We start from the raw sequence: 56872 nt of genomic DNA, 5'->3' as shown, positions 1-56872 counted from the left end.
CTTGAATGCAAACTGGCTGCCGCAAGCAGCACTGGGGTTGGGTTTGCAGACGGTCAGTGAAACCAGCGTGAAGCCACGAACGCCGCAAGTGCCGGCGCTGACCGACATTGACGGTTTCATGTCGCGTCTCTACAGCTCGCAAGAATAAACAACACCTGCGTGACGTGCGTGGCGTTCGCTGCGCACGTCCGTCTCGCCGTTCACAATGCGTGCGTGCGGTCGCCGCGCGTGAAGCCGAGTAGCGGCTCCCCGATTCCTTTCCCCACTGCCAACACCTTGAACAGCTCGCCCATTTCGTGCGGGCCGATCAGCCTTTGCAGCGCGCGGGCAGCGCGCAGATAGTCTGCGCCGTCCGACGGTCCGCGCTTCTCCAGCAGTTGCAGCACGCCGCAGTTGACCAGAAAACTGGCCTGCGTGGTGTAGCCCAGCACGTCGAGACCGGCATCGTAGGCGGCTTCGGCGCTCGCCGTGAAATCCACGAAGGCTGTAATGTCATTGAGCCCCGGCCATTGCAGGAGCTCGGTATGCGCACGGTGGCGGTAGTAGCACTGCAGCGTTCCGGTGCTGCGTGCGGGCAGGTAGTACTCGGCCTGTGGGTAGCCGTAGTCGATCAGCAGCAGTGCGCCGCGTTGCAGACTGCGCGCCCACTCGGCGAGCCAGGCACGCGAGGCCAGGCATATCTCGCTGGCATACTCGTCAGGGCCGTCGATGCGGACCGGCAAGGCTTGCACGGCGGTCGCCAGCCTGGCATCGAGTTCGCGCTCGGCCCAGACGAGTTGTCCATCGGAGAGGCTGACGCCGCGCTCATGACATTCCCCGTTGCGCCAGACGAGGCAATGTACCGGCATCACGTCGAGCACTTCATTGGCGACGATGCAGCCTTCGAAACTGGCGGGTAAGGCGTCGAGCCAGCGCACGCGCGCGGCAAGGTGGGGTACGCGCGCTTGCAGCGTCTGCGCCTGGCGCTCACGCAGCTCACCTGAAAGTTCGAGAATGTCGTAGCGCTCCGGCAGCATGTCGCTGGCTTCCAGCGCCGTAAGTAAATCTGCAGCGAGCGCACCGGTGCCGGCGCCGACCTCGATCAGTTGCCGCGCAGACAGCGACATGACCTGTGCCACTTGTGCGGCCAGTGCCGAGCCGTAGAGCGGTGAGATTTCAGGCGCGGTGATGAAATCGCCATCCGCGCCGAACTTGCGCGAACCGCCACTGTAATAACCCAGGCCCGGGGTGTAGAGCGCTTCTTCCATGTAGCGCGCAAAACTGATCCAGCCGTCCGCGGCGGTGATCGAATGCCGTAGCTGTGCGAGCAATGCGTCCGAATGCGCTTGCGCGTCTGCGCCCGGCAGCGGGAGTTGATTGAGTTCCTTCATACGTCGGATTGTAACGGTGGGCTGATGGGTGTGCCGGGTACAATCCGGAGGCGCTGATCAGCTCAATCCTCCCATCCGCCCCTGCCTCCAGTCACACATCGCTCATGAGTGAAGCCCAGACAGAAACCGCCGCCGACGCCAATCGCGAAGTCCTGCCAATCTTTCCGCTGGGCAATGTGTTGCTGCCGCAAGGGCGCATGAAGCTGCGCATCTTCGAAGCGCGTTACATGGACATGATTGCGGCCTGCATGCAGGCCAACAGCGCTTTCGGCATCTGCCTGATCGAGCACGGCAATGAGGTAGGCGAAGCAGCGCAGCCACATCGTGTCGGCGTCGAGGCGCGGGTCATCGATTGGGACATGGCACAGCAAGGCATGCTCGGCATCACGGTCAGCGGTGGCCGCCGTTTCCGCATTGCCGACTATGTGGTCACGCCGAAGAATACTGTCGAGGCGAGCATCGACTGGTTGAGCGAGGCTGACATGGAGGTGCCCGCGGAATACGCGAGCATGCAGTCACTGCTGCAACTGGCGGCGGCGGACAAGGGGCAGGAGGTGATTGCCGCGCCTTATCGCTTCGATGACGCGAACTGGGTGGGGTACCGCTTTACGGAGATCTTGCCGATTCCGCCGCTGGCGCGCTTGCGCTTGCTGGAGCTGGAAGATCCGACCTTGCGGCTGTCGATCATCTTCCAGTACCTCAGCGATCACAAATTACTGGGGCGTTGACGAGCGACGCTGGTTCGCCAGCGTATTCGACAAGGAGTCGTCCCAGCCGACCAGCCCAAGTTCGTGCAACTTGCGCAGGTCTTCGGCGGCTCCTGCCCCGATGGTGGCCTGCAGATCGCCAACCCGTTTGTTGCCGTCAATCTGGATCAGCAGCGCACGCAGACGTGCCTCCAGCTTGTGCGCACGGGTGCGGATTTCCTCCGTGCCGGAGGTCGTCTTGCGGGGGATGAATGTTGGATCCAAGGTCACGTCCTGATATGCCAATGGCAATTTGACTATTGATGAGTCAAGGTTACGCTGCCGTTGTTGCGCTGCACATCAGGAACAACCCTTGTCAGCGTGCGTGATGTCACGATTTGACACACATGCTGTAGGCGGATTTGTGACGTTGTGCACGCTCTTTGTCTCATCGTCTTGTCGTCGCCACTTGCTGATTGTTGCCTGACGTGCAACAGGCAATCCCATCCTGGCGTATTCACCCGGGTTCGCGAATCACCTAGAGTGCGCCCCATCGACGCATCGATTGGCGTCGCTCCTGCGCAGTACATGGTTGCGTGCACGACGCACGCATTGCAGGACAAACATACGAGGGATCACATGAACAACTACATGCATCTGGCGGGCCGCATCCTGCTCGCCATCATTTTCGTGCTGTCGGGTTTCGGCAAGCTGGGCAACCCGGCAGGTACGGCGGGCTACATGCAGGCGATGGGGGTACCGACCATCCTGTTGTGGCCGACGGTGGCGCTTGAGCTGCTGGGCGGCATTGCCATCGTCATCGGCTTCCAGACGCGTTGGGTGGCATTGGCGCTGGCGGCGTTCAGCGTGATTTCAGCTGCGATCTTCCACAGCAACTTTGCCGACCAGATGCAGATGATCCATTTCCTCAAGAACCTCGCGATCGCGGGGGGCTTCCTGTTGCTGGCCTCTACCGGCGCGACGGCGCTGAGCATCGACAGTCGCAAGAAGTAACAGACAAGTCCGTTGATGTAATTACAGGCCTGCCGACCTTGTCGGCAGGCCTGTTCATTTCTCCGCAGCGGGTTCGGGTGTCACGGCTTTGTTACGGCGCTTGTCGCGCAGATAGCTGGTATGGCTGCGTACTTCGATATCGAATAGATCGGTCGCGCGGAACAGGTCGATGGGCTTCTTGTAGCCGTAGTTGCGCGAGTCGAACGACGCCTGGTTGGCAATGTGCTGACCGACGCGCCCGAAGTGCGACCAGCCATCGTCGCCTTCTGCGGCTTGCACGGCGTTGCGCAGAAGTTTGACGAGACGCGTGTCACCCTTGAGTTCTTTTGCCGAGCGTTTGACGACGGTGGCCGCAGCGCCCGGCTCCTCGTCAGCAATCTCGTTCTCGAGGTAGAGGAATTTCGAACAGGCATTCACGAAAGCGGCCGGCGCCTTGCGTTCGCCGAAGCCGACGACCATCTTGCCGTCGGCCTGCAGGCGCGTGGCCAGTGGCGTGAAATCCGAATCCGATGAGACTAGCGCGAACACTTCGACCTTGCGCGCGTAGAGCGTGTCCATCGCGTCGATCACCAGAGCAATGTCGGTCGCGTTCTTGCCCTTGGTGAGATCGAACTGCTGGATCGGCTGGATGGCGTACTCGTGCAGCACGCGCTCCCATGAGTTGAGGCGCTCGCCCTTCCAGTTGCCGTAAGCACGGCGGATGCCGACCGTGCCGAGGGCTGCCAGCTCGTTGAGGATGACTTCGATATGCGACGCAGGTGCGTTGTCTGCATCGATGAAGAGCGCGACGAAACGATCGGGGACGGCGGTCATTGCGGGTTCCATGAGCATGGCCGGTGCGGCACAGCTGCATTGTAGAGGGCTTCGCCGATGACGCCAGCCTGGTAGGCACGGCTGGGAGAAATGAAAAGGGCGCCTGGGCGCCCTGTTTTCACGCTGCGGTGCTGGCCGCTCAGAGGATCTGTGTCGTCTGCTCGAAGCTCAGGCGCGGGTTGCGCGGATAGTTGCCGGCCGCATCGCCGTAGCCGAGGTTGATGAGGAAGTTGGTGCGCCACTTGCCGTCGGGGAAGAACTCGGCGTCGACCTTGGCGGCATCGAAGCCGGCCATCGGGCCGCAATCGAGGCCCAGCATGCGTGCAGCGATGATGAAATAAGCGCCCTGCAGGGTGCCGTCACGGAAGCCTGTCTTCTCGGCTACGGCAGCATTCGCCTGGAACATCGGGCGTGCGTCATAAGCCGGGAACAGCGTGGGCAGGTGCTCGTAGAACTCGTTGTCGATGGCGACGATGACGGTGATCGGTGCCGCCATGGTCTTTTCCAGATTGCCGGCGGACAGCGCCGGACGCAGCCGCTCGCGCGACTCCTTCGAGCGCAGGAAGACGAAGCGGCCGGCCTGGCTGTTCAGCGAGGTCGGGCCCCACTTCATCAGATCGACGATCTCGCGCAGGGTCTCGTCCGTCACCGGTTGATCGGTGAATTTGTTGAAGGTGCGTGCGTTGCGAAAGGCAATGTCGAGGGCTTCTTGTGGGGCGAGCTGCAGGGTCATGCGTGTTCTCCAGGCTGCGAAAGGACGTGGTTGATCTGATCGATGAAGGCTTGTGGCTGGCCGTAGTGCTGCGAGTGATCGAGGCGTACGCGGCGCTTGCCGGTCTCGAGTACGAAGGTCGGAAAGCCTTGTCCGCCACTGGCCTGCAACATGGCGCGTGCAATGCGCACTTCGCCGAACAAGGCCTCGCGTTGCGAGCCCTGCATCGCATCGAAGGCGTCGGCGGGCAGGCCGCGTGCGATGGCCAATGCCTGCAGGCGTTCGGGCTGGCAAACGTCGTGGCCGGCTTCGTAGTGCGCCTGCTGGATGGCTTCCAGCATGTCCAGTCCCGCGGCGGGTGCCAGCGCTTCGGCGGCAAGCACGCTGAGCGAAGGCAGGGTCGAATCGAGAATGATGGGCGCAGGATTCTTCACGCGCGCGATGTAGGGTGCGCCGAAGGGCACGCCGGTCAATTGGTGAATGCGTTGGTCCGCTTCGAGGATGTGCTGGCGAAACGGCAAGCCGAGCTCGCGTGGCCCCTCGAACAACAGGCCCGGATGCAGGCGCAGCGCGACGCTTTCGCCGAGCGGGCTGCTGCTGAATGCACGTAGCAGTGGCGAGGCGGCATAGCACCAGCCACAGAGTGGATCGAAAATGTAATGCAGGGTGGCCTGTGGGGCCTCGGCGGACGGATCGATAGTCATGCCCCGCACTCTAGGCGAGTGTGGCCCGGCGAAAAAGCCATGCGGCTGCAACTCACTGTTGCTGTAAGCAGGACAATCCGGACAAGGCGTGCCGCCATTGCGGAGGCGCGCATTGTCCCGTGCAGGTGCTCAGCCTTCGAGTGCCAGCGTGGCCAGATCGGCCTGCAGGTGTCGTGCGATGGCCGTGACGATCAGCATGTGGTCTGCGCGTGGTGCGAGGCCGGACACCGAGACGGCGCCGATCACGTTCGCACTGCCGCGCAGACGGATCGGGAAGCTGCCGCCCACGGCCTCGTACTCGCTGCGCGTCGAGCCGGTGCGTGCATCCAGCGTCGTGTCCATCTTCTGCGTGTCGAGGCCGACGAGGAAGGAGCTCTTGCCGAAGCGCATCACCGTGTTGCGCTTGCGGCGGATCCAGTCCGCGTGGCCGGGGTTGGTGCCCGCCATGGCATAGATGAAGAGGGGCGTGCCGGCCAAGGTGATGTCGATGGCGACGGCCACGCCTTGCGCTTCAGCGCTCTCTTTCAGCAGGCAGCCCAGCGTCCAGGCCGTTGTTGTGTCGAACTGGTCGAACTGCAGGGTCTTTTCCTGCAGGTTTGCGCGGGCGATGTCATTTTCCAGATTCACGTGTGTTGCTCCTTCTTGTTTGATCGGTGCCTGTGCGTTCAGTCCAGCGCCTTGCCGACAACTTCCGCGACATCACTCGACAAGCCGACTTGCGCCTTGATGCGTTCGAGCTGTTCGCGGGCCTTGGCCTGCCGTGCCGGGTCGAACTTCTTCCAGCGGTCGAAGGTGCGGGCGATACGCGAGGCGACCTGCGGGTTGAGCGGGTCGAGTTGCAGGATCACGTCTGCTGCCAGCTTGTAACCGCTGCCGTCTGCTGCGTGGAAGTGTTTCGGGTTGGCCGCGCAGAAGGCGCGGACGAGCGCATACACCTTGTTCGGGTTGCGGATGTCGAAGGCTTCGTGGGCCATGAGGGCGCGTACGTCGCTGCCGGTGTTCGGCAGGCGCGAGGTGGATTGCACTTGCAGCCACTTGTCGACGACCAGTGCTTCGCCTTTCCATCTGGCATAGAAAGCATCGAGCACGCTGTGGCGTGCCGGCACGTCCAGATTGGCCAGCGCGGCGAGCGCCGCCATGGTGTCGGTCATGTTGGCGGCCTGCTCGTAGTGGGCCAGCACGAGCGCGTGCGAGGCTTCATCGCCCAGCTCGGCGAGGTAGGACAGGCAGACGTTGCGCAGTGCGCGCTTGCCGGCCTGCTCGCTGTCCGGCGAATACGGGCGGTCCACTTTCAGGTCGTGGTAGGCCTTGAGCAGGGGCTCACGCAGGGCCTGGGCGAGGTGCTGGCGCAAGGCCAGACGTGCGAGGTGGATGGCGTCCGGTTCGACGACTTCCATCTGCTCGGCGAGATAAGTCTCGGCCGGTAGAACCAGTGCTTCGGCGACGAGCGCCGGATCGCCGTCGGCCGTGAAGGCAGAGGCCAGCAGGCGGCGCATGGCTTCGACATAGCTCTCCGGAATCCACGTGTCGGCGGGCACGGAAGGCGCCGCGATGCCCTTCAGCAGGATGCCGGTGGCGAGACGCTGGGCGGCTTCCCAGCGATTGACGGCGTCGCTGTCGAAGGCCATCAGGTGCGTCAGCTCGTCGTTGCTGTAGGGGTAGTCGAGCACCACCGGCGCGGAGAAGCCGCGCAGCAACGAGGGCACCGGTTCGGCGTCGACATCGGCGAAGACGAAGCGCTGCTTGTCCTTGCGGATCGACAGTGTGCATTGCGTGCCCTGCACGCGCTCTTCACCAGCAAGGCGCAGTGGCAGCTCGTTGCCCTTGGCGTCGAGCAGGCCGAGCACCAGCGGCATGTAGTAGGGGCCGCGTGCGATGCCGTTGCCTTCGGCGGTCATGCGCTCCTCATACGGCGTGGCCGGGTACTGCTGTTCCACGTCCAGCGTGTAGCGTTTGCCCGCCGCGTCGTAGCTGCTGCGCACGATCAGCTTGGGCGTGCCGGCCTGGTTGTACCAGCGCTGGAACTGGTCGAGGTTGAGGCCGGATGCATCCTGCATCGCCGCGACGAAGTCCTCGCAGGTGACGGCCTGGCCATCGTGGCGCGCGAAGTACAGATCCATGCCCTTGCGGAAGGCGTCCTTGCCGATCAGGGTGTGGATCATGCGGATCACTTCCGCGCCCTTTTCGTAGACCGTCGCCGTGTAGAAATTGTTGATCTCGGCGTAGCTGGCCGGGCGGATCGGGTGCGCCATCGGGCCCGCATCTTCGGGGTACTGCGCGGCGCGCAGGGTACGTACTTCCTGGATACGTGTGACGCCAGCGGAGTGCACGTCCATGCCGAAATTCTGGTCGCGGAAAACGGTGAGGCCTTCCTTGAGCGACAGCTGGAACCAGTCGCGGCAGGTGACGCGGTTGCCGGTCCAGTTGTGGAAGTACTCGTGCGCGACGACGCGATCGATGTTCTGGTAGTCCGTGTCGGTTGCCGTGTCGGGGCGCGCCAGAACGAACTTGGTATTGAAGATGTTGAGGCCCTTGTTCTCCATCGCCCCCATGTTGAAGTCGCCAACGGCAACGATCATGTAGTGCTCAAGATCCATCTCGAGGCCGAACACATCCTCGTCCCACTTCATCGACAGCTTCAGTGCGGCCAGCGCATGCGCGCACTGGTCGAGCTTGCCGGGCTCGACGTACACCGCGCAGCGCACGCGGCGGCCGGAGGTCGTGACGTAGGTGTCCTCGACGACTTCCAGCTTCGCGGCGACGCAGGCGAACAGGTAGGCGGGCTTGGCAAAGGGATCTTGCCACTTTGCCCAGTGACGGCCTCCGTCTTCGTCACCCTGCGCGACCGGGTTACCGTTCGACAGCAGTACAGGGAAGCGGCTCTTGTCTGCATGCAGCGTGCATGTGAAGCGCGCCATGACATCGGGACGATCCGGGTAGAAGGTGATGCGGCGGAAGCCCTGTGCTTCGCATTGCGTGAAGTAGCCGTCCTTGGAGCGGTAGAGGCCCGACAGCTGGGTGTTCTTGTCCGGTTCGATGCGCACCACGGTTTCGAGCACAAAGTCATCCGGCACGCTGGTGATGGTGAGCTTGTCGCCGCTGTATGCGTATTCGTCCGCGCCAAGCGGGCGACCATCAATGCGGATGCTCTCCAGGTGCAAGTCTTCGCCGTCGAGCAGCAGCGCGCCAGCAGCAGCGTCTGGATTGCGGCGCATCGCCAGGCGGGCGCTGACAAGGGCGAAACCGTCGTTGATGGCGATATCCAGATCGACCGTATCGACCAGCCAGGTCGGGGGCGCATAGTCCTTCAGGTAAATCGTCTGGGGGGCATTCATGGAAAAGGGGCTCCGGTGGGTCTCTGCGGGGTTTCCGCATATTGTAGGCGTTCGCCTCGTTGCAGTGCTTTCTTGAGCTGGATCAATGGGGCCGTGGCGTGCCCGGCCTACAGTGCAGCTACAACACTTCCATCATGGAACTGACATGCACAAATTGAGCCTGCGTTTGAAGCACCTCAGTCAAGAGCATCACACGGCAATGTTGCTGGCGTACGCAGCGCGTGAAGCGATGCCGCAATCCGAGGCCGATCTCCCCAGCTTCGTGACCAAGGTCTGCGAGATTTTCGAGAACGAGATGGAGCCGCATTTTCGTGAAGAAGAGCGCTTCGCCTTGCCGAAATTGCGGACGCTGGGCCGCGATGATCTGGCTGACCGTACGCTGGACGAGCACAACGCCATGCGCGTCATGCTGGCCGAACTGGCACGCGCGCCTACCGCGGAGAAAGTCAGCGCTCTGTCCTCCGCCATGGAAGCGCACGTCAAGTTCGAAGAAGAGGTGGTATGGGAGGTTCTTGAGACTGCTTTCGACAAGAGGCCCCAGCCCGCTGCGGTCTAGTCCGCAGCGTCTTCACCCTTTGACGGGTTCAACGCCGGGTCCACGCCGCGGCGTTCGTCGAACACGAAACAATCCCCCTGCCAGTGGGCATTGCCCACTTTCTCGAAATACTTGAGGATGCCGCCGTCAAGCTGGAACACGTTTTCCAGACCCGCCTCGCGCATCACGATGGCCGCTTTTTCACAGCGGATGCCGCCGGTGCAGTAAGTCACCACCGTCTTGTCGCGCAGCGTATCGGCCTGCGCCTCGACGACAGGTGGAAACTCGCTGAACTTGTTGATGCGGTAATCGATGCAGTCCTTGAAACGACCGACATCGGCTTCGAACGCATTACGCGTATCCAGCGTCACTACCGGACGTCCTGCATCGTCGTGCCCCTGGTCGAGCCAGCGTTTGAGCGTCTCCGCACTCACGGCGGGCGCACGGCCCGCCTGCGGCTGGATGGCCGGCCGATCCATGCGGATGATTTCCTTCTTGTGCTTCACCTTGAGGTGACGGAAAGGTACCGTCTCCGACAGCGATTCCTTGGCGACCAGATCGGCAAAGCGTACATCGGCATGCAGAAATGACATCGCCGCATCGATGGCCTCGCGCGAGCCGGCGAGGAACATGTTGATGCCCTCGCTGGCGATGAGGATCGTGCCCTTCAGCCCGAGCGCCGAGCAATGCGCCTCGAGGCGGTCGCGCAAGGCTTCACAGTCGTCGATGGTGACGAACTTGTAGGTGGAGATGTTGAGGATGCTGGGCTGGGGTGAAACGGACATGGCTGCGACAAGGACGGGGAGGTCGGATCAGCCGGCATTTTACAACTGCTGCGCGGCAGCACGAGTGCGCTGGTTGCCGGCTGGCGCGGCGGTCGTAGAGTGTTTCTGCGCCGGGGCGCATGCCAGACGCGTCGGCAACGTAGTCGGTAATTTTGACAACCAAGACCTTGATGGTGTGGCGGGCCGTTCTGCGGGACGAGAAAGATGTTTCTTAATCAATGGCTTGGTCAGTTTTGGTCTGCATTTTGCTCCCGACCCGGTTCGGTCATCGAATTGTGATGCCGCGTATCTACAAAGCAGTCTGATAAATAACAAAAGGGGTTTCCAATATGAACAGGCTTCTGACCAAGCTTTTGTCGGCAATTGTGTTGTCTGTCGCGGCGTTTTCTGCGAGTGCAACCGTCATTACATTCGAGGGGGGTTTGAGCTCTCTCTTCACTTACAACGGTGTGACACAGCTCAATACCCCGATCGCTACAGGTAGCGGCTACGACAACCTGGCGGCGGCAACTGGCAGTACGGGTATGGCGTTCAACCCGAACGGAGTGTCTCCTTCCGACTTCTTCCTGGTAGGCAACAGTGCGTCCACCTTCACGCTGAACTCTTTCCTCATTGCTGGCGCATGGGGCACGCAGACCCTGACCATCCGTGGTTTGAACAACGGTGTGCAGCTGTTCTCTCAGGCTCTGGCTGTCTCGCTCTCGCCTGTTCTGTTCACAGCGAACTGGAGTGGCATTGATCAATTCGAAATCCTGACCGGCAACGATTTCGTGCAGAACCAGACGCTCACCGGCAGCGGCCAGCACTGGGCCCTGGACAACCTGACCATCAATGAAGCAGCGGCCAGCGTTCCAGAGCCTTCCACCCTGGCCATCGTGGCCCTGGGCCTGGTGGGTCTCGGTCTGGCACGTCGCAAGCAAGCCGCCTGAGCCTGATCAGGTAGCAATGAAAAACGGCGACCTCAGGTCGCCGTTTTTTTGTCCTTCGAATGTGCCCAGCCATGGTCGGGGCTGGGTGTTCGTGCAGCCCTGCGGCTCTCAAATCCCGCGGGCCATCGCATGCAGGCGCGCAATGCGCTCCTCGGTCGAGGGGTGGGTCGAGAACAGGCCTGCCAGACCGCGGCCCGATAGCGGGTTCATGATCATCATCTGCGCTGTCTCCGGGTGCGCCTCTGCCGTGTCCAGCGGAATGCCGCTGGCGTAGCGATGAATCTTGTCCAGCGCGTCAGCCAGTGCGCGCGGGTCGCCGGAGATCTCGGCACCGCCGCGGTCGGCCTCGAACTCGCGAGCGCGCGAAATCGCCATCTGGATCAGGCTGGCCGCGATCGGCGCGAGCAGCGCGACGACAATGCCGACGATCGGGTTGGTGCGGTTGCCATTGCTGTCGCGCCCACCGAAGAACATGGCGAAGTTGGCCAGCGCCGAGATGGCACCTGCCGTTGTCGCGGCAATCGTCGAGGTCAGGATGTCGCGGTGCTTCACGTGCGCCAGTTCGTGCGCCATCACGCCACGCAGTTCACGCTCGCTGAGCACCTGCAGGATGCCGGTCGTGGCTGCCACGGCTGCGTTCTGCGGGTTACGGCCGGTGGCAAATGCGTTCGGCTGTTGCTCGTTGATGATGTACACCTTGGGCATCGGCAGCTGCGCGCGGCCGGCCAGTTCGCGCACCATGTTGTAGAGATAGGGCGAGGAGCTTTCGTCGACCTGCTGGGCGTTGTACATGCGCAGCACCAGCTTGTCGGAGAACCAGTACGAGAAGATGTTCATGCCGCCACCCAGCAGGAGCGCGAGCAGCATGCCGGACTTGCCGCCGATCATGGCGCCGATGACACCGAACAGCGCCACGATGGCCGCCATCAGGATCGAGGTCTTGACCCAGTTGAACATGGGGAATTTCCTTTCACTAATACAGGCAAATGCAGGCGTGCGCTGGAAGTGTTCGGCACGCATGGCGTCAGACCGCCGTAGATCCGGGCGGTTCCTGCGCTCCACAGTATCTTGGGGCGAGGCGGCCTGGCTTCAAGCGCGGCGCGTGCGCTCAGGCCGCGTCGAGACTGCCGCGATAGAGCGCCACGATGAGGTCACGCGGGGTGACGATGCCGACCAGGCGGCGCTCGCCGTCGACGATGGGAATGTGGCTGTGGCCCTTACCGCCGAGCAACGGCACGAGCGATGCCACATGCGTATCGACAGAGGCCGTCTGCGGCTGCTTGCTCATGATCTGGCCGACGACTTCGGGTTTGTCGGAGTGCGTACCCGGCGTGCGACGGAGCAGGTGGCGCAGGCGCGAGCCGACCTGCTCATGCGAATCCAGGTCGGCGCTCTTCATGAAATCCGCCTGCGTGACGATGCCGACCACGCGGCGCGCGCGGTCGAGCACCGGCAGCGCCTTGATGCCATGCGTGCGCATTTCGCGCCAGGCCTCTTCCAGCGTGGTGGCGAACTGCACGCTGATGACCTCGCGCGCCATGATGTCGCCGCAGGTAATCTCGCCAAAGCGGCGGCGGTACGCCTGCACTTCGGCCTGCATGAACAGCGCTTGCAGGTCGTCGCGGTCGATGTCGATGACCTGGTTGTACTCGCGCAGCACATTGTCGAGGTCGCTCACAGTGAAGCCCAGACGCTCTTCCGGCGGTGTGTCGCGCATGCGCTTCTGCGCGGCCGTCATGCCCAATGGGCGATGCGGATAGTTGCGGCCCGTGAAGCGGTTGTAGGCAATCGCCACGGCCAGCAAGCAGAAGGAGTTGAGCATCACCGGGTTGAGCACGAAGCCCATGCCGAGGGCATGCACCGGTGCGCCGCCCAGCACTGCGGTCAGTGCCACGGCGCCTGAGGGCGGGTGCAAGCAGCGCAGCACCAGCATCAGGCCGATGGCGATACCGATGGCGGCGCTGGCAGCCATCAGCGGATCCTGCAGGGCATGCCAGCAGGCCACGCCGACGATGGCGGCGACGAAGTTGCCACCGATGATGGACCAGGGCTGGGCCAGCGGGCTGGAGGGCACGGCGAACAGCAGCACGGCCGAGGCGCCCATCGGCGCAATTAGCCACAGGCTGGCCTGCGCGCCGAGCACCTTGTGACTGATCAGGCCGGTGATGAGGATGCCCAGCAGTGCACCGACGCAGGAGCGGATGCGCTCTTCGGCATCGCCACCTAGCGCCAGCGGAATCAGTGAGCGCAGGCGTGCGCGCAGGGGAGATTGCGTGTGCTGCGACTCGGGGCCTGAGGGCATGGCTGTGCGATGGAATTGACGGTCGGCAAGTTTAGCCGAGCTGCCTGCGCGCGTGCAGCTCGCTCAGGGACGCCCGGCTACCTGCCGTGTCATGCAATTGGCAAAGCGCCCATCGACTTGCAGCGCATAACCGCTGGTCGTGATGGTACGGTTGAACTTGGGGCTGTGCACCGCGATCTGTGGCATGGCAAAGCGGGCCTGTGGCGTGCCGGCAGTGGCATCCGCCAGGGCAAACAGCTTGAGCCACAACGGCGTTGTGGTGAAACGCTCGGTCTTCTCCAGCAACAGGTCGCGGCGTATGTCGGCCACCGACATGCCCAGGCGATTGCGCTGGCGCTCGAGTGCGCGCTGGGTCAGGCTGGGCGTGGCGGTCGCTACGCCATCCTGATAGATGAGCAGGTCGCCATCGGCCACCAGCGCCGAGCCGTTGACGCGCGACAGGGCGTTCTGGAAGGCGGCGTTGCGGCTCGAGAAGCGTCCCGAGTTGTAGTCGGCGAAGCGATACAGCGGTGCGGGATAAGGCGCCGCGTAATCGAGCAGCATGGCGACGCCGAAGTACAGGCCGCCGCGACGCGTGAAGCTCTCGCGACGAATATTGAGATTGCGTCCGTAGGGGTAGGGCTTGCTGCGCGCATGCTCCTCGGCAAACGCGACGTTTACCTGCATCGCGCCGGCCGTGTTGATCGGGTTGTGTGGCTGGTAGGCTGCTGCCAGATCGGGCAGCTCGGAAAACATATCTTCGTACAGACGGCTCACGTCCGACTCGGTGCGCAGCCCGTTGATCCGGTTCGCATAGCTGCGGCCATCGCGGCTCTTGCGCGCCAGACCCTTGTCGACGACGAACTGCGGCACGCTGTAGCGCGTGCGACGTGCTTCGATTTCCGTCATCACGATGCGCGACAGGTTCGGCACTTCCGGGTCGGCCTGAAAGCTCGACTCCTGCTCGATGACGGCGAGCGTGGCACACAGGTTCTCCGGCGTCATCGGGACATGCAGCACGCCCATGGCATTGGTGACGTCCGCAGCCCAGCCTGCGCCATCGGCCACGCGCGCAGGCAGCAGGCGCTGCATTGCCAGCTGCGCATCGGGCACGCCGTAGACGCTGGGTAGTGGCGGGCGCGGCGCTGCGACGGGTGCGGAGGTGGATGAACCGGACGCTGCCTTGGGTGCGGTCGTGCGCGCAGCCTTGGGCGCTTGCACGGGAGCGGGTGTGCTGACGACTTCGGGCGTGCCGGCGCATGCTGAAAGCATGAGCGCCAACAAGAAAGCGAGCGGCAGGGGGGTGACGGCAGGCAGGCGCCGGGCGGTGGAGTCAGGCATGAGGCCGACAGTATCGCCGCGCCGGGCAAGCCCTTCGTCGTCGCGCCGGTTGTCGCAGCCTGAAGGCGAGTGCCTAGCCGCTCGCCGCGACCGCCAGCGCGGGGCTTGCGCTGTCTTGTTCCGCCAGGTCGATCTCGACCCGGTTGCGACCGCCGTGCTTGGCGCGGTACAGGGCGGCGTCGGCGCGGGCGATGAGGGATTCGAGGCTGTCGCCAGCGCGGAACTGTGCGCCGCCGCCGCTCAGGCTGACATGCAACTCGCCACAGGCTGTAATGACCGGCGCGTCAGCCAGGTATGTGCGCAGGCGTTCGGCGAGCTGCCGGGCGGCCAGCGCCGAGGTGCGTGGCAGCAAGGCAATGAACTCTTCGCCGCCCCAGCGGCCGGGCAAGTCGAATGTCCGGAAGCAGGTCTGCATGCGCCGCGCCATTTCGCGCAGTACCTCGTCACCGACGTTGTGGCCGTAGTGGTCATTGATGTGCTTGAAATAGTCCAGGTCGAACATCAGCACCGACAGATCCTCGCCATGCCGCGCGGCCAGTTCCAGCGCACGTCGCGCCTCCACGGTGAAGTGGCGGCGATTGGCGATGCCGGTCAGCATGTCTTCCTCGGCGAAGCGCTTGAGCTCGCGCTCGGCAAGGCGCCACTCGGTGATGTAGTGGTGGATGCCGACGATCACTGGCGAGCCATCGACATTGACGCAGCGGCGCTTGCAGACAATGCGGAAGATCTCTTCCCCGGTGGAAGGCTTTGTCTTGTGTTCCTCCTTGAGTACTTCAGCGCCGGCGATGATCTGCTGGTCTTCATCGCGTGACAGTTCGCTGGAGGGCAGGCGGCCGATCAATGCTTCGCGCGAGTTGCTGCTGCGTGCCACGTAGGCGTCATTGACGATGATGATGTTGCCGCTGGCGCTTCTGACGTAGACCGGGTCGGGGATCACGTCGATGAGATCCTGCACGAAGCGTTCGGTGCGCAGGCGTTGCGCCATCTCGCGTTCGAGGACGGCTTTCAGCTCGCGCTCGGCGATCTTCCAGCGCGTGATGTGGTGCTCGACGCCGACGATCACCGGGTCGCCATCGACGAACACGCTGCGGCGCTTGCTGATCTTGCGGAACACCTCCTCGCCCGTTGCCTGGCGAACGGTGTGGTCCTCCTTGTCGATATCCGTCCCCGCCAGTACCTGCTCGTCTTCGCTGAGCGTGCTCTGTTGCTGGTTGGGGTCACGCGGCGCAACGCTGGTGTCAAAACCCTTGAAGGTCTGCTTGTCGACGTTGCGGTATTTGGCGAAGGCGTCATTGATCATGGCGTAGACGCCGCCGGCTTTCTTGATGAACACCGGGTCGGGAATCACGTCGATGAGGCGCTGGATGAAGGCCTCGGTGCGTTCGCGCAAGGCCACTTCGCTGGCCAGCGACTCCTGCAGGTGGCGCTCGACTGCACGCAAGGCGCTCACGTCTACGCGCGTGCCGACAATCACCCGCTGGCCCACGGCGTCGGTGCAACTGCCCTTGCTGATGATGCGGACCTGGCGCTGCCCGGCGTGATCGTGTTCATGCGCTTCGCGCAGCACGGTGCTGCCGGCGAGTACGAATGCGTCTTCCGTGTCTTCATGGGCGCTGTTGGCGGGCAGCTCACCCTCTGCCGTCATGGCGCGATTGACGATGACGTGCCTGCCTTCAGCGTCCTGCACGTAGACCGGGTGTGGAATCAGATCGAGCACGCGCTGCACGAAAGCTTGCGTGCTTTCGTGGCGCAAGCGCTGCTGCTGCAACGAGATCTGCAAGTCTTCGCGGGCAATCGACCAGCGCGAGATGTCGAAGTCGAGGCCGACGATGACGGTACGTTCCTGTCCTCGTTCGGGCATCCCGCGGCATGCGCCCTGCACGATCTGGCGATGGCGTTCACCGCCATGGCGTGGATGCGTGTCGTGCTGCTCGCGGCTGATGCGCTCACCTGCCAGCGTGGCCAGGTCATCTGCGCGCGATACCTCGCTGTGCGGCGCCCCGGCAGCAATCTCCTGCGTGCTGCGACCGATGATCTCGGCATGCGGCAAGCCGCGCTCGTCGCAGAAGGCACGATTGGCGATGAGATAACGACTGTCTGCGTCCTTGACGTGGATGGGGTGGGGGATGACGTTGATCAGCGCGTCGGTAAACACCAGGTGCGCGTTCGCGTCGCGCCGCAGGGCCTGGCGTTTGCATCGCAGGATCAGCGCTGGTGGCATGAAGGCGCTCAGCGCCGTGAGCAGCAGCCAGGGCGCCGAGGTGGATGCGCCGAGCCCTATGCCAAGGGTGGCTACCAGCAGCGCCGGCAAGGCGAGTACCAGACAGTCTCGTTGTTCTTTGCGCACAAGCCCCCCGGCTCATTGTGTGGCTGTTCCAGTCAACGGAAAGGGGGCGACATACTTTAGAAGCCGCACGTCGGGCGCGGCAACGGATCTGCCACATGCATGATGTGTAGTGCCCCTGCTTGTGCTGCGCGGCCCTGACCGGGCCGTCTGCTGCCTGCTTCTTCTGTTTTGCTGCAGTGCTGCTACGAGCGATGGGCGGCCAGCGCGGTGCTGGCCTCCGGTGTCTCATGCCTGTCTGGTTCTGTGGCGACCGCGCCGGTTGCGTCGCTGGTCTCCACGCGATTGCGGCCGCCATGCTTGGCACGATAAAGGGCTGCATCGGCGCGTGCGACCAGTGATTCCAGCGTGTCATCCGCGAGCATCTGGGCGCCGCCGCCACTCAGCGTGACCTTTATGTCACCGCTGCTGGTGCTGATCGGTATGTCGGCCAGTGCTTTGCGCAAACGTTCGGCAACGTCGCGTGCGGCGAACACGGGCGTGTGCGGCAGGAGCGCAATGAACTCCTCGCCACCCCAGCGTCCCGGCAGGTCTGACTTACGGAAACACTCCTGCATGCGCCGCGCCATCTCGCGCAGCACTTCGTCGCCGATGTTGTGGCCGTACTTGTCGTTGATGAGCTTGAAGTGATCGAGGTCGAAGAGCAGCAGCGACATGACTTCGCCATGCCGGTGCGCCTTCTCCAGCGAGCGGTTGGCCTCCGTCGTGAAGTGGCGGCGATTGGCGATGCCGGTCAGCACATCTTCTTCGGCGAGGCGCTTGAGCTCGCGCTCGGCAAGGCGCCATTCGGTAATGTAGTGATCGATGCCGACGACTACCGGCGAGCCATCCACGCTGACACAACGGCGTTTGCAGACGACGCGGAAGATCTCTTCGCCAGTGCTGCGGTGGCGGTGCTCTTCCTTGAGGACTTCACCACCGGCGATGACCTGTTGGTCTTCATCGCGCGACACCGTGCTCGGCGATACAAGGCCGATCAGTTCTTCGCGTGGCTTGCGGCGCACGCGTGCGAAGGCATCGTTGACGATGAGGTACTGACCGTCGGCGCTCTTCACGTAGACCGGGTCGGGGATCACGTCGATCAAGTCCTGCACGAAGCGTTCGGTGCGCAGGCGCTGCGCCATCTCGCGCTCGAGGACGGCTTTCAGTTCGCGTTCGGCGAGCTTCCAGCGCGTGATGTGATGTTCGATGCCGACGATCACCGGGTCGCCGTCGACGAACACCGAGCGGCGCTTGCTGATGACGCGGAAAATCTCCTCACCCGTGGCCTGGCGGATGACGTGGTCTTCCTTGTCGCTGTCCATGCCCGCCAGCACCTGTTCGTCTTCGCTCATCGAGGCGGCGCGCAGGGCCGGGTCGGTCGACGGCTCATGACGTTTGAATCCCTTGAAGTTGAGCTTGTCGACGTTGCGGTAGCTGGCGAAGGCTTCGTTGATCATGACGTAGACGCCGCCGGCTTTCTTGATGAACACCGGGTCGGGAATCACGTCGATGAGGCGCTGGATGAAAGCCTCGGTGCGTTCGCGCAAGGCCACCTCGTTTTTCAGCGACTCCTGCAGGTTGCGCTCGACGTAGCGCAGCTCGGTCAGGTCGACGTGCGCGCCGACGATCACCGGCTCGCCATAGGCGTTGAGGCAGACTCCCTTGCTGACGATGCGGAAGCGATCCAGCCCGCGTGCATCGACGTCCTGCACTTCGGTCATCAGCTCCTTGCCCGCCAGCACGGCTTCGTCTTCCGCGCGGATATGGCCCTGCACGTCGCCAGTGCTGCCGATCAGCTCTTCCGCGCTCAGGCCGCTTTCGGCGGCCATGGCGCTGTTGGCGATCACGTAGCGACTGTTCTGGTCCTTGACGTAGACCGGGTGCGGAATCAGATCGAGCACACGTTGCACGAAGTCCAGGGTGTCCTGGTAGTGCGTGCGTTGCTGCTGCAGCTCCTGCTGCAGATCCTGTTCATTGACCCACCAGTGCGACAGGTCGAAGTTGGCGCCGACGATGACCATCGCGCCATTGGCCGTGCGACAGGCGCCCTTCATGATCAGGCGGTGGCGCTCGGTACGGTGTGTCGGGTGGATGTCGTGCTGCTCCTTGCGGATCACCTGGCCGGCCAGTACGGCCTGGTCTTCCTTGCGTGAGACCTGGCTGTCGGCCTTGTTGCGCGTGATCTCCTGCGTGGTGAGCCCGACAATCTGCTCCAGCGGCAGGTTGCGCTCTTCGCAGAAGGCGCGATTGACGATGATGTAGCGGCTGTCGGCGTCCTTCACATAGACCGGGTGCGGGATGACATCGACGACCTGGCGCGTGAATTCGACATGGTTCACCGCTTGCTCGACCAGGGCTCGCTCGGTCTGGCGCAGGCGTAACATGGGCGGCACGAAGCCGCACAGCGCCGTGAGCGGGATGCCCAGCCATGGCGGCAAATGGAATGCCATGGCGAGCAGCCCCGCTAGAAGGGCTGGCAGTGCAAGGATCAGGAAGTCTTGTAATTCTTTGCGCAAATGAGCGTCCCCGGGCCGGTGGTGCGATCCGCTTGCCGGGAGCGCACCCATATGCGTCATCGGCAGCCATTTCCGGAATCTTTAGCTGTGGCGCAGGTTTTCGGGCATTTCGCCATAGACGGAACGCATAATTGGCGGCAATCACAGTATCTGTGGCAGCTTGAAATAAATTCACATGGAGAAAAGCATGTTCCCACGCCTGTCATTGGCGATTCTCAGGAATGGCCTGCTGGCGCTTTTGCCGGTGTTTGCACTGGCGGCTTGCAGCAGGCTCAGCGTCGAGAACTACGACCGCCTGCGTGTCGGCATGTCGTACACCGAAGTCACGGGCATTCTCGGCAAGCCCGATACCTGCAGTGACGCCATGCTGGTGCGCACTTGCCGCTGGGGCACCGATACGCGCTATGCCTCGGTCAATTTCGTGGCGGACAAAACGGTGTTGTACAGCGCCGAAGGGCTGCGCTGAGGGCCTGACGCCCCTGACGCATGGCCGGGACCGGTTCTTGCAAGAATGAGCCGGACCGTCTGCCACGCAGCGCAATGCCCCTGGGCAAACGGGTAAACTGCGCCCATCCGCGAGAGGGTGTGGCGCTACAAGAATCCAGACCAATCCAGGCAATCCGATGCCACTGCGGCGCCCGTAATGGACAGCGCGCCGCACATTGTCCTGACTGTGCTCCAACGACGGAGCGAGAGAGGTGTTTCGTGGTCAGGTTACGTTTTTCCGTGCAACTCGGTTACGAGATAACCGAGTGGCCGTGTGATTTCATTTTCAACATCCAGGCCGCGCGCACGCGCTGCCAGACGATTGTCGACGAGCATCTGGTGATCAACCAGCCCGGCGTTGCGCAGCTGCCGACCGCCATGCATACGGACGTCGCGCACGGTAACCGCTTCATCCGCCTGCGCGCCAATGCCGGCCCGCTTACCGTCCGCTACGACGCCACCGTCGATATCCTGCACCACGCGGTTGCGCCGGAAAAGTTGCAGGAGATGCCGATTCCGCAGCTGCCCCCCGAGGTTTTGCCCTACCTCTACCCCAGCCGCTATTGCGAGTCTGACAAGCTCAACGTGCTGGCCATGCGCGAGTTCGGCAAGCTGCCGCCGGGCTATGACCGGGTGCTGGCCATCCAGCGCTGGGTGCAGGCGCGTATCGGTTTCACCTCCGGCGCCTCCAACCCGAACACTTCGGCGGTGGACAGCCTCAGCAGCAGCGCCGGCGTGTGCCGCGACTTCTCGCACCTGATGATTGCGTTGTGCCGCGCGATGAGCATCCCCGCAAGGTTCGCGACGGGCATCGACTATGGCGCCGATCCCGCACTGGGGCCGACCGACTTCCACGCCTACGTCGAAGTTTTCCTGAGCAACCGCTGGTATCTCTTCGACGCTTCAGGTGTGGCCATTCCGATGGGCTTCGTGCGCTTCGGTACCGGGCGCGATGCGGCCGACGTGCCTTTCGCCACGATCTTTGGCGGGCTGACCTCATTCGTGCCGGTTGTGAGCATCGAAGCCGTCAATGATCCGGCCAACGGCTTCGAAGTACCGCGGCATCGCACGGAAGCCCTGTCGACCGACGGTAACTATCTGTCGATGAGCTGAGCGCCTGTTCAGCCGGTAAGTCGGGAAAAACGCCCGGCATGCCGGCGAAGGCCGGAGCGCAGCTCGGAAAAGCGCAGCTCAAAGAAGCTGTTCGGAAGCTGCCGGCAGATCCATGCAGGACTCGATGCGCCACACGGTGTCCGGGCGCTCCATCGACAGGCGCGCCAGCACACGCGTGTCCAGGCCCACGCTGATCTCCTCGGCACCCAGCCCTTTTTCCAGTCCCTCGGCGATCTGTGCGGAAATGTGCACCACCGCGGCCATCGGCTCGGCCTCCGCCTCCAGCGGCTGTGCATACCAGCGCAGGGCGTTGCGGATCTCGACCGGGAAGTTCCAGCGCACGGCCATTTCCTGACCGACTTCGCAGTGGTCGGTCTCGGTCAGCGAGCGTTCGACCTTCAGCAACTCCACGCCCTTGGGGCCGTTGTCGCGCAGCAACTGTTTGGAGGCGGCCGGGTAGGCGAGGTGGATGATCAACTCGCCGATCTGGTACATCAGGCCGGCGGTGTAGGCGAATTCGGCATTGACGCCCTTGCCCTTGCCGATCACGCGCGCCACGCCGGCCGTGACCAGGCCGTGTTTCCAGAAGGCTCGCATGTCCACGCCTTCTACCTTGCTGAAGGCACGCGACATGCCGGAGGCGATGACCAGTGAGCGCAGGGCCGAGAGACCGATCAGCGTTACCGCCTGGTCGATCGCGCCGATTTTCTTGCTGACCCCGTACTGGCTCGAGTTCGCCATCGCCAGCACGCGGGCCGACAGCGACTGGTCCTGCTTGACCTGCGCCACCAGATCGCTGATATCCACGTCTTCCTTGCACAGCGAGGCGATCAGGTCCTGCACGACCTTCGGGATGCTGGGCAGGCGGGGCAGGTTGGCGAAGAGTTTGTCGAGGGCGGCAGACATGCAGGAGACTCCCGGTTTATTTGTCATGGGACGAGGTCTCCGGTATTACGGCGCCGCCGCAGGCGGACTTGATAGTGGCCGGCCAGCGGCCAGGCTGATCAGCCGTAGCGTTGTTGCGCCACCACCGCCAGGCCGCAGCCCACGCTGCCATACAGATCGCCTTCGACGGCACGTGCAGCCGGGAAGCGTTGCGCCAGTGCGGCGCGCAGGGCTGGCACGGCGGATGAGCCGCCGGTGAAGAACAGGGTGTCGATGGCCGTCGCGGCGACGCCTGCCTGTTGCAGGCATTGCGCGGCAGAGTCGCAGACGCGGGTGATCTCGGTCGCAATGGCCTGTTCGAAATCCTGCTGGCTGAGGGCGATGCGCAAACCCTCTTCCGCCTCGTCGAGCGGCAGGGTGCAGATGGCGAGCGATGACAGCTCGATTTTCGCTGCCTCGACGCGCATGGCCAGCCGGTGGCCGGCCTGCTTCTGCACGAGGTTGAGCAGGCGGTCGAAGCGGCGCGTGTCGGCCACGCCCGGCGCCACATCCTGAAAGCTGCGCCAGGCCTTGCGTGTGTAGACCTGGTTGATGGTGTGCCAGGTGGCAAGCTGGAAGAAGGAGCCGTTGGGAAACGAGGCGCCGTTCTTGAGCAGGCTGCCCATGCCCAGCTCAGGCATGACGCCGGAGAGCGAGAGCTGCTTGTCCAGATCCGTGCCGCCGATGTGCACGCCGCTGTTGCCGAGCAGGTCGGCGCTGCGATCGACCGTGCCGCGGCGCTCCGGCGAGAGGCGCACCAGCGAGAAGTCGGAGGTACCGCCACCGATGTCCACGATCAGCACCAGCTCTTCACGCGTGACGCCCTGTTCGTAGGCGTGGGCTGCGGCGATGGGCTCGAACTGGAAGCTCACCTCACGGAAACCGAGACCGCTGACGATCTCTGCCAGCGTGTCCTGCGCCAGCTTGTCTGCGGCATCGTCGTCATCGACGAAGCGCACCGGGCGGCCGACGACGACCGCGTCGAACGTGCGTCCTGCTTCCTTCTGCGCACGTGCCTTGATCTCGCCGATGAAGCCGCCAATGAGGTTGCGGAACGACAGGTGACGCCCGCCGACTTCCGTGCCGGCATCCATCAGGCCGCTGCCGAGCAGGCTCTTCAGCGAGCGCATCAGGCGGCCTTCATAGCCCTCGAGGTACTCGGCCAGCGCAGCACGGCCAAAGGCCAGCGACTCCTCGTCGAGGTTGAAGAACACGGCCGAGGGCAGGGTGGTCTTGCCGTCTTCGAGGGCCAGCAGGTGTGCGCCCGAGTGATTGCAGATGGCAGCCGTGGAGTTGGAGGTGCCGAAATCGATGCCGCAGGCGGAGAGACTCATGAATGCAGGGAGAGAAGCGTTGAACAAGTAAGGGCCGCGAAAGGACGCGGGTCGAGCAGGGTACGGGCGAGCAGGATGCGGGTCAATTGTTGCGAGGGGGCGCTTGCAGAAGTTGACAAGACCGGGACGGTCGCCGGGCGGGCGCAAAGCAGCGCCGCCGGACTTGGAGTACCCTTTGCCTCCCCGATTACTTTCAGTGGAGACAGTACATGACAGATTCCGCAACGCCGACCTTCAAGCAAGTCATCCTGTTCACCGATGTCGATGGCCGCGCGAAATTCCGCGAAGAAGAAATCGCACTGACCGAAGGCAATCCGAACTCGCGTCTGTCCGCGCAGCTGGCTGCCAGCGGCGTGGTGTTGCGCGAAAGCCCGGCTGGCTTCCGCAGCCAGATGCACTGCACCGGCAAACCGCAATGGGTCTTCATCCTCAGCGGAGCGATGGAGATCGGCCTGGCCGACGGCAGCACGCGCCGCTTCAACGCCGGCGAGCATTTCTATTCCGCCGACACCCTGCCTGAAGGCGAGACCTTCAATCCGGAACATCACGGCCACTGGAGCCGCGAAGTCGCTGGCGAGCCGCTGGTGACCTTGTTCGTGAAGGGCTGACGCGGAAGCGTTCGCTCACTGCAACAGACATGAAGAGGGCCGCATGTGCGGCCCTTTTGCTTGAGTGCACACCCGCGGCGCGGTGTCGGGGCTTACTGCGGCGGCATGTCGCCCTGCGGGTGTGCAGCGCGGTAGGCCGGCGACAGGATGCCGAACTTGTGAGCCCACCATGAGGTCAGCATCGGCGTGATGATGGCGGTGACGACGACCGAGGTTGCGATGAGCGCGGTTGCGGCAGGGGCAATCGGCGCGAACTGCGGCTCCAGCGACGACACGACCTTCGGCACGGTCACGGCAGCACCAGCAGTCGATGCCGCAGCAATGCCTGCCGTGCCGTTGCCCTTGGCGAGGAAGATATCGGCGAGAACCAGCACCGTGCCGGTCACGACGATCACGAACAGCCCGAGCAGGATGCCTTGCAGGCCGGTATGTGCGATCACCTTGAAGTCGATCGTATTGCCGAGTGCAAATGCAAAGAACGGCACCATCGCCGGCACGGCGGCCGAGAACAGCTTGCGGAAATCAGGATCGAGATTGCCCAGCGCAAAGCCGGCGAGAAAGGGCAGCAGTGCTCCCACCATCGTCTGCCACGGAAACACAGCCAGCCCCGCCACGCCCAATGTCACCATTGTCATGAAGGGCCCCGACTCTAGGCTCATGAGACAGAAAGCGGCCGCTTCCTCCTTGGTGCCGTACTGCTGCATCAGCGCCATGTAGAGCCCGCCATTGGTGTCGTTCATGCTGGCGATGATGGCCAGCACCGACAGGCCGGCGAGAAAGCCGCCCGTGACCCCCTCAGGGCCGATGAACTTCGATGCGATGACGCCGACGATGGCTGCCGTAGCAATCTTCGTCAGCACCAGCACACCGCTCTTGCGCAGCACCGTTGGCGTCGCCTGGATACTGATGCTCGCGCCCATGCAGAAAAACCAGACAGCCAGAATCGGCAGCACGCCCGTGATCAAGCCGTTTGTGAAGGAGCCAAAGTACGCACCTGCGTCCGGCGCGAGCGTATGCAACAACGCGCCAAGGAACAGCGGCACGATCATGATGCCGCCGGGAATTCGTTCGATACTTCTCTTGATCTGCATGTGCTGAAGCTCCTGTGACGCGACCATTCAAACCATCTCGCCTGCGAGCATAACCGATCCCCATGTCGGCGAATCCATGGCTGACCATGCATGTGCGATGGCGGGCAAGCGCGGCATGCGTCTTGCGTTGCGTCACCGAGGCCGGATAGACGCTCAGGACGAAAGGGCGTAGTTTCCGCGTCTACCCCTTCGTCTCGCGAGGAGCTTTTTCATGTCTGCCAGCACGCACGTCGCATCCCCTTCGATTTTCATTCGTCATGCATCACGCTTCTCGCAGGTCGCGATCCTTTTCCTGATCACCGCATTGCTCTCGGGCTGCGGCTACAACCAGATCCAGAGCGATGACGAGGCGGTAAAAGCCGCCTGGGCGGAAGTGCTCAACCAGTACAAACGCCGAGCGGATCTCGTGCCGAACCTGGTCGGCGTGGTGAAGGGCTATGCCGAACACGAGAAGGATGTGCTGGTGCGTGTCACCGAAGCGCGCGCCAAGGTCGGCAGCATGAACCTCACGCCGGAGGCACTGAATGATCCTCAGGCGGTGGCGAATTTCGGCAAGGCGCAGGGCGAGTTGTCGAGTGCCTTGTCGCGCCTGATGGTGGTGACCGAGAACTATCCCAACCTGAAGGCGGATGCGGGCTTCCGTGACCTGCAGGCGCAACTCGAGGGCACCGAGAATCGCGTCACCGTGGCGCGTAATCGCTTCATTGCCGCGGTACAGACCTACAACGTCAACGTGCGCAGCTTCCCGGCCAACATCATGGCGATGATCTTCGGCTACAAGGTAAAACCGAGCTTCACCGTCGAAGACGAGAAGGCCATCTCCGACGCGCCCAAGGTTGATTTCGGCGGCGGTAGCAAATAAGGATGTTCAAGGTGCTGGCACGCCGCGCCGTGCGCTTCGTTGCGATCATTGCCTGCATCGTTGCGGGCAGTGGTTTCAGCGCGGGTGTTTTCGCGCAGGCTGGTCTTGTGGCGGTGCCGCCGTATCAGGCACGCGTCACCGATCTGGCGAATGTGTTGCAGGCGCCGGAGCGTGCGCAACTGGAAGCGCGGCTCGCCAGCATCGAGCAGCAGAGCGGCAGCCAGGTGGCGGTGCTGACCCTGCCCACGACACAGCCGGAGGACATCGCCGCCTATGGCATCCGTGTCGCTGATGCGTGGAAGGCCGGGCGCAAGAATGTCGATGACGGCGTGCTGCTGATCGTGGCGGTGAAAGACCGCAAGATGCGCATCGAGGTTGGCCGCGGGCTGGAAGGCGCCATCCCCGACGCGATTGCCAGCCGCATCATCCGCGAAAGCATCGCGCCGGACTTCCAGCGCGGCGCCATGTATGCAGGCATCGCAGCCGGCGTCGAACGCATCGCCGCGCGCATCGGTAGCGAGGCCTTGCCGCCGCCACCCGGCCAGCGCAACGCAGCAGCCGGACAGCCCTTCACGTTCGGCGTGCTGCCCTTGATCATCTTCGTCATCATCTTCCTGCTGGTGTTCCGGCGCAGCGGTCGTCGCGGTTATTACTCGCGCGGCAACGGCATCGGCGGCGTCGCGACCGGCATGATCCTCGACTCCATCCTGCGTGGCGGACGGGGCGGTGGTGGAGGTTTTGGTGGCGGCGGAGGTGGATTCGGCGGGGGCGGTGGTGGCGGCTTCGGCGGCGGTGGCGCGTCAGGGAACTGGTGATCATGCACAAACCCGAACGACATATTCTCGCGCGCCTTGGCAGTCATCTCTGGTCGGCTGACCGGCAGATGCGCAAGGCCTTCCCTGCAGCCAGCCTGCAGCGCGTGGAGCAGGCCGTCACGGCAGCCGAGCGTGGCCATGGCGGCGAGCTGCGCGTGGTGATTGAAGGTGGCCTTGGTTGGGATGCGCTGCGTGCTGGCTCGCAAGGTGTCGAAGCACCTTCGCTGTCACGCGCCCGTGCGATCGACCTCTTCGCACAGCTTGGCGTGTGGGACACGGCCGACAATTCCGGCGTGCTGATCTACATCCTCATGGCCACGCATCAACTTGAAATCGTCGCCGACCGTGGCATCCATGCGAAGGTGGGTGAAGCTGTGTGGCAAGGCGTCGTCGCCGATACCATGGCGCGCTTCAGGCAAGGTGAATACGAGCAAGGCCTGCTGCACGCGATCGACACCATCAGCCAGCAACTGCGCCAGCATTTTCCCGCGGCGCCGGACGACGCCAACGAGTTGCCGGATCGGCCGCTGGTTCTCTAGGCCTTCTTCTTCATCGCGTAGCCCGCACGCAGCAGGAGCAGCCAGGCGGGAATGATCAGCACCGAAATGCGGATGCCTGGCGTCATCAGCATCACGACCAGGATCGCAGCGAGGAATGCCAGGCACAGATAGTTGCTCAGCGGAAACCACGGAGACGGGAATGCCGTCTGCACGCCAGCCTGTTTTCGGGCAGCGCGGAAACGCAAATGCGAGAGGCTGATCAACGCCCAGTTGATCACCAGCGCTGCGACTACGAGGGCCATCAGCAAGCCAAGCGCTTCGCCCGGCAGCAGGTAGTTGAGCAGCACGCACACCAGCGTCGCCGCAGCCGACACGGCAAGTGCCGCGACCGGTACGCCACGCGAATTGAGCGCATGCAGTGCACGCGGCGCATTGCCCTGCTCGGCGAGGCCGTAGAGCATGCGGCTATTGCAATACACGCCGCTGTTGTAGACCGACAGGGCTGCGCTCAACACCACCACGTTGAGGACGTGCGCGACAGGCGCCTGACCGAGATGCTGGAAGATCAGCACGAAAGGGCTGCCGCCTTGCGCGACCTGATCCCACGGATACAGGCACAGCAGCACCGCCAGTGCGCCGATGTAGAAAATCAGGATGCGGTAGATCACCTGATTCACGGCGCGTGGAATCGTACGCTGTGGGTCACTCGCCTCTGCCGCCGTGATGCCGATCAGCTCCAGCCCACCGAAGGAGAACATCACCATGGCCAGCGACATGATCAGCCCTGTCCATCCATTCGGCATGAAGCCCTTGTGTGCCCACAGGTTGGACACGCTCGCCTGCGGGCCGCCGTTGCCGCTGAACAGCAGGTAGCTGCCGAACACGATCATGCCGATGATGGCGATCACCTTGATCAGCGAGAACCAGAACTCCATTTCTCCATAGGCTTTCACGTTGGCGAGGTTGATTGCATTGATCAACACGAAGAAAGCCAGCGCCGAAGCCCACTGTGGCACGTCGGGCCACCAATACTGCACGTACACGCCGACAGCCGTCAGCTCGGCCATGCCGACCAGCACGTACAGCACCCAGTAGTTCCAGCCCGACAGGAAGCCGGGGAAGTCGCCCCAGAACTTGTATGCGAAATGGCTGAAGGAGCCCGATACCGGCTCATCCACCGCCATCTCGCCGAGCTGGCGCATGATCAGGAAAGCAATGAAACCCGCCACACCATACGCCAGCAGCACGGCAGGGCCGGCCAGCTGGATGCTCTGCGCGCCACCGAGGAACAGGCCGGTACCGATTGCGCCACCCAGCGCAATCAGCTGGATGTGGCGGTTCTTCAGGGAGCGGTGCAGGCCTTCACTCGTGTCTGTCATGTCCCGCTCCTCCAATATCTGATTACCTGTGTTGCGTGCGCGGCTCTCAGGCTGCCTTCGCAAACATGCCGGCAATGACGGGCCGCGCGCGTTCGCCGAGCGGCAACACATTACGAGCGTAGATCTCGTTGAGCACTTGTGCCGCTGCAACGTAGATCGCCGAAGCGCCGCACAGCATGCCTTCCCAACCCGCCAGCGTCTTCAGCGCAGCGCTGCCCGACGCATCGCCAATGGCCAGCAGGGCAAACAACACCGTCAGTGATGCAAACACGAACTGTGTCGCGCGATTCAGCTTCAGGCTGCCGATGAACAGCACGAAAGTCATTACGCCCCACATGGCGAGATACGCAGCCATGCCCGTGGCCGAGCTGGCTTCGGTGAGGCCGGTCTTCGGCAGCACGACGATCGCGACCAGCGACAGCCAGAAGAAACCATAGGACGTGAACGCCACCGTGCCGAAGGTATTGCCCTTCTTCCATTCCATCAGCCCGGCCAGCACCTGGCAGATGCCGCCGTAGAAGATGCCCATCGCCAGCACCGTCGTACCGAGCTCGACGAGTCCCGCATTGTGAAGATTCAACAACACCGTCGTCATGCCGAAACCCAGCAAACCCAGTGGTGCCGGATTCGCAGTGTGGTCGTGCCCCTTGGCGTGATCAGCCATTCGAAAACTCCTGTGTCCAAGCCGTAATCGGCAAAGGCCGCAGCCTGCGCCATGACGCGGCCGGCAGTTTTCACACAGATCAAGAAAGTCACGCATTGGGCAATTTTTGCCCGGCGAGTGCGCACAAATACGCATTCTGCGTAGATCAGTGGCTGACAGCGATTTTCGCGCGGGTAGACTCGTTTCATTGCGCTGCAGCAGCGCGAGCTATTCCCCGGATACACAGCATGAAAAAGATTTTTGCACTCTTCGCACTCACCGCCGCCCTGACCGGCCTCTCGACCGGCGCGGGCGCCACCCCCGTACTCATCGGCGAGATCTTCCACGACTACGGCTCCGCCTCCGGCAAGCTAGACCCGGGCGGCAACGACCCGCTGTCCGCCGACTACGTCACCGTCAAGGACAACTCCACCAGCCGCTTCAACGACGTCTTCGACTTCAGCACCTTCGACTACACCTCGATCGACCATTTCGAAGTCACGCTCAACTTCACCCAGACCAACGGCAGCTTCGAATCCTGGCGCGCGCGCCCGGGCGCATCGACCTCGCTGCCGGCGCTGAGCAAAGTGGGTGACGTACTGACCTCGCAAACCTTCAGCTTCGGCCCGAGCACCGACACCTTCGCTTCGTTCCTCAGCACGGAGAAGTTCAATCTGTGGTTTGCGGAAGAAGGCTTCGGCACCAACGACTTTCGCCTGTTCGACGCCAAGGTGTCGGTGTTCGGCACGGCCGCAACCGTGCCGGAGCCGGGCACGCTGGGCATGCTGTTCCTGGGCATCGCGATGATGGTGCTGACGAGCCGCAGGCGCTGCTGAGGAGTAGCGCGCGTCAGGGCAGGACAAGGAACGGACCTTCGCGGTCCGTTTTCATTTTCCAGAGCAAGGCCGCGATGTCGACAACCTGAGATAACGGGTGACGCGCTGCGCCAGCGTTTCCTCGACATCCTTCACAAGCAGGTATCCAGATGGAGTCGATAAGCGACAATCAGGGCTCTTGAAACTCCGGCTTAGCGCTCAATGATCCGCTCACTCATAAAGCTCGCCTTGCTCGCGAGCCTCGTGCTGCTCGGCGTCGCGCTCTGGCGCAGTGAGCGACTCCCGCCGCCGTCAGAACTGGAATCGGTCTTGCTCGATGAGCCCAGACAGACGCCTACTCATACGCCTGCCTTCGATACCACGGTTGGCGACATCCGATACACGGTCAAGCCGATTTATGAATATGACATCGTCGGTCTCGTCGTCAGCCGCCATGACGCCAATGTCTGGTGGGACTACGCCCATCGCGAGTGGAACGACAAGCTGAACGTTGTGGATCTTTGCGTCGTGTGGGGGCGCAACGCACGCGATGGCGCCTATGACGGCATCGACTTTTCCAGCGGGCAATGGACCTGCAACTTCAGCACTTCCTCGCAGGCCGCCTATGAAGCCTTCGATCCCTACTCGCTCTCCAACAACCATCTCATTACCGACAACACGCGCTTCGCTGAAGCGCTGCGCAAGGTTCGCGTCGGCGACCAGATCCACATCCGCGGCAAGCTCGCTGAATACAGCCACAACCACGGTTTTGCCTTCCATCGCGGCAGCAGCACCACGCGCCGTGACACCGGCAACGGCGCTTGCGAAACCATCTACATCGAAGACTTCGAAATGCTGCAAAAGGGCGGGGGCCCTTGGCGGATGCTTACCTGGGTTGCTGTGGCGATGCTGGTGCTGAGCTTGCTGGCGTGGTTCTTCCAGCCAGCAAAGTTCTATGAGTGAGGCCGGTCAGGGGCGCATGTAGCAGACGTATAAAGAAAACGGGCCGTGAATCAGATTCACGGCCCGTTCTTTTCAAGCGAAGCGAGCTCGCAGATCAGCCCACTTGCTTGCGCGAACGCTTGTAGAGGCCAATGACACCGACACCGGCCAGCATGAGGGCCAGGCCGGTTGGTTCTGGAACGGCAGTCACAGGGGTTTCGACCAGGCTGCTGATGGTGAGGCTGGCACCGCCATTCAGGCCGTCGGCAGAGGAGACATACCAGCCGAAGTTCTGACCAGCCGAGATCAGCAGGTTGCTGACCGCGCCGGATGCGTTGACGCCAAGGCCCGAGAGGGCTGTTCTACCCACGAGGGCCGTGCCAGGCTCTGCCCAGATGGTGTAACCCGCCGGATCTGCATTGAACCCCAGGTCACTCGCGGTGTTGGAGTCCGAGGAGACATAGTTCCAGTTGAACGACACCCACGTATCGACCGCGAATGACTGGGTGTAGTAGGTCTGGTACGAGGAATACGTCTGGGGATCTTCCTCGAAATTGGTGCCCGTCAGCGTGAAGCCATCCGGCAGGAACGTGACGCCGCCGTTGCCATCCTCTGTCTGGGTCAGGGTGTAAGCGTTGGCTTGGCTGGCTGCGACGCCGGCAAGTACAACACACGCGATTGCAATAATTTTCTTCATTTTTTCTCCCGCTCTCACAACGTGCATGACCCGTTGTGACGGGTCATGTGCCGGACTGACGAGCAGTCCGGCAACTCACTTTTTATTTGATCTTGCCCGCACCGGCATTGGCTTTGACGAAAGCCGGCACATTGACTGTTGCCTTCGTGGTGTAGGCGTATGGCGGATACCAGACATCGGCACCGCTTGGGGTAGCGCGACTGCACTGACCATCCCAGCCCTGAGCAACCGTATTGCCGCCCTTGTTGGAAAGCATCAGGTGACCAGCGGAACGGAAGCCGATGAACTGCTTGCCGTCGAGGATGGCCTTGCCGCACCAGCTGTCGGTTGCCAGTTGGGTGATCTCGAAGTACATGTTTTCGAGGATCATGTTCGAGCGGTAACGTGGATCCGGACCGCCGTCGAACTTGAAGTCAGCCGGGGCAGAGCCGTCGGTGAGGCCGTAGATGTAGTTGTTGAACATGTGCACCTGACCGAAGCGGTTCAGAGGCAGGCGTGAGCCCATGCGGTCCCAGAAGTTGTTCGACAGCGTCACGTGCAGGCGGCCTTCATCGCTCCAGGCGCGACCCGAGTCACCGTTGCCGATGAGGGTGGTCTTGTGGTGCTTGTTGAAGTAGCTGTTGGTGATGGTGACGTAGTCGGCACCGCGAACGACATCCAGAAGGCCGTCATGGCGCGTGATGGAGGTATCCAGCGAGTCAGGCGTGTCGCCATCTGACATCGACAGATGATCGATGAAGATGTTCTGGGCACGTGACACTGTCATGGCGTCTGCATAGGCGTTGGCAGAGTCTTCCGGGTTTACATCCCAAGGCGCATCGATCTGCAGATTGCGGATGATGATGTTGCGCGTCCAGGTCGGATAGTCTTCCGGATCCTTGCCGCAACCTACCCAGGTCTTGTAGTCGGATTCTGCGTCGACCGATGCCTTGGTCGTGCCGCAGGCTGCCGTCAGGATTGCGCCGGTTGTGGCCCATTCCTGGCCGATCAGGACCGTGGTGCCGGTGATGCGGGCTGCGCGGCCTTGTGCGTCGTTGACGCCGACGAGGGTGGTGTTCGACGGAATCGAGATCGAGCCACCGTACTTCTGGTCTTCGTAGCTCGTGTATTCCTGGAACACTGTGTTGTTGGCGCTCCAGCGCAGGTCGATGTGGCCGATGACGCGGACGATCTTAGGCTCGTTACCGGCTTCCTTCAGCGCAGCGACGAGTTGTTGACCGTTGAACACGGTGTAGACGCGGTTTGTGGCAGCGGCTGCGCCACCGGTGACGATGACCTTGCCCTTACGCGACCAGGTGTGCCAACCGTTCGATGTCGGTGCTGCAGCACGCTCGAACGTGAGTTGTCCGGCTGTCGGGTCTACCGTGGCGAATTGCCAGGTCGGCAGAACCGGTGCGGCGCGGTAGTTCGACGGGCTGTGCTTGCCGTCGACCAGAACCGGAGCCGACAAGGTGCGGGTGCCGTAGCGTGCGTCAGGCAGCGGGGTGCTGGCGCCGGTCTGGGCGCGGGCATCCGTTGCGGTAGCGCTGCTGCCGGCCCACGAGCTGGCCGAACCGCCGCCGGTAGCAGACGCAGCGGAAGACGAGGCCGCGGAAGAAGATGAGCCGCTGGTCACGGAGGAAGAGGAGCTCGACGAGGCAACCGAGGACGAGCTGGAAGAGCTTGCTGTACCGGTCGGCAGAGAGCACCAGCCCGAAGTCAAGGTGGTTCCCGGGAACAAGGCCGGGGCGCAAGTAAATGGCCCGGTCAAGATCGCATAGGTGAAGGCGCCGCTCTTGCCGAAAGCCACGTTCGCCGTGCCGCTCAGGTTGCAGACGCTGCCGACCTGGGCGCATTTCGTGTAATTGTTCGGATAGTCAGTTGCTGCATGTGCGCCGCCCGCAAATGCGGCAGCCAGCAGCGGTACAAGAAACCGCAACTTCATCTCACTCACTCCTCGAAGGTTCTTTTTTGAATTCCAGCATGAGCGGCGTCATAAATTCAAAAAACGCCAAAAACACTGCCAGATGTCTTGAGACTATCTTGAGTATTTCTTATGGTCAAATCAGGAAAATCAATGACTTCGAAAAATGTGACCGTTTACACGAATGCGTTTTTGAAGTCCCTTCAGATCAATGATTTAGAGATTCTGTCAGATAGACCGGCAGGCGTTATGGGCGCTCGCCATAGGCCCGGCCGAGCTTGAACACTCGCGTGAAATGAAGCGCCGGGCGCCGTTGTGGCGGCTCAAGAGACTAAGAATTTTTCTTGTCATCTTGTAGGAAAAGCGCCTACACGACTGCCGTGTATGTAGGCTTGCCGGGGCGGATGGTCACGCGCGCATGCGTCGCCGCTCGCCGTGTTGTCCGTTGGTCTGCAGGTAACTCACCAGCTCGTCCAGCGGGAGCGGGCGGCTGAAGCAGTAGCCTTGCAGCTCGTCGCACCCGAGTGCCGTGAGGGCCTGGGCGGTGGCGAGGTTTTCGACGCCTTCGGCCACGACGGCCAGGCCGAGGGTGTGACCGAGGCCGATGACGGCGTGCACGATGGCGGCGTCGGCGCTGTCTTCCATCATGCCCAGCACGAAGGACTGGTCGACCTTGAGCTTGTCGAGCTCGAAGCGCTTGAGATACGCGAGGCTGGAGTAGCCCGTGCCGAAGTCGTCGATGGCGATCTGTACGCCAAGCTCCTTGAGCGCCGAGACCCGGGCCTGGGCGGTGTCCGGGTTGTCCATCAGGTGCGACTCGGTCAGTTCCAGTTCGAGTTGTTCGGCCGGCATGCCGGTCTCGTGCAGCACTTGCGCAAGTTGCTCGACCAACTCGGGGTGCGCGAGCTGCGCGACCGAGAGGTTCACCGACAGGGTGAGGCCCTTGCAGATGCCTCGTGCTTCGAGGTCCATCCAGGTCGTGCAGGCTTCGCGCAGCACCCAGGCGCCAATGCGGTTGATGAGGCCGGTCTCTTCGGCGAGCTGGATGAAGTTGTCAGGCGGGACTTCGCCAAGCAGCGGGTTCTGCCAGCGCAGGAGCGCTTCGACACCTTGCACCTTGCGGCTGCGCGCCTGCAGGCGTGGCTGGAAGTGCAGGCTGAACTCGCCGGCCGCCAGCGCTTGGCGTAGCTGCACCTCCATGGTCTGGCGGGCCAGCACGCGATGATCGGTCTCTGGCGAGAAGAAGCGCGCCATGTCGCGTCCGGCGGATTTGGCTTCGTACATGGCCGCGTCGGCACGGCGCATGAGGGCGTCGAGGTCCTGCGCGTCGTCGGGGTAGAGCGCCACGCCGACACTGCACGAGACGGTGAGCGCGTGACCTTCCACCGTGGTGGTCTGGCGGATCGACGGGATCAGGCGCTGGTTGATCATGGCATTGAGCTCATCCAGATCGGTAACGTGGCGCAGGATGAGCACGAACTCGTCGCCCCCGAGTCGGCTGACGGTGTCTTCCGTACGCACGGCGTGGCTGAGGCGCCGCGCCACGGCGCGTAGCAGGCCGTCGCCGACGTGGTGGCCGAGCGTGTCGTTGATGAGCTTGAAGCGGTCGAGGTCGATGAACAGCAGCGCGACTTTCTCACCGCTGACAGCGGCCTGTTCCAGCGCTTCGCTGAGGCGTTGCTGGCACAGCGCGCGGTTGGGCAGCTCGGTCAGCACGTCATGCTGGGCGAGGAAGCGGATGCGGTCTTCCTTGGCCTTGCGATCGGTGATGTCGATGGAGATGGCGATGTAGTTCACCACCTCTCCGGTGGCGACGCCCTTGTGAACGGCCGACACCATCAGCCATGCCGGATAGGTGCCGCCGCTCTGTCGGCGGATGTGCACTTCGCCTTGCCACGACTCCTTGGTCTGCAGATCGCGCCAGTCCATCTCTTGCGGCGATTGCAGCACGACCGACAGGTCCTGGCCGATGACTTCGTAGAAGCCGTGGCCGGTGCTGCGGCAGAAGGCGTTGTTGACGCTGATGATCTTGCGCGTCTCGTCCATGATGATGATGCTCTCGCTGGACGCCTCGAACACCTTGGCCCATAGCTCGAGGCGCTGTTCCATCACCTTCAGCTTGTTCACTGGCGTGAAGGCCGTCAGCACCGCATCGCGTCCCTGGAACACGAGTCGCCGTGCCGACAGCACGGCCCAGGTCGGTGCATTGCCGCCATGCCAGCGCACTTCGAATTCGTCGACTGCGTTGATGTCGGCCAGGCGCTGGAAGAAGCGGCTGCGCACGCCGGCCTCCAGGCCCTTTCGCCATGGGTCGCCGCGCCCTTCGCCGAGCCATGGCAGTGCCGGCTGGTTGGCGTGCAGCACCTCGTGGTCGGGCACGGAGGTCACCACCATGGGAATCGGGAAGGCTTCGACAAGCTCGCGTTGCGCCTCGGCGGCGCGGGCGCTGGCGGCAAGCTCTTGCTGCAGCCGCCGGTCCTTGTCGAGCTGCGCCAGCATATCGTTGAAGGCGTGCACCAGCTGGCCGATCTCGTCGCGCGCATGCCAGTTGGCGCGCTGGCTGTAGTCGGCCGTGCGCCGCACCTTGTCGGCGACCCGCGCCAGGCTCTGCAAGGGGCGCGCGATCTGGCTGGCGACCAGATAGACCATGCTGAGGATGCCGCCGAGCAGCAGCAGGGCTGTGCCGAGGTGCAACCACATGCGACGGAACAGGCTCTCCACGCGTGCCTGCAGCAGGATCTGCATCTGCGCGATGCCGGTTTTCCAGGTCGTACTCAATGAGCCCAGCGCACGCTGGTAGGCCTGCTCCAGCGCTTTCTCGCTTGCCGCGCTGGAAGTCTCGTAAGCCGTGAACTTTACTGCCGCAAGGTAGGCGTTGGCGTCCTGCAACAGGCGCTGCCTGTCCGTGCTGAGCGCCGCCTTGAGTGCGGGCGATGCGGCCAGCCAGGTTTGCGTGTAGTCAGACTCGATACCCTGCAGCACGGCATCCAGCCGACCTGCCATGGCCAGCAGTTGCCCGGTGCGGTTGGGGTCGAGCCGCGCCTCGGACTGCTGCCGCATGAAGTTCTGATTGTCATACAGGACCTGCAGCAACTCCGGGAAGCGCAGCAGCGTCAGCGACATCACGTAGTAGCTGTCCAGATCCGGATCGAGAATCAGGTTGGACTGGTTGCCCACCGAGGTGAGCAATTCGCGGCCTTGCATCAGCAGCGCAGTGTTGTTTGCGGTGTCGCCGTGCTGGAGCAGCAGTGAGCGCATGCGCTGTGACTGCTCACCAGTCTTGAGCGTTTCGTCGAAGCGCGAACTTGCATCGTCAAATGCCGTCAGCGCGCTGGGGGTCGTCCCGAGAAAGGCGTCCATCAGGTTCTGGCGAACGGCTTCCGCGTACACGGTGCCCGATATCTCCTTGCGTGCGAAATCGATGGCCAGATACTTCTCGTGGATCAGGATGCCCGAGATGTAGATGACTGCTGTCAGGTCGAGCAAATAGATCAGCGTGAGCTTGCGGCCTACGCTGAGGCGACCTAGCCAGAGGGAGATTCTCGAGAACATGCCGTGACATCCATAGGGTTAACCCATGTTACGGGCCCGATAGCACAAACCTGAACACGGCCAGGCGAATAGTGGGTATGCGTTCCTGCATAAGCTGCGGCCTTGCAGACTTGCCGGGCGGGGAGGCTGAGCGGGGCGGATGCCGGCAGCGCAGGCCACTCGGTGGCGTTCTGATCTGGATGGCATATCTAAAGTTCACCCCGCGTGGTCCGTCAATCAGATACCCCCGCCGTAATGAAGGTGACCACCCATGTTCAATACCCAGCTGAAACAAGAGATCGCCGCGCTGCGCGAAGAGCTGTCGTCCGTCGAGCAGGTCAGGAGCAGTCTTGAGGCGGAAATGATTGCCCTCTGGGTGGATCCCCAAGGGCGTATCACCGGGGCGAACGCCAACTTCGAGAAGGAAATGCGCTACAGCAGCTCGCAGGTGGTTGGGCGCTCCTTGCTGGAGCTCATGCCTGCCCACGTGCACGGCCTGGATTTCTATCTGCGGGTAAAGAGTGCGCTGGACCGTGGCGAGCACTTCGCCGGGGTCATCCGCCTGCTGCGTGGCAGCGGCGAAGAAGCCTGGTTGCGTTCCATTCTCCAGCCCGTCCGCGACAGTAGGGGCCAGCTACTGCGCTTCTCCCTGTACGCCAGTGACCTGACACGCACCATCGAGAATTCCCGCGAACACGAGAACCTCATCGAAGCGCTGCAGCGCTCCATGGCGGTAATCGAGTTCAATCTGCAGGGCGAAGTGCTCACCGCCAACGATCGCTTCCTCAATGCCATGGGCTATCGGCTCGATCAGATCAGGGGCAAGCATCACCGTCTGTTCTGCGAGCCGGAGGAATACAACTCGCAGCAGTACCAGTCGTTCTGGGACAAGCTACGGCGTGGCGAATTCGTGAGCGACCGTTTCAAGCGTGTCGATAGTCAAGGCAGTGTGGTGTGGCTGGAGGCTTCCTACAACCCCATCATCGATGCGCACGACAGACTCTACAAGGTGGTGAAATTCGCCACCGTCATCACCGATCAGGTGCTACGCGAGAATGCCGTGGCCAAGGCCGCCGGCATCGCTTATGACACTTCACGCGCGACCGACGCCAGCGCCAAGCAGGGCGCTGCCGTGTTGCAGCAGACCGTGGGGGTCATGCACGAACTGGCGACCCACATGCAGGACGCCGTCAAGGGCATCCAGGCGCTGGATCAGCAATCCCAGGCCATCGGTGCCATCGTCAGCAGTATCCGCGGCATTGCCGACCAGACCAATCTGCTGGCACTCAATGCCGCCATTGAAGCAGCCCGGGCGGGTGAGCAAGGGCGGGGTTTTGCGGTGGTGGCCGATGAAGTGCGGCAGCTCGCTGCGCACACCAGCGCTGCGACCGAAGAAATCGCACAGGTGGTGGCGAAGAACCAGCAGCTCGCAGGGGGTGCGGTCGCCATCATCGACCGCGGCAGGAAGCAGACCGAACTCAGCCTCGACCTGTCACGTCAGGCGAGCAGCAAGATCGTAGAAATCCAGGACGGCGCCCAGCGCGTGGTCGATGCCATTGGCCAGTTCACGACGCAGCTCTCGTCCTGAGCCCGCTCCACGAAGCTGGCATCCGCACAGGGATGCCAGCGAGCTACTGAAAGCTGAACGCCTCAGCGACCGCGTGTCTTCTCTGCGAAGTCGCTGACACCTTCCTGCGTCCGCGTTACGGGCTGGATCGTTCCGTCCGCATTGAAATGGATGTATTCGGCCGCGACGTGGCGCTGCGGTTTTGCGCAGCTGGATGCGTCCTTCAGCCAGCGGTGGTAGAACAGGATCCACTCGCCTTTGTACTGGACGATGGAGTGGTGGTTGTTGCTCTCGAACTCTTCATTCATGAACACTCCGCGGTATTTCCACGGGCCCTTGGGTGAGTTGCTTGTGTAGTACGACAGCGTCCGGTTGTTCTCCGGCATCGAGAAGTAATACAGCCCATTGCGCTTGAAGACCCACGGCCCTTCCATCTTCGGCTCGTAAGCACCCATATCCATCTTCTGCAGACCACCCTTGACGCTCAGCAGATCGTCGGCGAGCTCTGCGACATGGAAATCCTTGCCCGCGCCGTGGAAGTACAGATAGGGCTTGCCATCGTCATCGATGAAAAGCGCCGGGTCGTTGGCGTATGGCGTCGTCCACAAAGGCTTGCCAATGGCATCCTTGAATGGTCCTGTCGGCGAATCACTTACCGCCACCCCGATGCCCATCCACTTCGTGCTGTTCTTCGGATTCACCCGGTCCTTGGTGCCGTTGCCGGCTGGAAAGATCAGGTAGTACTTGCCGTTCCTGTAGGCCGCGTCGGGTGCCCAGGCGTAGTTGTCGGCCCACGACAACTTGTCCACCGACAGGCTCGGCCCATGATCGACCCAGTGCACCAGATCGCTGGACGAAAACGTATGCCAGTCCTTCATCAGGAAATCGTCCTGGCATTCCTGATCGTGCGAGGTGTAGAGATAAATGCGCCCGTCCTGCCACACGTGCGCTGACGGGTCTGCAGTCTTGATGTTGCTGCCGAAGTCGAGCGGGTTGGCGGCTGGGCAGAGAGCAGAGAACTGCAGCAAGACGGCGGTCAGCAATACATGCCGTATGAAGGCGAGCGGATTTCTCATCGTTATTGACTCATTTGATTCTGATGGCTGCGGATTGTGTCATTCCGCACCTGTTCTGGCTTTTGCCGGTGTGGTCGGTTGTTTTTTGATACTGTAAATTCATACACATCAATAGGTTGTGGCATGCTGTTGCTAGGTTTAGAAAGAGGGCGTAATGTCCGCTACCAGTCCCAGCAAGAAAGCGAGAAAACAATGCCGCCGGTCCTCCAGTTCAGCAATGCCGTTGATGTCGCCACCTTGCAGCTATGGCTCAAGATCGCGGGCCAGCACTTCACCCAGAAACAGATTGCGGAAGCCCTTGGGGTGGATGCGCGCACGGTCCGTCGCTGGAAGGCCGGAGAGATCGAACCCAACCCTTACCAGGTCGGCCCTGCACTCAGGCAACTCATCCTCCCCTTCGGCGCTCCCAAGGTGGATGACGCCGAATTCACCTTCATCGACCTGTTCGCGGGTATAGGCGGCATCCGCGCAGCATTCGAAGGCATCGGGGGGCGCTGCGTCTTCACAAGTGAATGGGACAGCTACGCTCAGAAAACTTACGCTGAGAATTTTCCGGATGGACATCTGATCGCCGGAGATATCACGAAGGTTGAAGCCAGCGATGTACCGGACCACGATGTGCTCCTCGCAGGCTTTCCCTGCCAGCCGTTCTCGATTGCTGGTGTCAGCAAGAAGAACGCACTGGGTCGCGCCCACGGTTTTCAGGATGAAACCCAAGGCTCGCTGTTTTTCGACGTGTGCCGCATCATCCAGAAGAAACAACCGCGCGCCTTCTTGCTGGAGAACGTCAAGAACCTGATGTCGCACGATAAGGGCCGCACCTTCGATGTCATCCGTCGTGCGTTGATAGGACTCGGCTATCACATTCACACTCGCGTCATCGACGGTGCGCACTTCACGCCGCAGCATCGCGAACGCATCATCATCGTAGGCTTCCGCGATGAGGCCGCCGCCCACGCTTTCGACTTCGATTCAGTCCCGTTGCCACAGAAGGGCAAGGCCGTCATGCGCAATATCCTGCATCGGACGGATGGTTCGGAGCCCTTCATCGAGGCCGACGGCAACAAGTACTTCGATCATGAAACTGCCGCAGTGCTGGCGAAGTACACGCTCACCGACAAGCTGTGGGCATACCTCCAGAACTACGCAGCCAAACACAAGGCTGCCGGCAACGGCTTCGGGTTCGGACTCGTCTATCCCGAAAGCGTCGCCCGCACGCTCTCTGCCCGCTACTATAAGGATGGTTCCGAGATTCTCGTCTGGCAGGGCGAGGGCAAGAATCCTCGTCGCCTGACGCCGCGTGAGTGCGCACGCCTGATGGGATTCCCGGACAGCTATCGCATCCCGGTTTCCGATACGCGTGCGTACAAGCAGTTCGGCAATTCGGTGGTGGTCGATGTCATGCGGCATGCTGCAGGCATGATGAAGACGGCGCTCGATGCTGACTACGAGGCTCCGGAGCTTGGCCTTGTTTACAAAACTGCGTGAGGGCGATATGCAAACCTGCTCCCGGATTCCGAAGCTGACCGGCGTTACGTTCGATGCGGCTCTGCATTGGTTTGCACAATTGCAGTGTAAAGGTCTGCTATTCCATCCGGAGGACGATCCGGAGAGCATCCAGAGCATCTCCGATGGCAGCAAGATGTTTTCGGATGCCGAGATCAAGGAATTGCGACTCATACTTGATCAACTGGAATCGCGGATCGGGCACGAGAGCGTGATCGAGGCGGCCTATCCAGCATTCGTGCGTGTATTGGGTCTGAAAATGGATGCCTGATGGTGGACGTTGTCGACAAGGCAACACGCAGCCGAATGATGTCCGGCATCCGCGGCAAGAACACGCATCCGGAAATCTTCGTCCGCAAGGGGCTGCATGCCACGGGCTTTCGGTTCCGTCTCCACGCAAAGAACATCCCTGGAAGACCTGACATCGTCCTTCCGAAGTACCGTGCCCTGATCTCCGTCAGGGGTTGCTTCTGGCATGGACATGACTGCCGTTACTTCAAGGTACCTTCCACGCGAACGGAGTTCTGGCTGGCAAAGATTGAATCCAACCGGTCGCGCGACATGCGAGACGTGGCGCGTCAGCAGGAGGATGGTTGGCGCACGCTTGTGATCTGGGAGTGTGCGGTCAGAGCCGGCCGAAGGGTCGATCCGTTGCTGGATGTCATTGGCCTAACGATCGACTGGTTGAGGAGTGTCTCGGCCCACGCCGAGATGAGCGAGAACGGGATGGTGGGGGACTGATGTTTTCGGACAGCATCGCGGATTACTTCGAGGGTGTAGCGGCCAAGCACTTGAGCGCTGTTGATGCCTCCAAGAAGAAAGGTGTTCACAAGCAACACGAAATTGGCGGACTACCGGAAGTCGGCTTCCGCCAATACCTTGGTTCACCAAGCAAAGATGAGAAGCTGGCCTACCCGGCGAGACTTGTATATCTGAGCGACACGGAAGACGCCCCGACTGTCTGTGAAGACACGCTCACGTGGTACGACGTACGCTGGAAACATCCGACGCGCTCCGCCGAGTATCGCCTTTACTACAGAAGCAATGCGGTCACTGCTATGTTCTCCGAAGGCGACTTCTTCCTGATAGGCAAGCGCACTGACGGCTCGCTGCTACTTGTGTTCTGCCCACCTGAGTCCACTGCCGAGGCGCAACTGCGGGCTGTGTTCGGACTGGATACAGTAGGGGATTCGTTCAGCAAAGGCGTAGTCTCTGCCTCTTCCCTGCTTTTGCCAGTCAGACTGCTGCTCGAGGACCTTGGCCTCATAACCGCCGAGCAGGACGAGCAAGGCAAGTGGCTGGATCTTTTGCTTGGCCGCTTTGGCGGCGAGACTTTCCCCGCAACAGCGGCGTTCTCCATGCTCGCCCGCGAGACTCTCAAGGGAGACTTCGATCCCGTCGCTGATCCTGATGCTGCACTCATGGCCTGGATGGACCACGAGGAGTTCCTGTTCCGCATCTACGAGCGACATATCGTGCAGCAGAGGCTTCGCCAAGGGTTCGGCGCGGACGGCGACGATGTCGACGAGTTCATCAGCTACTCACTGAGCGTACAGAACAGAAGGAAATCCCGTGTCGGTCACGCCTTTGAAGGTCATCTCGAAGAGCTATTTGCCACAAACAACCTACTGTTCGAGCGTGCTCGGGGCAAAGGCAAAGTCACTGAGAACAACGCTAAGCCTGATTTCCTTTTTCCGGGCTTTGCCGCCTATCACGACTCCACCTTCCCGGCGCAGCGCCTAACGATGTTGGGGGCCAAAACAACCTGCAAAGATAGGTGGCGACAGGTGCTCGCCGAGGCTGATCGTGTTGAGAAGAAACACCTCGTTACGCTTGAACCTGCGATCAGCTCTGCCCAAACCGATGAGATGGCTTCGGCGTTTTTGCAGTTGGTTGTGCCCGCATCGATTCAGACAACATACAGCGAAAAGCAACGCGGTGCGCTTCAACGCATTGGTGAGTTCATCGCACATGTCAAAGCACAATAAGCCGGACCATTTTCGTGGCGTCACGAAAATGGTCCGTGTCGGGCAAAGACTGGCACAAAGCAGAGGATTTCATTCGTATCCGCTAGCACCGCAGGACCACTAAGCAAAGCAAGAACATGTCCGTCGATCACCCCCACCACTATTTCGTCGATGAAGCCGGCGATGGCACCTTGTTCAACGCAAAGGGCAAGGTCTTGCTGGGCGAGCAGGGCTGCTCGCGCTACTTCATGCTCGGCCTGCTGTGGGTACCCGAACCGGAACGCCTCGCAGCGGATCTGGAAACTTTGCGCGGACGTCTGCTGGCCGATCCGTACTTCTCTGGCATTCCATCAATGCAGCCCGAAGCGCGCAAGACGGCGCTTGCATTCCATGCGAAGGACGATGTGGCAGAAGTACGCCGCGAGGTGTTTGCCCTTCTTCGCCAGCACGATCTTTCATTCTTTGCTGTGGTGAAAGACAAGCGCAAGGTGCTGGAGTACGTGCGTCAGCGTAACGAGCGCGACCCGGCCTATCGCTACCAGCAGAACGAGGTCTATGACGGGTTGGTGCGGCGCCTGTTCAAGGAACGTCTGCATCAGCATGACGCCTACCGTGTGGTGTTCGCCACGCGAGGCGCTTCGGACCGCACGCGTGCTTTCGCTGAGGCTCTCAACGTGGCGCGGGAGCGTTTCGCCGAGAAGTGGGCGGTGGAAGCAAGAGCGGATATCGAAGTGATCGCAAGCAATCCACGCCTCCGTCCAGAGCTTCAGGCCGCAGATTATTTCCTGTGGGCACTACAGCGCCTGTATGAACGACGGGAAGAGCGCTACTGGGCTTACGTATTGCCTCAGGTAAGTCTGGTGATGGATGTGGACGACACACGCGAAGCAGCTTACGGACGCTACTACACAAAGAAAAAGCCGCTATCGCTAGCGGCTCTTCCGGAGGATTCGGGGTCGGGGATATAGGATCGTCTGGCCGAAGCCTGAGTCACACACGGCATGGAGCCGAATTTCTTCCCCTGACCGCTCGGAATATAGCAACGTATTGATTTGCTGGCAAATTCAATCTTCTGATTCCTGCGTTCTGCCGTGATGGCGTCACACCTTGTGATAGACCTTTGCCCCGGTCTTCACGAACTCCACCGACTTCACTTCCATCCCCTTCTTCAGCGCGTCCTCTTCCGACACACCTTGCGCGGCGGCGAAGTCGCGCACGTCCTGAGTGATCTTCATCGAGCAGAAGTGGGGGCCGCACATGGAGCAGAAATGCGCGACCTTGGCGCCTTCTTGCGGCAGGGTCTCGTCGTGGTAGCTGCGCGCGGTGTCGGGGTCGAGGCCGAGGTTGAACTGGTCTTCCCACCTGAACTCGAAGCGCGCTTTGCTCATGGCGTTGTCGCGGATCTGTGACGCGGGGTGACCCTTGGCGAGATCGCTGGCGTGGGCGGCGATCTTGTAGGCGATGATGCCGGCCTTCACGTCGTCCTTGTTCGGCAAGCCGAGGTGTTCTTTCGGCGTGACATAGCAGAGCATGGCGCAGCCGTACCAGCCGATCTGTGCGGCGCCGATGGCGGACGTAATGTGGTCGTAGCCGGGCGCGATGTCGGTGGTGAGCGGGCCGAGCGTGTAGAACGGCGCTTCGTGGCACCACTCCAGTTGCAGGTCCATGTTTTCTTTGATCAGTTGTTGCGGCACGTGGCCGGGACCCTCGATCATGACCTGCACGTCGTGCTTCCATGCGATCTGGGTAAGCTCGCCGAGCGTCTTGAGTTCGCCGAGCTGGGCTTCGTCGTTTGCGTCCCAGATCGAGCCGGGGCGCAGGCCGTCGCCGAGCGAGAAGCTGACGTCGTAAGCCTTCATGATTTCGCAGATCTCTTCGAAGTGCGTGTAGGTGAAGTTTTCCTTGTGATGTGCGAGGCACCACTTGGCCATGATGGAGCCGCCGCGCGAGACGATGCCGGTCATGCGGTTGGCGGTCATCGGCACGTAGCGCAGCAGCACGCCGGCGTGGATGGTGAAGTAGTCGACGCCTTGCTCGGCTTGTTCGATCAGCGTGTCGCGGAAAATTTCCCAAGTCAGGTCTTCGGCCTTGCCGTTCACTTTTTCGAGTGCCTGATAAATCGGCACGGTGCCGATCGGCACGGGCGAATTACGCAGGATCCACTCGCGCGTTTCGTGGATGTTCTTGCCGGTCGACAGGTCCATGACCGTGTCACCGCCCCAACGGATCGACCATGTCAGCTTGTCCACTTCTTCCTGGATGGAAGACGACACGGCGCTGTTGCCGATGTTGGCGTTGATCTTGGTGAGGAAGTTGCGGCCGATGATCATCGGCTCGCTTTCCGGGTGATTGATGTTCGCCGGGATGATGGCGCGGCCGCGGGCGACTTCGTCGCGCACGAATTCTGGCGTGATGATTTCCGGGATTGCAGCGCCGAAGCTCTGGCCCTTGTGGATGCGGCCCATGAAGGCGGCCATTTTCTCGCCGTTCGGGCCTGTTGCTTTGAGTGACTCGATGTAGGCGGCGCGATTCAGGTTCTCGCGGATGGCGATGTATTCCATCTCCGGCGTGATGATGCCTTTGCGCGCGTAGTGCATCTGTGAGACGTTCTGGCCGGCCTTTGCCTTGCGCGGCTTGCGCTGCAGGTTGAAACGCAGCTCGTCGAGCTTCTTGTCAGCTTCGCGTGCGCGACCGTATTCGCTCGTCATGCCGTCGAGCTGTTCATTGTCGTTGCGCTCTTCGATCCACTTGGCACGTAGTGCGGTGAGGCCATCGCGCACGTCGATCTTCACAGCAGGATCGGTGTAGGGGCCCGAACAGTCATAAACGTAGATCGGCGGATTCTTCTCGCCGCCCATGCCGGTCGGCGTGTCGCTCTGCGTGATCTCGCGCATCGGCACGCGGATGTCGGCACGCGAGCCTTCGAGATAAACCTTGCGCGAATTCGGCAGGGGGGCGATAGCGGCTTCGTCGACGTGGGCGGACGAGGCGATGAATTTTTCGTTGGCGTTCATGGCTGCACTCTCAGTGTGGGATGGATGCACGCACGTGAGGAGGTGAGAGGCAGCTGGCCCGAAGAAAAGGATTCGGTGGGTGAATCCATGGGCAGGTGTCTCGCTTCCCTACGCCAGCATCACCCGGATCAGGTTCGGAGGGTGTCTCTCACTGTCCGATCAGCGCAATTTCTGGCGCAACTATCTGATCTGACAGACCCCTAGCGATGCCGACACCTTACTGAAAAGGACGTGTACAGGCAACCGGCGCGAGGGTAAGAACCCTTGCGGCGCGTGATTTCTTGCTGCGCTGCGGGGGCGTTTCGTGGCCTCGCTATGGATTTGCGACGTTTTGTTTCCGTGAATTCCGTCAGCAGGTCGTGTGCGTTGGCGCGGGTATGATGCCCTTCGCCTTTCACACCCGGATTACTCCTGTTTCTCCGTCATGCGCCCGCTACTTCTCCCGCTCGGTCTGAGCATTGTCCTGCTCGGCAGTATGGTGGCCGCCATGGCGCAGGTCGTGACGCAGGACGGCGAGCCTGTCCGGCTTGGCACCGGGGAGGCGCAGTCGACGCCCGTGGTCGAGCCTGCGCCGGCTGCAGCGCCGGCCCCGCGGCCTCAGTCTGAGCCCGTCGCCCCGCCAGTGCCTGCTGCGCAATCGGCTCCGGCAGCGCAATCCACCCCTGCCGAGCAGTCGGCACCCCAGGCTGCGACGGCCGAGCAATCGGCCCCGGCCGAGGCGCCTCCGCCCGCTGCCGTGGCGGCTGAACAGACGCCTGTCGGGCTGCCGGCTGAAGCAGTGCCCGATCTGCCTCGTGAAGCCCCGGTAGCGCCAGCGCCGAGACCTGCCGTAGCGCCGCCCGCCGTGCCGCGTGTGCCGCCGGTGGTCGCGCCCGCGGTTCTGCCCGCGAGCAAGTCCGCTGCCGGTGAAGTGCGCCCCATAGTGCCTCCGCCTCCGCCCAAGCCTTTGCCTAAAGCACCTGCCAGCAACCTTGCGCATAGCGCAGCGCCCGTGGTGATACCTGAGGGCCCTGCATGGACGAAGGGCTGCAAGGCTATCCAGATGCAGGGCTCGGCCCTGATGTGCGATGCAGATGCTCTGCTAACCGGGCCGTCGGACAAGGTGCAGGTCTACGTGCGCAGCGCAAACGACGTTGCGCGCGAGGGGCGCTTTATCGTGCGTGAGAGCTTGCCGATGCGATACCGCTTCTTCCTGTTGCAGTAGCAGTCGTTACGAACAAGAAAATGGCGCCGAGGCGCCATTTTTCGTTCACCTCGCTGGCAAACGTAAGCTCAATGCACCATCCCCAGCATGCGGGGCAGCCATAGCGACATTTCCGGCGCGTAGGTGACGACGCCGAGGAATACCAGCATGGTCAGCAGCCATGGCCACACGGCGATGGTCAGCTCGGTGATACCCATCTTGGCGATGCCGGAAGCTACGTACATGTTCAGGCCGACCGGCGGGTGACACATGCCGACTTCCATGTTCACCGTCATCAGGATGCCGAAGTGCACCGGGTCGATGCCCATGCGCATGGCAATCGGGAATAGCAATGGCGCCATGATCAGCACGATGGAAGAGGGCTCCATGAAATTGCCCGCGACGAGCAGCAGGACGTTCACCGCCAGCAGGAAGGCGATGGGGCCGAGACCCTGTGCCAGCATCCACTCGGCCAGCGTCTGCGGAATCTGCTGGTCGGTGAGGATGAAGGAGAACATCACGGCATTGGTGATGATGTACAGCAACATCGCGCTGAGGTTGGCCGAGGACAGCAGCACGCGCGGCACATCGGACAGTTTCAGATCCTTGTAGACGAAGACGGCGATGAAGAACGCGTATATGGCGCTGACGGCTGCCGCCTCTGTCGGCGTGAAGATGCCGCCGTAGATGCCGCCGATGACCACCACTATCAGCATGAGGCCCCAGATGCTCTCGCGGAACGCGCGGCCACGCGCTGCCCAGGAGGCTTTGGCGAGCCGTGGGTAGCCATGCTTGCGCGCCAGGTACCAGGTCGTCATGCCGAGCATGGTGGCGAGAATGATGCCGGGCACGACGCCCGCCATGAATAGCGCGCCCACCGAGGTATTCGTCGCGATCGAATACATCACCATGACGATCGAGGGCGGTATCAGGATGCCCAGCGCCCCCGAGGTGGTGATGATGCCGGCGCCGAAACGCTTCGGAAATCCCGCCTGCACCATCGCCGGCAGCAGGATGGATCCGATGGCGACCACGGTTGCAGGGCTTGATCCCGACACCGCGGCGAACAATGCGCAGGCCAGCACGCCGGCGAGGCCGAGGCCGCCATGCATATGCCCGACCATGGATGTCGCGAAGCGAATCATGCGGGCCGCGACGCCACCGTGCGTGAGGAAGTTGCCGGCGAGGATGAAGAACGGGATCGCCATGACGCCGAAATTCTCGATGCCGGTGAACAGCTTGTGAGCGACCTCGACGGCTGGCGTGCTGGTCATGGTGAACATGAAGGTCAGCACGGTCAGGCCGAGCGAAATGGAGATCGGCATGCCGGTGAGCATCAGCACCAGCAGCAAGGTGAAGATGATGAGTGCGCTCATTTCTGCGCCCCCACATCTTCATCGAGGCCATCCACATGGCCGTGGTCGTGGCGTGGCAGCTCGCCCGTGTGCAGGAAGTTCACGGCGACCTGGATGAAGCGGAAACACATCAGGCTGGAGCCGAGGGGAATTGCCAGATACACGGCCCACACTGGCCAGCCCGTGTCAGGTTTCGTCGAGCCGCCGAATGCGTCGGTCGGCATGCCCAGCAGCGTATAGACGAAATGCTCCATGCCGCTGTGCCAGCAAAGCTGTGCGCCGAGGATTGCAACAAGGCCGGTGAAGAACGCGCCTGCGGCGAGGCCGAACAGCACGAACTTCGCACGCAGCTGCGGCTGCATGCGGTTGATGAGCACATCGACGCCGACATGGATGCCGGTGCGCACGCCGTACGCCGCGCCGAACTTGGCCATCCACACGAACATGATGATGGTGACTTCCTGCGACCAGCTGACGTCCATGGACAGCAACCAGTCCTGCAGATAGGGGATGGCAAAGCCGGAGAGATAGCGGTGCACCACGGCGAGAAACACAACCGTCGTAGCGAGCCCCATCAGCGTCGCGATGAGCCATTCCTCGAGATGGTCGAGAAATTTCATTTTTTCGGGTGACGAGTGAAGTCGTATGAGCGAGGAGCGAAGTTGGCAAGTGGCGAGGGTTTGCTCCTCGCTCGTGCCTCTTCACTCCTCTCCGCACTTACAGCTTGTCCGGATCGAAGCCCGTCTCTTTGTAGATGGCCTGCAGCAAGTCGTTGCCGATGCGTGCGGCGTGTTGCTTGTGCACCGGTGCCAGTGCTTTCTTCATCTCCAGGCGCTCTGCTGCGTTGGGCACGATGATGGTTGTCTTGGCGGATTTCTTCACCGCCTCGACATCTTCATCATTCTTCTGCAGCGCGATCTTGTTGGCATAGGTCGTGGCTTCGACCATGCATTCGCCGAGCGTCTTGCGGATGTCGCCTGGCAGGCCGTCCCAGAACCTCTTGTTCACGATGACGGCGTAGCCCAGGTAGCCGTGTTGCGAGCGCAACATGAACTTCTGCACCTCGTGCATCTTTTGCGTGTAGAAGTTCGAAGGCGGGTTCTCCGTACCGTCCACCACGCCCGTCGATAGCGCCTGGTACACCTCGGAGAAGGCCATCACTTGCGGATTCACCCCGAGCGCGCGCATCTCGCTGTCGAGCACCTTGGACGACTGGATGCGCATCTTCAGACCCTTGAAGTCGGCCGGCACTCTCAACTGCTTGTTTGCCGAAAAATCCTTGAAGCCATTGTCCCAATAGGCGAGACCGACAATGCCCTTGGGTTCGAGCTTCTTGAATAGTGCGCTGCCGATCGGACCGTAGGTGATCTTGTGCAGCTCTTCGTAGTTGTCGAAGATGAAGGGCAGGTCGAAGGCCTCGAAGTCGGGTACGCCGAGCGGGCCGAACTTGGCGAGCGAGGGGGCGAGCATCTGCACCGAGCCCAGCTGCAGTGCCTCCATCTCCTCGCCGTCCTTGTAGAGCTGGCTGTTCGGATAGACTTCAACCTTCACCTTGCCGCCGGTTTTCTCGGCGACGAGTTTCGCGAAGTAGTCGGCCGCCAGACCTTTCGGTGTGTCCTTGGCGACGACGTGACTGAATTTTATGACGATGGGCTGTTGCGCACTGGCGGGCACGGTGGCGAAAGCCAGCGTGCCGAGCAGGGCCGCAACGAGCAGGCGTCGCGTGGACTGGAATTTCATGGTGTGTCTCCTCCGTATGAGTCGGGGTCTGTCGCCACGCTCGCCCGCGGTACGCGTCACTGCACACGTCAGGGTAAGTACGGGCTTGTATGCAGCCGCCGCTGACGGCCTGATACAACTCATGCTAGAGAACACGCTGGCCCGCTTCCATTGTGGAGTTCCACAAGTCTTGCTGGTGGAGACACCCCGTCCCGCAGCATGAAGAAATCACCCGGGTTTTCCTTGTTGCCGAACACGCCTCCAGACGCCGCACATGCCAGCCCCTCGTCGGGCAATCCGTGGTTCTGGCGCCTGCCTGCCATCGCGGTGATCTGTCTGATCGCGGGCGTGATCGGCTTCGTCATGCTCACCTTGCGACAGGACCAGCAGGAGCAGCGCACCGCGCTGCTCTCGGACGTCCTGTGGCTGGAGCAGAACCTGCGCTTCCAGTTCGAGCGCAATGAAGAGTTGCTCGGCCGTCTCGCGCAGGAGTTGCTCGAACAATCTCCGGCAGACGAGACGGTGCTGTTGCGCACGCGTCAGGCCGTTGGCGTGGAAACAGCGCTGTCGCAGATCCTCTGGTTCGATGCAATGCAGATGATGAGCGGCGCGTTGCCGCCGCAAGAGAGCCGCTATGGCGTCCAGCAACAGGCGGCGATCAACGTTGCGCTGCAGAAGGCGCGTGCCTTTGCCAAGGCGGCGTACTGCGAAGTCACCAACGATCTGAGCGGTACGGGCGGGCCGGTGCTTTGCGTGGCCGTGCCGAGCTACGACGGCACCCGCCTGCGCGGCTTCGTGGTCGGCATCTATCCGCTGCAGCGTCTGTTGAGCAACCAGGTAGCGTGGTGGTTCTCTGAGCGCTATCGCCTCTCCATCAAGGATCAGCAAGGCAACGAGATCGCCAGCAAGTCACGCGTGGCAGCCCTGCATCCGGCGCTGTCTTACGAAGTGGCTTTCGACCCGCCGGGCAATGGCCTGATGTTGCATGTCGATACCTACAGCCACGGCCCGCGCATCGTGCCCTTGCTGTTCGCCGGCGCGGTCATCCTCTTTGCAGCAGCCCTGCTGTGGAGTCTATGGATGCTGTTGCGCCACACGCGGCGGCGTCATGCGGCCGAGCAGGCCCTGCAGAACGAGTACCAGTTCCGGCGCGCGATGGAAGACTCGCTGCACACCGGGCTGCGTGCGCGCGATCTCGAAGGGCGCACGATCTACGTCAATCGCGCTTTCTGCGAGATGGTGGGTTGGTCGGCGGAAGAGCTCATCGGCGTGAGCTCGCCCATGCAGTACTGGATTCCGGAAGAGATCGAGGCGACCAACGAGATGCACAAGCGCGTGCTTGCCGGTGAGGTGTCGCACCAGGGCTTCGAGCTGCGTTTCAAACGGCGCAGTGGCGAGATTTTCGATGCGCTGATCTACGAAGCGCCGCTGCTTGATGCTGACGGCAACCACTTTGGCTGGATGGCCTCGGTGCTCGATATCACCGAGCGCAAGCGTGCTGAAGAGCTGGCGCGTACCCAGCAGGAGCGTCTGCAGGCCACCGCGCGGCTGGTGACGACGGGCGAGCTTGCGTCCACGCTGGCGCATGAGCTCAACCAACCGCTGGCCGCCATCTCGAGTTATGCCAGTGGCTGCATCAATGGCTTCAACAACGGCATGGCCCCGGCACAACTCATCGAGGCCATGCAGAAGATCTCGCATCAATCGCAGCGTGCCGGCAACATCATCCGTCGCATCCAGAACTTCGTGCGCCGCAGTGAGCCGCGTCATGAGCGGGTTGCCATGGCGCGCGTTGTTTCCGAAGCCACGGCGCTGCTGGAGAGCAGTGCCAGCAAGCGGCGCGTGCGCGTCACGCTGGCGTTCGGCCATGAACTGCCCGGCATTGAAGGGGATGCGACCTTGCTGGAGCAGGTGGTGGTGAACCTCATGCGCAATGGCATGGACGCCATGGGCGAGATTCCAGAGAGCGAACGGCAACTGCGCGTGTCGGTGACGAGCAACGCGGAAGTCCTGGAAGTTTGCGTGGCCGATCGGGGCAGCGGCATTTCTGCCGAAAGCGCCGAGAAGCTCTACACACCGTTTTTCACGACCAAGAGCGAAGGTATGGGCATGGGCCTGAATATCTGCCGCTCCATCATCGAGTGGCATCGTGGGCGCCTGTGGTTCGAGCCGAATCCGGGCGGTGGCACCTTGTTCCGTTTCACCCTGCCACGGGAGGCGGATTGATGGCGGCCATGGTGCACATTGTTGATGACGATGCCGCGATCCGCGATGCACTGGGTTTCCTGCTGCGCACGCATGGCATTGCCAGCCAGAGCTGGGCCGACGCGGAGAGCTTCCTGCTCGACTATCGCGACAGCATGCGGGGTTGCATCCTGCTCGACGTGCGCATGAGTGCCATGACCGGGCCGGAGTGTTTCGATGTGCTGCGTGGCCGTGGCTGTCGTATGCCGGTGGTGTTCCTGACGGGGCATGGCGACGTTCCGCTGGCTGTTGATGCCTTGCGTGCCGGCGCGATTCACTTCATCGAGAAGCCACCGCACCACGACCTCCTGTTGTCGGCCGTGCGCGAGGCGCTCGCGGGTGACCTCGTGGCACAGCAGGAGATTGCACATCGCGCCGAGCTGGCGACGCGCATCGAGCAACTCAGCCCGCGTGAGCGGGAGGTGATGGGGCTGATCCTCGAAGGCAAGCTCAACAAGATCATCGCCGACGAACTCGACATCAGCATGCGCACGGTGGAAGTGCATCGCTCGAATGTCTTCGACAAGATGGGCGTGCGCTCTGCTGTGGAGCTCGCAACGCTGCTAAGCAAGCAAGGGTAGGGCGGAACCTCCACAGGAGTTCCGCCCTACGGGCATGTCCGGAGTGCAGCGGAACGTCATGTGTACAATGCGACGTCATGACCTCATCCAGTTGCCCGCAATGAGCATCTACGCACTCAAGCCGCGCTTTCAAGCGCTTCTTCGTCCTCTTGTGCGCACGCTCTACGCCGGAGGCGTGACGGCCAACCAGGTCACCGTGTCTGCATGCGTGGTGTCCGTCGCGATCGGTCTGTTCCTCTGCGCAACGGCCGAACAGACGCGCGGCTTCCTGTTGATTCCGGTCTGGATGTTCTTGCGCATGGCGCTCAATGCGGTCGATGGCATGCTGGCGCGCGAGTTCGGGCAGAAGTCGCATCTCGGTGCCTACCTCAACGAACTCACCGACGTCATCTCGGACGCAGTGTTGTATCTGCCGCTGGCGTTCTTGCCGCATTTCCAGCCGCTGTGGGTCGGCATTGTCATCGTGCTGTCGGTGATCGTCGAGATGACCGGCTGCGTGGCCTTGCTCACGGGCGCATCGCGGCGCTATGACGGCCCTTTCGGCAAGAGTGATCGTGCCTTTGTGTTCGGCGCACTGGCCCTGGCCGTGGGCCTCGGCATGCCGGTGCAGGGCTGGCAGCAATTCGTCTTTCCGCTGATGGCAGTGTTGTGTGGCCTGACCATCGTGCAGCGTGTCCGCAAGGGGCTTGCGGAAGTTCGAACATAAGCATTGCCGTGCGCCTGCGGGCGCACGCAAAACGGGTTCCAACAACAAGGAGTGCGCATGACAAGGCAGCCGGTCGAACAGACGTTTGCAGCGAGTGATGGTGTCGAGCTTTTCTATCGCAAGTGGGCCGCAACGCAAGTGCAGGGCTCGGGTAAGGCACGTGGCGTCATTGTCTTGTTCCACCGGGGGCATGAGCACTCCGGGCGTCTGCAGCACATCGTCGATGAGCTGAACCTGCCGGACTTTGATTTCTACGCCTGGGATGCACGCGGCCATGGTCGCTCACCGGGGCAGCGCGGCTACAGCCCGAGCATCGGTCGCTCGGTGCGCGACGTGGACGAGTTCGTGAAGTTCGCTGCGCAGCAGAGCGGCGTGGCGATGGAAGACGTTGCCGTCATCGCGCAGAGCGTCGGCGCCGTGCTGGCCAGTGCGTGGGTGCACGACTACGCGCCGAAGATCCGCGCGCTGTCCTTGGCCTCGCCGGCTTTCAAGGTCAAGCTCTACGTGCCATTCGCGCGTCCCGGCCTCAAGCTGATGTACGCCTTGCGCGGCAATTTCTTCGTCAACTCCTACGTCAAGGCGAAGTTCCTGACGCATGACCCGGAGCGCATCGCGTCGTTCGAGAACGATCCGCTGATCACGCGGCCAATCTCCGCCAACATCCTGATCGCCCTGTACGAAACTGCCGAGCGCCTGGTTGCCGATGCGGCGGCGATTCTCGTACCGACGCAGCTGCTCATCTCCGGCGCCGACTGGGTCGTGCATCACGGCCCGCAACATGAGTTCTTCGAGCGCCTGGGCAGCACCGTGAAAGAGAAGCATGTCCTCGACGGTTTCTTCCACGACACATTGGGCGAGAAGGATCGCGCGCAGGCGCTGACGAAGATCCGCGATTTCGTCCTGCGCCAGTTTGCGCAACCGGTCGCGCAGCCTTCACTGCTGGATGCACACCAGCGTGGCTATACCTACGACGAGCAGATGACGCTCGAAAAGCCGCTACCCGCGCTATCGCCGAAGGCACTCGGTTTCGCCATGACGAAGGCCTCGATGAGCGGGCCGGGCCGTCTCTCCGAAGGCGTGCGCCTCGGCTTCGCCACCGGCTTCGACTCCGGCAGCACGCTGGACTACGTCTATCGCAACGAGGCGCGCGGCGTATCACTATTCGGCCGCATGATCGATCGCAACTACCTTGACGCGATCGGCTGGCGCGGCATCCGCCAGCGCAAGGAACATCTCAAGGAACTGCTCGGCGTGGCGATTGCCGATCTGCGTGCGCGTGGCTTGCCGGTGCACATCGTGGACATCGCGGCAGGTCATGGGCGATACGTGCTGGAAGCGCTGGAGTCCTTGCCGCAGAAACCGGATTCGGTATTGCTGCGCGACTATAGCGAGATCAATGTGCGTGCCGGCACGGAGCTGATCGCGAAGAAGGGCATGCAGGGCTTTGCGCGCTTCGTGCAGGGCGATGCTTTCGATGCGGAATCGCTTGCCGCCATCGCGCCGCGCCCGACGCTGGGTGTCGTCTCCGGTCTGTACGAGTTGTTCCCCGACAACGCCCTGATCCGTCGCTCGCTGGGTGGCCTGGCGTCGGCCATCGCGCCCGGTGGCTTGCTGCTCTACACGGGCCAGCCCTGGCATCCACAACTCGAGTTCATCGCGCGCGTGCTCACCAGCCATCGTGGTGGTGCGTCCTGGGTGATGCGTCGGCGCACGCAGGCAGAGATGGATCAGCTTGTCGAGGCGGCGGGCTTTGCCAAGCAACAGCAGCGCATCGACGAGTGGGGCATCTTCTCCGTGTCAATGGCTGCGCGGGTCGACGCAAGCTGATGGTCAGGGACGTCACGCTGCGCAAGGCGAGACGCCCATGGGGTGCCGCGACTGTATGGTGCCTCGTGCTGGCCGTGCTGTTCTTCGCGACCTACAACGCGACGAACTGGTTCACGGCGCAGCGCGCCAGTGTGGGCGTGATGGCGTTCGACTGGGAGCGCCATATCCCTTTTCTGCCATGGACCATCGTGCCGTACTGGTCCATCGACCTGCTCTACGGCGTGTCGCTGTTCATCTGCACGACGCGCTACGAGCTGACGCGGCACGCCCTGCGTCTGCTGTGCGCGCAGCTGATATGCATCGCGGGTTTTCTGTTGTTCCCGCTGCGATTCAGCTTCGACCGCCCCGCCACCGATGGCTTCTTTGGTCTGATGTTCGACACGCTCGCGGGCTTCGACAGGCCGTTCAATCAGGCGCCTTCACTGCACATCTGCCTGCTGGTGATTCTCTGGTATCACTACGCACGTCACGTGCGCAGCACGGCCGGCAAGCTGGTCTTGCATGGCTGGTTTGCACTGATCGGCATCTCCGTGCTGACCACTTATCAGCATCATTTCGTTGATCTCGTGGCGGGCGTGTGGGCAGGGCTGCTATGCCTGTTCATCGTGGGTGAGGATGTACCGGCTGGCGACGCGCGAGGCGTGCCGAATGCGGGGCGACGTTGGCGTGCCACCCACGGGCATGTCGAGCCCGGGCGCAGGCGGCTGGCGCGCATCTACGCTGTCGGCTCGGCTTTCTGCCTGCTTCCCGCGTTCTCGGGTTATCTGCCGGCGTGGCTGGCATGGCCTGTGGCGTGGGCGGGTGCGGCCTTGATGCTCGTTGCCGCAATCTATGCCTGGGGCGAGGGCGCTCATTTCGGCGTGAAACAGGGGCGACGCCCCTGGTGGCTGCGCGCCTTGCTGGCGCCGTATCTGCTGGGCGCGCGCGTCAACGTGTGGTGGTGGACCATGGGTTTGCCTGCGCATGTGCCGATCACGGAGGGCATCTCGCTCGGGCGCATGCCCTTGAATGCGCGCGAGCTGGAGCAGGGCCGTTTCGATTCCGTCCTCAATGTGAGCGCTGAACTGAGCTGCCCGGCCAGCAATATCGGCCACGACGCACATCCCATGCTCGATCTGTTGCCGCCCCGTGCCGACC

At 62.3% G+C, this 56872-nt stretch carries 51 protein-coding genes and 1 riboswitch (2 of these 52 running past the window's edge); of the genes, 25 read left to right on the top strand and 26 right to left on the bottom strand.

Going from position 1 to position 56872, the window contains the following annotated elements:
• Positions 1 to 148, top strand: the 3' portion of a protein-coding gene (locus VVD49_RS03215) for a hypothetical protein (RefSeq protein WP_327597685.1). 56 nt of this gene lie to the left of the window's left edge; only the last 148 of its 204 coding nucleotides appear in the window; its start codon lies off the left edge, out of view; its stop codon occupies positions 146 to 148.
• A gap of 52 nt (positions 149 to 200) precedes the next feature.
• On the opposite strand, the gene VVD49_RS03210 is transcribed toward VVD49_RS03215, so the two are convergent.
• Positions 201 to 1370, bottom strand: coding sequence for a class I SAM-dependent methyltransferase (locus VVD49_RS03210; protein ID WP_327597684.1), 1170 nt, complete (start codon positions 1368 to 1370; stop codon positions 201 to 203).
• Positions 1371 to 1474: 104 nt separating this feature from the next.
• Here VVD49_RS03210 and VVD49_RS03205 point away from each other — a divergent pair, with 104 nt between their 5' ends.
• A complete protein-coding gene (locus VVD49_RS03205; RefSeq protein ID WP_327597683.1) occupies positions 1475 to 2098 on the top strand; it encodes an LON peptidase substrate-binding domain-containing protein in 624 nt (207 codons plus the stop codon).
• On the opposite strand, the gene VVD49_RS03200 is transcribed toward VVD49_RS03205, so the two are convergent.
• Positions 2084 to 2341: a hypothetical protein gene (locus tag VVD49_RS03200; RefSeq protein ID WP_327597682.1), complete on the bottom strand. Its 258-nt coding sequence runs from the start codon at positions 2339 to 2341 to the stop codon at positions 2084 to 2086. The genes VVD49_RS03205 and VVD49_RS03200 overlap by 15 nt on opposite strands.
• A gap of 303 nt (positions 2342 to 2644) precedes the next feature.
• On the opposite strand from VVD49_RS03200, the gene VVD49_RS03195 reads away from it, so the two are divergent.
• Positions 2645 to 3070 (top strand): DoxX family protein, encoded by a 426-nt coding sequence (locus tag VVD49_RS03195; protein WP_327598937.1) that lies wholly within the window; start codon positions 2645 to 2647, stop codon positions 3068 to 3070.
• A 54-nt stretch (positions 3071 to 3124) separates the two neighbouring features.
• Here the strand turns inward: VVD49_RS03195 and VVD49_RS03190 are convergent, their stop codons facing one another.
• The 5 genes from VVD49_RS03190 to pepN form a co-directional block, all read right to left on the bottom strand.
• Positions 3125 to 3883, bottom strand: coding sequence for an NYN domain-containing protein (locus VVD49_RS03190; protein ID WP_327597681.1), 759 nt, complete (start codon positions 3881 to 3883; stop codon positions 3125 to 3127).
• 139 nt (positions 3884 to 4022) lie between these two features.
• The gene (locus tag VVD49_RS03185; RefSeq protein ID WP_327597680.1) at positions 4023 to 4616 is read right to left on the bottom strand and encodes a malonic semialdehyde reductase; all 594 of its coding nucleotides are present in this window, start codon (positions 4614 to 4616) and stop codon (positions 4023 to 4025) included.
• On the bottom strand, positions 4613 to 5299 hold the full coding sequence (locus VVD49_RS03180; protein WP_327597679.1) for a DsbA family protein: 687 nt from the start codon (positions 5297 to 5299) through the stop codon (positions 4613 to 4615). The genes VVD49_RS03185 and VVD49_RS03180 overlap by 4 nt, the downstream gene beginning before the upstream one ends.
• 129 nt (positions 5300 to 5428) lie before the next feature.
• Positions 5429 to 5926, bottom strand: coding sequence for a heme-degrading domain-containing protein (locus VVD49_RS03175; RefSeq protein WP_327597678.1), 498 nt, complete (start codon positions 5924 to 5926; stop codon positions 5429 to 5431).
• Between the two features lie 38 nt (positions 5927 to 5964).
• Entirely contained in the window at positions 5965 to 8634 is a 2670-nt protein-coding gene (gene pepN, locus VVD49_RS03170; protein ID WP_327597677.1) for an aminopeptidase N, read from the bottom strand.
• 145 nt (positions 8635 to 8779) lie between these two features.
• On the opposite strand from pepN, the gene VVD49_RS03165 reads away from it, so the two are divergent.
• On the top strand, positions 8780 to 9190 hold the full coding sequence (locus VVD49_RS03165; protein ID WP_327597676.1) for a hemerythrin domain-containing protein: 411 nt from the start codon (positions 8780 to 8782) through the stop codon (positions 9188 to 9190).
• Here the strand turns inward: VVD49_RS03165 and VVD49_RS03160 are convergent.
• Positions 9187 to 9954, bottom strand: a complete 768-nt coding sequence (locus tag VVD49_RS03160) for a sulfurtransferase (protein WP_327597675.1) — start codon at positions 9952 to 9954, stop codon at positions 9187 to 9189. The two genes, VVD49_RS03165 and VVD49_RS03160, sit on opposite strands and share 4 nt — an antisense overlap.
• Before the next feature lie 422 nt (positions 9955 to 10376).
• Here VVD49_RS03160 and VVD49_RS03155 point away from each other — a divergent pair, with 422 nt between their 5' ends.
• Positions 10377 to 10883, top strand: a complete 507-nt coding sequence (locus VVD49_RS03155) for a PEP-CTERM sorting domain-containing protein (protein WP_327597674.1) — start codon at positions 10377 to 10379, stop codon at positions 10881 to 10883.
• A 108-nt stretch (positions 10884 to 10991) separates the two neighbouring features.
• Here VVD49_RS03155 and htpX read toward each other — a convergent pair whose 3' ends face one another.
• The 5 genes from htpX to VVD49_RS03130 form a co-directional block, all read right to left on the bottom strand.
• Complete coding sequence (htpX, locus tag VVD49_RS03150; protein WP_327597673.1) at positions 10992 to 11840, bottom strand: zinc metalloprotease HtpX; 849 nt, start codon at positions 11838 to 11840, stop codon at positions 10992 to 10994.
• A gap of 151 nt (positions 11841 to 11991) precedes the next feature.
• Entirely contained in the window at positions 11992 to 13185 is a 1194-nt protein-coding gene (locus VVD49_RS03145) for an HPP family protein (RefSeq protein WP_327597672.1), read from the bottom strand.
• A 63-nt stretch (positions 13186 to 13248) separates the two neighbouring features.
• The gene (locus VVD49_RS03140; RefSeq protein ID WP_327597671.1) at positions 13249 to 14505 is read right to left on the bottom strand and encodes a DUF1615 domain-containing protein; all 1257 of its coding nucleotides are present in this window, start codon (positions 14503 to 14505) and stop codon (positions 13249 to 13251) included.
• A 73-nt stretch (positions 14506 to 14578) separates the two neighbouring features.
• Complete coding sequence (locus VVD49_RS03135) at positions 14579 to 16852, bottom strand: sensor domain-containing diguanylate cyclase (protein ID WP_327597670.1); 2274 nt, start codon at positions 16850 to 16852, stop codon at positions 14579 to 14581.
• A gap of 182 nt (positions 16853 to 17034) precedes the next feature.
• Entirely contained in the window at positions 17035 to 19347 is a 2313-nt protein-coding gene (locus tag VVD49_RS03130) for a sensor domain-containing diguanylate cyclase (protein ID WP_327597669.1), read from the bottom strand.
• 187 nt (positions 19348 to 19534) lie between these two features.
• Between VVD49_RS03130 and VVD49_RS03125 the strand changes: the two genes are divergently transcribed.
• Together VVD49_RS03125 and VVD49_RS03120 are read left to right on the top strand one after the other, a co-directional pair.
• Positions 19535 to 19813: a DUF3862 domain-containing protein gene (locus tag VVD49_RS03125; RefSeq protein ID WP_327597668.1), complete on the top strand. Its 279-nt coding sequence runs from the start codon at positions 19535 to 19537 to the stop codon at positions 19811 to 19813.
• Positions 19814 to 20052: 239 nt separating this feature from the next.
• Positions 20053 to 20946, top strand: a complete 894-nt coding sequence (locus VVD49_RS03120) for a transglutaminase-like domain-containing protein (protein WP_327597667.1) — start codon at positions 20053 to 20055, stop codon at positions 20944 to 20946.
• Between the two features lie 78 nt (positions 20947 to 21024).
• On the opposite strand, the gene VVD49_RS03115 is transcribed toward VVD49_RS03120, so the two are convergent.
• Both VVD49_RS03115 and VVD49_RS03110 read right to left on the bottom strand, forming a co-directional pair.
• Positions 21025 to 21852, bottom strand: a complete 828-nt coding sequence (locus tag VVD49_RS03115; RefSeq protein WP_327597666.1) for an HDOD domain-containing protein — start codon at positions 21850 to 21852, stop codon at positions 21025 to 21027.
• A 98-nt stretch (positions 21853 to 21950) separates the two neighbouring features.
• Positions 21951 to 23204, bottom strand: a complete 1254-nt coding sequence (locus tag VVD49_RS03110) for an Hsp70 family protein (RefSeq protein ID WP_327597665.1) — start codon at positions 23202 to 23204, stop codon at positions 21951 to 21953.
• Positions 23205 to 23413: 209 nt separating this feature from the next.
• On the opposite strand from VVD49_RS03110, the gene VVD49_RS03105 reads away from it, so the two are divergent.
• Positions 23414 to 23812, top strand: a complete 399-nt coding sequence (locus tag VVD49_RS03105) for a cupin domain-containing protein (RefSeq protein ID WP_327597664.1) — start codon at positions 23414 to 23416, stop codon at positions 23810 to 23812.
• 92 nt (positions 23813 to 23904) lie between these two features.
• Here VVD49_RS03105 and kdgT read toward each other — a convergent pair whose 3' ends face one another.
• On the bottom strand, positions 23905 to 24903 hold the full coding sequence (gene kdgT / locus VVD49_RS03100; protein WP_327597663.1) for a 2-keto-3-deoxygluconate transporter: 999 nt from the start codon (positions 24901 to 24903) through the stop codon (positions 23905 to 23907).
• A 211-nt stretch (positions 24904 to 25114) separates the two neighbouring features.
• On the opposite strand from kdgT, the gene VVD49_RS03095 reads away from it, so the two are divergent.
• The 3 genes from VVD49_RS03095 to VVD49_RS03085 are packed head-to-tail and all read left to right on the top strand — an operon-like array spanning position 25115 to position 27119.
• The gene (locus VVD49_RS03095; RefSeq protein WP_327597662.1) at positions 25115 to 25765 is read left to right on the top strand and encodes a LemA family protein; all 651 of its coding nucleotides are present in this window, start codon (positions 25115 to 25117) and stop codon (positions 25763 to 25765) included.
• Between the two features lie 2 nt (positions 25766 to 25767).
• Positions 25768 to 26580 (top strand): TPM domain-containing protein, encoded by an 813-nt coding sequence (locus VVD49_RS03090; RefSeq protein WP_327597661.1) that lies wholly within the window; start codon positions 25768 to 25770, stop codon positions 26578 to 26580.
• A 2-nt stretch (positions 26581 to 26582) separates the two neighbouring features.
• Positions 26583 to 27119 (top strand): TPM domain-containing protein, encoded by a 537-nt coding sequence (locus VVD49_RS03085; RefSeq protein WP_327597660.1) that lies wholly within the window; start codon positions 26583 to 26585, stop codon positions 27117 to 27119.
• On the opposite strand, the gene VVD49_RS03080 is transcribed toward VVD49_RS03085, so the two are convergent.
• Together VVD49_RS03080 and VVD49_RS03075 are read right to left on the bottom strand one after the other, a co-directional pair.
• Entirely contained in the window at positions 27116 to 28459 is a 1344-nt protein-coding gene (locus VVD49_RS03080) for an amino acid permease (protein WP_327597659.1), read from the bottom strand. The two genes, VVD49_RS03085 and VVD49_RS03080, sit on opposite strands and share 4 nt — an antisense overlap.
• 46 nt (positions 28460 to 28505) lie before the next feature.
• Positions 28506 to 29123 carry an acetate uptake transporter gene (locus VVD49_RS03075; RefSeq protein ID WP_327597658.1) on the bottom strand — a complete coding sequence of 206 codons (618 nt, stop codon included), beginning with the start codon at positions 29121 to 29123 and terminating at the stop codon, positions 28506 to 28508.
• 227 nt (positions 29124 to 29350) lie between these two features.
• Between VVD49_RS03075 and VVD49_RS03070 the strand changes: the two genes are divergently transcribed.
• Both VVD49_RS03070 and VVD49_RS03065 read left to right on the top strand, forming a co-directional pair.
• Complete coding sequence (locus VVD49_RS03070; protein WP_327597657.1) at positions 29351 to 29938, top strand: PEP-CTERM sorting domain-containing protein; 588 nt, start codon at positions 29351 to 29353, stop codon at positions 29936 to 29938.
• Between the two features lie 201 nt (positions 29939 to 30139).
• Positions 30140 to 30880, top strand: coding sequence for a hypothetical protein (locus VVD49_RS03065; protein WP_327597656.1), 741 nt, complete (start codon positions 30140 to 30142; stop codon positions 30878 to 30880).
• Positions 30881 to 30974: 94 nt separating this feature from the next.
• Here VVD49_RS03065 and VVD49_RS03060 read toward each other — a convergent pair whose 3' ends face one another.
• The 3 genes from VVD49_RS03060 to VVD49_RS03050 form a co-directional block, all read right to left on the bottom strand.
• Positions 30975 to 31556 carry a PEP-CTERM sorting domain-containing protein gene (locus tag VVD49_RS03060; RefSeq protein WP_327597655.1) on the bottom strand — a complete coding sequence of 194 codons (582 nt, stop codon included), beginning with the start codon at positions 31554 to 31556 and terminating at the stop codon, positions 30975 to 30977.
• 82 nt (positions 31557 to 31638) lie between these two features.
• Positions 31639 to 33480 carry a pectate lyase family protein gene (locus VVD49_RS03055; RefSeq protein ID WP_327597654.1) on the bottom strand — a complete coding sequence of 614 codons (1842 nt, stop codon included), beginning with the start codon at positions 33478 to 33480 and terminating at the stop codon, positions 31639 to 31641.
• 387 nt (positions 33481 to 33867) lie between these two features.
• Positions 33868 to 37011 (bottom strand): bifunctional diguanylate cyclase/phosphodiesterase, encoded by a 3144-nt coding sequence (locus VVD49_RS03050; RefSeq protein WP_327597653.1) that lies wholly within the window; start codon positions 37009 to 37011, stop codon positions 33868 to 33870.
• 250 nt (positions 37012 to 37261) lie between these two features.
• On the opposite strand from VVD49_RS03050, the gene VVD49_RS03045 reads away from it, so the two are divergent.
• Entirely contained in the window at positions 37262 to 38578 is a 1317-nt protein-coding gene (locus VVD49_RS03045; protein WP_327597652.1) for a methyl-accepting chemotaxis protein, read from the top strand.
• 62 nt (positions 38579 to 38640) lie between these two features.
• On the opposite strand, the gene VVD49_RS03040 is transcribed toward VVD49_RS03045, so the two are convergent.
• Positions 38641 to 39633 carry a family 43 glycosylhydrolase gene (locus VVD49_RS03040; protein WP_327597651.1) on the bottom strand — a complete coding sequence of 331 codons (993 nt, stop codon included), beginning with the start codon at positions 39631 to 39633 and terminating at the stop codon, positions 38641 to 38643.
• A gap of 36 nt (positions 39634 to 39669) precedes the next feature.
• Here VVD49_RS03040 and dcm point away from each other — a divergent pair, with 36 nt between their 5' ends.
• From dcm to VVD49_RS03015, 5 genes are all read left to right on the top strand, one after another.
• The gene (gene dcm / locus VVD49_RS03035; RefSeq protein ID WP_327597650.1) at positions 39670 to 41121 is read left to right on the top strand and encodes a DNA (cytosine-5-)-methyltransferase; all 1452 of its coding nucleotides are present in this window, start codon (positions 39670 to 39672) and stop codon (positions 41119 to 41121) included.
• Positions 41122 to 41128: 7 nt separating this feature from the next.
• On the top strand, positions 41129 to 41410 hold the full coding sequence (locus tag VVD49_RS03030; protein ID WP_327597649.1) for a hypothetical protein: 282 nt from the start codon (positions 41129 to 41131) through the stop codon (positions 41408 to 41410).
• The gene (locus tag VVD49_RS03025) at positions 41410 to 41880 is read left to right on the top strand and encodes a very short patch repair endonuclease (RefSeq protein WP_327597648.1); all 471 of its coding nucleotides are present in this window, start codon (positions 41410 to 41412) and stop codon (positions 41878 to 41880) included. Before VVD49_RS03030 ends, VVD49_RS03025 begins: the two co-directional genes overlap by 1 nt.
• Positions 41880 to 43127, top strand: a complete 1248-nt coding sequence (locus VVD49_RS03020; protein ID WP_327597647.1) for a type II restriction endonuclease — start codon at positions 41880 to 41882, stop codon at positions 43125 to 43127. The genes VVD49_RS03025 and VVD49_RS03020 overlap by 1 nt, the downstream gene beginning before the upstream one ends.
• A gap of 116 nt (positions 43128 to 43243) precedes the next feature.
• Positions 43244 to 44074 carry a DUF3800 domain-containing protein gene (locus VVD49_RS03015; protein WP_327597646.1) on the top strand — a complete coding sequence of 277 codons (831 nt, stop codon included), beginning with the start codon at positions 43244 to 43246 and terminating at the stop codon, positions 44072 to 44074.
• 132 nt (positions 44075 to 44206) lie between these two features.
• Here the strand turns inward: VVD49_RS03015 and thiC are convergent, their stop codons facing one another.
• Positions 44207 to 46120, bottom strand: coding sequence for a phosphomethylpyrimidine synthase ThiC (gene thiC / locus VVD49_RS03010; RefSeq protein WP_327597645.1), 1914 nt, complete (start codon positions 46118 to 46120; stop codon positions 44207 to 44209).
• Positions 46121 to 46208: 88 nt separating this feature from the next.
• Positions 46209 to 46332, bottom strand: a riboswitch (TPP riboswitch).
• A 212-nt stretch (positions 46333 to 46544) separates the two neighbouring features.
• Between thiC and VVD49_RS03005 the strand changes: the two genes are divergently transcribed.
• Positions 46545 to 47324, top strand: a complete 780-nt coding sequence (locus tag VVD49_RS03005) for a hypothetical protein (RefSeq protein WP_327597644.1) — start codon at positions 46545 to 46547, stop codon at positions 47322 to 47324.
• Positions 47325 to 47392: 68 nt separating this feature from the next.
• Here VVD49_RS03005 and VVD49_RS03000 read toward each other — a convergent pair whose 3' ends face one another.
• The 3 genes from VVD49_RS03000 to VVD49_RS02990 form a co-directional block, all read right to left on the bottom strand.
• Complete coding sequence (locus VVD49_RS03000; protein WP_327597643.1) at positions 47393 to 48679, bottom strand: TRAP transporter large permease; 1287 nt, start codon at positions 48677 to 48679, stop codon at positions 47393 to 47395.
• Positions 48676 to 49278, bottom strand: coding sequence for a TRAP transporter small permease (locus VVD49_RS02995; protein ID WP_327597642.1), 603 nt, complete (start codon positions 49276 to 49278; stop codon positions 48676 to 48678). The genes VVD49_RS03000 and VVD49_RS02995 overlap by 4 nt, the downstream gene beginning before the upstream one ends.
• A gap of 97 nt (positions 49279 to 49375) precedes the next feature.
• Positions 49376 to 50398 carry a TRAP transporter substrate-binding protein gene (locus VVD49_RS02990; RefSeq protein ID WP_327597641.1) on the bottom strand — a complete coding sequence of 341 codons (1023 nt, stop codon included), beginning with the start codon at positions 50396 to 50398 and terminating at the stop codon, positions 49376 to 49378.
• A 198-nt stretch (positions 50399 to 50596) separates the two neighbouring features.
• On the opposite strand from VVD49_RS02990, the gene VVD49_RS02985 reads away from it, so the two are divergent.
• The 5 genes in view from VVD49_RS02985 to VVD49_RS02965 are tightly spaced (at most 58 nt apart) and all read left to right on the top strand, a layout consistent with a single transcriptional unit that may run on beyond the window.
• On the top strand, positions 50597 to 52603 hold the full coding sequence (locus tag VVD49_RS02985; RefSeq protein ID WP_327597640.1) for a sensor histidine kinase: 2007 nt from the start codon (positions 50597 to 50599) through the stop codon (positions 52601 to 52603).
• The gene (locus tag VVD49_RS02980; RefSeq protein ID WP_416384881.1) at positions 52600 to 53202 is read left to right on the top strand and encodes a response regulator transcription factor; all 603 of its coding nucleotides are present in this window, start codon (positions 52600 to 52602) and stop codon (positions 53200 to 53202) included. Before VVD49_RS02985 ends, VVD49_RS02980 begins: the two co-directional genes overlap by 4 nt.
• A gap of 58 nt (positions 53203 to 53260) precedes the next feature.
• Positions 53261 to 53908 carry a CDP-alcohol phosphatidyltransferase family protein gene (locus tag VVD49_RS02975; protein ID WP_327597638.1) on the top strand — a complete coding sequence of 216 codons (648 nt, stop codon included), beginning with the start codon at positions 53261 to 53263 and terminating at the stop codon, positions 53906 to 53908.
• A 57-nt stretch (positions 53909 to 53965) separates the two neighbouring features.
• Complete coding sequence (locus VVD49_RS02970) at positions 53966 to 55735, top strand: bifunctional alpha/beta hydrolase/class I SAM-dependent methyltransferase (protein WP_327597637.1); 1770 nt, start codon at positions 53966 to 53968, stop codon at positions 55733 to 55735.
• Positions 55735 to 56872, top strand: the 5' portion of a protein-coding gene (locus VVD49_RS02965; RefSeq protein WP_327597636.1) for a phosphatase PAP2/dual specificity phosphatase family protein. It continues 233 nt past the right edge of the window; the window shows 1138 of its 1371 coding nt (coding positions 1-1138); its start codon is at positions 55735 to 55737; its stop codon lies beyond the right edge, outside the window. The genes VVD49_RS02970 and VVD49_RS02965 overlap by 1 nt, the downstream gene beginning before the upstream one ends.

This window comes from Uliginosibacterium silvisoli (assembly GCF_036017035.1).
Taxonomy (GTDB): Bacteria; Pseudomonadota; Gammaproteobacteria; order Burkholderiales; family Rhodocyclaceae; genus Viridibacterium; species Viridibacterium silvisoli.
The sequence above is the reverse complement of the archived record's forward strand: the minus strand, read 5'-3'. Positions and strand labels throughout refer to the sequence as shown.

Coding starts and splice junctions, on each gene's coding strand:
- VVD49_RS03205 (WP_327597683.1), top strand. CDS start 1,475: ATGAGTGAAGCCCAGACAGAAACCGCCGCCGACGCCAATCGCGAAGTC.
- VVD49_RS03025 (WP_327597648.1), top strand. CDS start 41,410: ATGGTGGACGTTGTCGACAAGGCAACACGCAGCCGAATGATGTCCGGC.
- VVD49_RS03180 (WP_327597679.1), bottom strand. CDS start 5,299: ATGACTATCGATCCGTCCGCCGAGGCCCCACAGGCCACCCTGCATTAC.
- kdgT (WP_327597663.1), bottom strand. CDS start 24,903: ATGCAGATCAAGAGAAGTATCGAACGAATTCCCGGCGGCATCATGATC.
- VVD49_RS02970 (WP_327597637.1), top strand. CDS start 53,966: ATGACAAGGCAGCCGGTCGAACAGACGTTTGCAGCGAGTGATGGTGTC.
- VVD49_RS03165 (WP_327597676.1), top strand. CDS start 8,780: ATGCACAAATTGAGCCTGCGTTTGAAGCACCTCAGTCAAGAGCATCAC.
- VVD49_RS03050 (WP_327597653.1), bottom strand. CDS start 37,011: ATGTTCTCGAGAATCTCCCTCTGGCTAGGTCGCCTCAGCGTAGGCCGC.
- VVD49_RS03145 (WP_327597672.1), bottom strand. CDS start 13,185: ATGCCCTCAGGCCCCGAGTCGCAGCACACGCAATCTCCCCTGCGCGCA.
- htpX (WP_327597673.1), bottom strand. CDS start 11,840: ATGTTCAACTGGGTCAAGACCTCGATCCTGATGGCGGCCATCGTGGCG.
- VVD49_RS03105 (WP_327597664.1), top strand. CDS start 23,414: ATGACAGATTCCGCAACGCCGACCTTCAAGCAAGTCATCCTGTTCACC.
- VVD49_RS03190 (WP_327597681.1), bottom strand. CDS start 3,883: ATGACCGCCGTCCCCGATCGTTTCGTCGCGCTCTTCATCGATGCAGAC.
- thiC (WP_327597645.1), bottom strand. CDS start 46,120: ATGAACGCCAACGAAAAATTCATCGCCTCGTCCGCCCACGTCGACGAA.
- VVD49_RS03015 (WP_327597646.1), top strand. CDS start 43,244: ATGTCCGTCGATCACCCCCACCACTATTTCGTCGATGAAGCCGGCGAT.
- VVD49_RS03020 (WP_327597647.1), top strand. CDS start 41,880: ATGTTTTCGGACAGCATCGCGGATTACTTCGAGGGTGTAGCGGCCAAG.
- VVD49_RS03185 (WP_327597680.1), bottom strand. CDS start 4,616: ATGACCCTGCAGCTCGCCCCACAAGAAGCCCTCGACATTGCCTTTCGC.
- VVD49_RS03085 (WP_327597660.1), top strand. CDS start 26,583: ATGCACAAACCCGAACGACATATTCTCGCGCGCCTTGGCAGTCATCTC.
- VVD49_RS03055 (WP_327597654.1), bottom strand. CDS start 33,480: ATGAAGTTGCGGTTTCTTGTACCGCTGCTGGCTGCCGCATTTGCGGGC.
- VVD49_RS03140 (WP_327597671.1), bottom strand. CDS start 14,505: ATGCCTGACTCCACCGCCCGGCGCCTGCCTGCCGTCACCCCCCTGCCG.
- VVD49_RS03160 (WP_327597675.1), bottom strand. CDS start 9,954: ATGTCCGTTTCACCCCAGCCCAGCATCCTCAACATCTCCACCTACAAG.
- VVD49_RS03095 (WP_327597662.1), top strand. CDS start 25,115: ATGTCTGCCAGCACGCACGTCGCATCCCCTTCGATTTTCATTCGTCAT.
- VVD49_RS02995 (WP_327597642.1), bottom strand. CDS start 49,278: ATGAAATTTCTCGACCATCTCGAGGAATGGCTCATCGCGACGCTGATG.
- VVD49_RS03030 (WP_327597649.1), top strand. CDS start 41,129: ATGCAAACCTGCTCCCGGATTCCGAAGCTGACCGGCGTTACGTTCGAT.
- VVD49_RS03125 (WP_327597668.1), top strand. CDS start 19,535: ATGTTCCCACGCCTGTCATTGGCGATTCTCAGGAATGGCCTGCTGGCG.
- pepN (WP_327597677.1), bottom strand. CDS start 8,634: ATGAATGCCCCCCAGACGATTTACCTGAAGGACTATGCGCCCCCGACC.
- VVD49_RS03075 (WP_327597658.1), bottom strand. CDS start 29,123: ATGGCTGATCACGCCAAGGGGCACGACCACACTGCGAATCCGGCACCA.
- VVD49_RS03210 (WP_327597684.1), bottom strand. CDS start 1,370: ATGAAGGAACTCAATCAACTCCCGCTGCCGGGCGCAGACGCGCAAGCG.
- VVD49_RS03065 (WP_327597656.1), top strand. CDS start 30,140: ATGATCCGCTCACTCATAAAGCTCGCCTTGCTCGCGAGCCTCGTGCTG.
- VVD49_RS03110 (WP_327597665.1), bottom strand. CDS start 23,204: ATGAGTCTCTCCGCCTGCGGCATCGATTTCGGCACCTCCAACTCCACG.
- VVD49_RS02985 (WP_327597640.1), top strand. CDS start 50,597: ATGAAGAAATCACCCGGGTTTTCCTTGTTGCCGAACACGCCTCCAGAC.
- VVD49_RS03070 (WP_327597657.1), top strand. CDS start 29,351: ATGAAAAAGATTTTTGCACTCTTCGCACTCACCGCCGCCCTGACCGGC.
- VVD49_RS03115 (WP_327597666.1), bottom strand. CDS start 21,852: ATGTCTGCCGCCCTCGACAAACTCTTCGCCAACCTGCCCCGCCTGCCC.
- VVD49_RS03080 (WP_327597659.1), bottom strand. CDS start 28,459: ATGACAGACACGAGTGAAGGCCTGCACCGCTCCCTGAAGAACCGCCAC.
- VVD49_RS03040 (WP_327597651.1), bottom strand. CDS start 39,633: ATGAGAAATCCGCTCGCCTTCATACGGCATGTATTGCTGACCGCCGTC.
- VVD49_RS03090 (WP_327597661.1), top strand. CDS start 25,768: ATGTTCAAGGTGCTGGCACGCCGCGCCGTGCGCTTCGTTGCGATCATT.
- VVD49_RS02990 (WP_327597641.1), bottom strand. CDS start 50,398: ATGAAATTCCAGTCCACGCGACGCCTGCTCGTTGCGGCCCTGCTCGGC.
- VVD49_RS03060 (WP_327597655.1), bottom strand. CDS start 31,556: ATGAAGAAAATTATTGCAATCGCGTGTGTTGTACTTGCCGGCGTCGCA.
- VVD49_RS03005 (WP_327597644.1), top strand. CDS start 46,545: ATGCGCCCGCTACTTCTCCCGCTCGGTCTGAGCATTGTCCTGCTCGGC.
- VVD49_RS03045 (WP_327597652.1), top strand. CDS start 37,262: ATGTTCAATACCCAGCTGAAACAAGAGATCGCCGCGCTGCGCGAAGAG.
- VVD49_RS02975 (WP_327597638.1), top strand. CDS start 53,261: ATGTGTACAATGCGACGTCATGACCTCATCCAGTTGCCCGCAATGAGC.
- VVD49_RS03000 (WP_327597643.1), bottom strand. CDS start 48,679: ATGAGCGCACTCATCATCTTCACCTTGCTGCTGGTGCTGATGCTCACC.
- VVD49_RS03195 (WP_327598937.1), top strand. CDS start 2,645: ATGGTTGCGTGCACGACGCACGCATTGCAGGACAAACATACGAGGGAT.